Source organism: Stenotrophomonas sp. Ste86, assembly GCF_024519465.1.
GTDB lineage: Bacteria > Pseudomonadota > Gammaproteobacteria > Xanthomonadales > Xanthomonadaceae > Stenotrophomonas.
Genome location: NZ_JALJRW010000008.1, coordinates 57,672 through 105,564 on the forward strand (window position 1 = coordinate 57,672; position 47,893 = coordinate 105,564).

A 47,893-nucleotide genomic window follows, 5' to 3' on the forward strand; every position below is an offset into this window, starting at 1 on the left:
ATCCCGAGGCCAAACCGCAGCCCGGCCAGGAGTTGCTGCTCGGCTACCGCCTGTACTGGGGCGCCGAACCGCCCGCGCGCCCGCCGCTGGCCCACTGCGTTGCCAGCCGCACCGGCCTGGGCGGGGTGATCGGCAAGAAGCGCGCGTACTTCTCGTGGCGCTTCGCGGTCGATTTCGAAGGTGGCGAACTGGCCGCGCTGATCGACAAGGGCGAGGTCGAAGCGATGGTCCAGGCCAGCCGTGGCCGCGTGGAGATCGTCTCGGCGCGTCCGCTGCGCGAGATCAAGGGCTACCGCGCCATGTTCGACCTGGTCCCGCCGGACGATTCCACCGACCAGATCGACATCCGCCTGTACCTGCGCAGCGGCGGCAAGACCCTGACCGAAACCTGGCTGTACCAGTACAGCCCGCCGCCGAAGGGCGCGCCGGAACGCACGTTGTATTGATCGGCCCCCGGCACCGCACGCCGCTCCATGGGAGGGAGGGTAGAGCCGAGCCATGCTCGGCTGCTCTCGGCGCAGCAATCACCGCCACGCGCTGCGTGGCACGCCGAGCATGGCGCGGCGCTACCGCCGGGTGACGATCCGCCACGCGCTGCGTGGCACGCCGAGCATGGCTCGGCGCTACCGGCCGGGTGACGATCAGATCGGCAGCTTGGCCTGCGCCGGGTCGATTTTTCCTTCACCGCGGGTGATCTTCTTGAACTCGGCCCGGCTGACCGACACATAGCGCTCATTGCCGCCGATCTCCACCTGCGGGCCGTCCTGCACGGCGTGGCCGTGCTCGTCCACCCGCACGGTCATGGTGGCCTTCTTGCCGCTGTGGCAGATGGTCTTGATCTCCTGCATCTCGTCGGCCCAGGCCAGCAGGTACTGGCTGCCTTCGAACAGCTCGCCGCGGAAGTCGGTGCGCAGCCCGTAGCACAGCACCGGAATGCGCAGCTGGTCGACCACCTCACTGAGTTGCCAGACCTGGCTGCGGGTCAGGAACTGGGCTTCATCCACCAGCACGCAGCCGAGCTTGCCGTGGGCCTCCAGGTCCTGGGCGATGAGCCTCTGCAGGTCGGTGTCGCGGTCGAAGGCCACGCCATCGGCCTTCAGCCCGATCCGCGAGGCCACCACGCCACGGCCGGCACGGTCGTCCAGGCGGGGGGTCAGGATGGCCACGCGCATGCCCCGCTCGTGGTAGTTGTGCGCCGACTGCAGCAGGGTCGTGGTCTTGCCGGCGTTCATCGCCGAATAATAGAAATAGAGCTTGGCCATGCCGGGATTTTATCCGCTCCGTGGCCTGGACAGGCTGCCGGCCGATCAGTCGGCCGGGCCGGGCACGGTCTTGGGCGCACCGACATCGACCGTGCCGTTGCGACGCCCGGCCTGGGCCAGTTCCTCCGCCTTCCATTGCCAGTACCGCGTCGGTTGCCAGTACGCGTCCTGGTAGAACGTGTCCGGGTCCACCACGCGCGCGCCACGCTTGTCGCGGACGAACATGTCCATCTTGGCCGTCACGGCGCCGGTGCGGCTGCCGGTCACCGTGCGCAGCCCGCTGCGCAGCTCGCGCTCCAGGCGCGGCTGGGCGGCGGGGTCGCCGAACTCGGCATACAGCGTCCGCCCCTCACTGACCGCACGCTGGCGTTCGGCCGGATCCAGCGCAGCCCAGTAGCGCTCGCGCTGGGCCAGCAGGAACGGCGTGCCGCGTTCGGCGGCCAGATCCATCCACGCATACCCAATGCCCCGGTCGAGCGCGCCGCCCTGGCCGGTCCACCACATTTCGGCCAAGGCCGCCTGCGAGAGTTTGTCGGCGTATCGCGCAGCGGCCTGGAAGTGGCTGCGCGCCTCGCTCATGCGCCCCTCCACCTGTGCCTGGTGACCCAGTTGGCGGTAGCGCATGTCCGGGTGGTTGGCCAGGAAGGCCGGACTGCCCAGTACTTCCCGCGCGCGCAGGTCGGCCACCTGGGGCTGTGCCAGCACCGGCGAGACGGCCATGGCCGCGACCACCGCCACCCACAATCGTCGATCCGTAAGACGCCCGATCACGTGCCACCTCCCTGCGCTCGACACACGTCCTCAATACCCGCTGCCCGGGTCGGCGTCAACCGGATCGGCTACCCGGGCGGCCCGGTACAATGCCCCTCCCACGGAGATGGCATGCACGGTCTCAACCCCCCCCAACGCGCGGCAGTGCTGCACTGCGAAGGTCCCCTGCTGGTGCTCGCGGGCGCCGGCAGCGGCAAGACGCGCGTGATCGTGGAGAAAATCGCCCAGTTGATCGCCACCAAGCGCTACCCGGCGCGGCGGATCGCGGCGATCACCTTCACCAACAAGTCCGCCAAGGAAATGCGCGAGCGCGTAGCCAAGCGGCTGCACGGCGGGGATGCCGAGGACGTCACCATCTGCACCTTCCATGCCCTCGGGCTGAAGTTCCTGCAGATCGAACACGCGGCGGTGGGGCTCAAGCGCGGCTTCTCGATTTTCGATGCGGACGATGCCACCTCGCAGGTCAAGGACCTGATGTACGGCGCCAAGCCGGACGACATCGAGGACGTGAAAAACCTGATCTCGCGGGCCAAGAATGCCGGCCTCTCGCCAGAGCAGGCGATGGCCGCGGCGCGCAGCAACCGTGAGAAGGAAGCGGCCAGCGTCTACGAGCGCTACCAGCTGCGCCTGACCGCCTTCAACGCGGTCGACTTCGACGACCTGATCCGCCTGCCCGTGCAGGTGCTGGAAGAAAACCCGGAGATCGCGGTCGCCTGGCGCGAGCGCATCGGCTACCTGTTGGTCGACGAATGCCAGGACACCAACGATGCGCAGTACCGGCTGCTCAAGCAGCTGGCCGGCAGCAAGGGCAACTTCACCTGCGTGGGCGACGACGATCAGTCGATCTACGCCTGGCGTGGCGCCAACCCGGAAAACCTGCAGCAGATGGCGCGCGATTACCCGGCGCTTGAAATCATCAAGCTGGAGCAGAACTACCGCTGCTCCAACCGTGTGCTGCGCGCGGCCAATGCGCTGATCGCCAACAACCCGCACGAACACCTGAAGAAGCTGTGGAGCGACCAGGCCGACGGCGAGCGCATCCGCGTGTGGGAATGCCGAAACAGCGAACACGAGGCAGAAAAGGTGGCGGCGGAGATCTCGTTCCTGGCCACCTCCAAGAAGATCCCGTGGAGCGATTTCTGCATCCTGTTCCGCGGCAATTTCCAGTCGCGGCCGCTGGAAAAGGCCCTGCAGCTGGTGCGCGCGCCGTACCACATCACCGGCGGCACCGCGTTCCTGGAACGCCAGGAAGTCAAGGACACGCTGTCCTGGCTGCGCCTGCTGGTGAATCCCGACGACGATACGGCGTTCATGCGTGCGGTCCAGTCGCCCAAGCGCGAAGTCGGCGCCGGCACGCTGGCCAAGCTGGCCGAGCTGGCGTCTGAAAAAGAGCTGCCGATGGCGCATGCCGCCGAAGCGATCGGTGCGTTGTCGCAGCTGCCGCCACGTGCGGCCAATGGACTGAGCCGCTTCACCGACATCCTGCGCGACCTGCGCGCGGAGATGCCCAAGCTCAGTTCCGGCGACCTGGTGCGCAAGCTGGTGAAGGAATCGGGGCTGGTCTCCGAGCTGCGCAGCGCATGCAAGGAAGAGTCGGTCTACCAGCGTCGCCTGGGCAACCTGGAAGAACTGGCGCAGTGGTTTGAAGGCGGCCCACGCGGCGCCACCACCGCCGACCTGGCCGCGCAGCTGGCGTTGCTGTCGCGCAACGACAAGGACGATGGCGGCAACCAGGTGCGGATGATGACCATGCACGCCTCCAAGGGCCTGGAATTCCCCTACGTGTTCATCATCGGCTGTGAGGACGGCGTGCTGCCGCACCAGGTCAGCCTGGATGAAGGCAACCTGCAGGAAGAACGCCGCCTGCTGTACGTGGGCATCACCCGCGCCAAGGTGCAGCTGTGGATGAGTTACAGCAAGCTCACCCGCAAGTTCGGCGAGCACGTGCGGCTCAAGCCCAGTCGTTTCTTCGACGAGATCCCGGCCGAGGAAATGCAGCGCGACGGCGCCGATCCCGTCGCCGACGCGGCGCGCAAGAAAGAGCGCGCGAGTGCGGGGTTGGCCGCGATCCAGGCATTGTTCGACTGACCCACCACACGGTAGAGCCGACCGTTGGTCGGCTGCCGTTCCCGAGGCGCGTCGACTGCACTATGTCCGGTCGAAGAGCAGCCGACCAACGGTCGGCTCTACCGTGTTCGCGGCGCGCACTGCACAATCGGGGCATCGTCCTCTGCAGTGATCCGCATGTCCGCCCTGATCCAGACCGACCGCCTGCACCTGCGCCTGATCGATCCCGACCACGATGCGGCCGACATGCTGGCCCTGCTCAACGCGCCGGGCTTCATCCGCAACATCGCCGACCGTGGTGTGCGCACCCTGGCCCAGGCGCGCGACTACACCGCCGAGCGTGTGCTCGGCAGCTACACGCTCAATGGGTTTGGCATGTACGCGATTATCCGTCGCAGCGACGGGGCCTGGCTGGGCAATGCCGGGTTGGTGCGCCGCGATGGACTGCCGGCGCCGGACATCGGCTACGCGTTGCTGTCCGAGTACGAAGGCAACGGCTACGCGTTCGAAGCCGCGCGCGGGGTGATGCACTACGCACGCGATGTGCTGGGTCATGCCGACCTGTACGGCATCGTCTCGCCGGACAACCTGCGCTCGGCCGCGTTGCTGCGCAAGCTGGGCATGGAAGACCGCGGTGACCTGCTGTTGCCGCCGCCGCACGGCGGGGACGTCGTGCTGCTGTTCGCCACGCCGGGTGCGCCTGCCCCTTGATACCGCGCAGCCGAGCATGGCTCGGCTCTACCATCGGCAGGGTCGCGGTGCCTGTTACCGCGCAGCCGAGCATGGCTCGGCTCTACCATTGGCAGGGCTGCGGTGCCTGTTGCCGCGTAGCCGAGCATGGCTCGGCTCTACCATCGGCAGGGTCGCGGTGCCTGTTACCGCGCAGCCGAGCATGGCTCGGCTCTACCATCGGCAGGGTCGCGGTACCTGTTATCGCGCAGCCGAGCATGGCTCGGCTCTACCATCGGCAGGGTCGCGGTGCCTGTTACCGCGCAGCCGAGCATGGCTCGGCGCTACCATCGGTCGGCCATGGGTAGAGCCGAGCCATGCTCGGCTGCCTTTTACCCCCCCAACTGCGCGCGCAGGTCGGCCAGCTGTTCCTGCAGTTCGGCCACGGTGGCTTCCAGCTGTTGCACGCGCGCTTCCAGCGCCGGGTTGCCCGCGACGGCACTGCCGCCGCTGGACGCTGCCGACTTGTACTGCTCGGCCAGCGCCTGCCCATCCACCGGTCCACCGAGAAGGTGCATGTAGCGGTCTTCGCGTTGGCCGCTGGCGCGCGGCAACAGCACGGCCAGGCCGCGCTGGATCATGCGTTCGATGTGGTGGCGCAGTTCCTCGGCATCCTGGAACGCGAACAGGCGCTCGCTGCGGGTCAGCAGCTCGTTCACCGTCTGCGGGCCGCGCAGCAGCAACAGGCCCACGATCGCCAACTGCTGGCGGGTCAGGTCCAGCGCGGCACCGGCGCGATGCTCGTATCGCTCGGCGCGCGAGGAGAACTGCTGGCGCGCCAGGCCGAGCGTTTCCAGCTGGCGCAGCGCGTGGTGCACATCGCCGGCCGACAAGGCCATCACCGGCTCGCGTGCGGTCTTCTGGTTGGCGGCCACCTGGGCGGCGTTGACCGTCAGCGGGTAGGCGTCCGGCGTGGTCGCCTCCTTCTCGATCAGGCAGCCCAGGGCGCGGGCCTGGGCCGCGCTCAGCACGGGCAGGGCGGAGGTCTGGGGGTCATCGGTCATGGGGCGCTCGGCGGTGTTTCAGGGGCGTGCAGCATAGCCGAGGCCCGCACCGCACATGATTGCCGCCGGACAAGCCGGTAAACTGGCGCGACTTTGTTGCTGGTGACCCCGATGCGTCGTACTGCTGCTGTTTCCCTGTCCGTGCTTGCCTGCGCCGTGATGGCGCTCAGTGCCTGCAAGCGCACCGAAGCCCCGGCCGAAGCTGCCCCGCCGGCCGCCAGCGCGAGCGCGCCCGCCAGCGCCCCGGCCGCCGCCGGCGATGCCGCCGTCGCCGCCAACGACAACCTCAACGCCGTGCTGTGGATGCAGCGCGCGCAGGAATACCGGGCGATCACCGAGCAGACCTACCGTGCCGCCGCCGACCACCTGGACAAGGCGCTGAAGGAAGCCAACTGGGATGCGCTGGTACCGGAGGAACGCGGCAACGCCGCCAAGGGCCTCAAGCCGGCCGTGGTGCTGGACGTGGACGAGACCGTGCTGGACAACTCGCCCTACCAGGCGCGCCTGGTGCGCGATGGCAAGGAATACGACGAACTCAGCTGGGACCAGTGGGTGGCCGAGAAGAAGGCCAAGGCGATTCCCGGCGTGGTCGATTTCGCCAAGGCCGCCAATGCCAAGGGCGTGACCCTGCTGTACATCTCCAACCGCGCCGTGCACCTCAAGGAGGCCACCCTGGCCAACCTGCGTGCCGAAGGCCTGCCGGTCGCCGATGACAGCGTGTTCCTCGGCCTGGGCACGGTGGTGAAGGACTGCGAGCAGGCCGGCAGCGAGAAGAACTGCCGCCGCCGCCTGGCCGGCCAGCAATACCGCGTGCTGATGCAGTTCGGCGACCAACTGGGCGACTTCGTCGAAGTTACCGCCAACACCAATGAAGGGCGCGATGTGCTGCTGCAGCAGTACCACGACTGGTTTGGCGAGCGCTGGTGGATGCTGCCCAACCCGACCTACGGCGGCTTCGAGCCGGCGCAGTTCAACAACGATTACTCGCAGTCGCGCCAGGCCCGCCACGACGCCAAGCGCGCCGCGCTGGATTACGCGCCGTGAGCCGCGCCCCGCTGCCGCTGCGTGACGAGGAGCGCCTGATCTTCGCGCTCGACGTGCCGGGCCGCGACGAGGCGCTGGCATGGGTGGACCGGCTGGGGGATGCGGTCGGGTTCTACAAGATCGGCATGGAGCTGCTCGCCTCGGGCGAGTACTTCGACGTGCTGGAAACCCTGGCCGCGCGCAACAAGCGGGTGTTCGTCGACCTGAAGTTCTTCGACATCCCGGCCACCGCCGCGGCGGTGATCAAGCGCCTGTCGCAGTGGCCGGTCAGCTACGCCACCATCCACGGCTGGCATCCGGCCATGATGGAGGCGTGCGCCGCCGCCAACGGCAGCGAGATGCGCCTGCTGGCGGTGACCGTGCTGACCTCGATGGGCCGTAGCGACCTGGCCCAGATGGGCATCGACCGTGAACCGGTCGAGGTCGTGGTCGAGCGCGCGCTGGCCGCACAGGCTGCCGGCATCGACGGGGTGATCGCCTCCGGCCAGGAAGCGGGGCCGATCCGCGCCGCCACCGGCGCCGGTTTCTCGATCGTGTGCCCGGGCATCCGCCCCGATGGCCCGGGCGGCGATGACCAGAAGCGCACCGTGGGCGTGGCCCAGGCCTTCGCCGACGGCGCCGATGCGATCGTGGTCGGGCGGCCGATACGCCTGGCAAACGATCCGCGCGCCGCCGCCGAGGCGATCCAGCAGGAAATCGCCACCGCCTGGCGCGCGCGCCAAGCCTGAAGCACCCTCCGCCGCACGCCGGATCGGCGTGCGGCGTGACCGGCAGCCCATTACCAATCGAGCGAAGAACGTAGGGGTGGATAGGGTCACGCCCCAGTCGACGGCCGACAGTGGCCCAGCGCTCGACGTCGGCATGACCTGAAAACGTGAGCGGCGCCCGTCGCAATCGCCGCGCTTCTGCCTCGGGAAACCCCGCGTCGCCCGCCAACAGCGCCGCGCGCCGCAGTTCGCCCCGCCCCTTCTGCGATGGAATCCATCCTGCCGGCACGACGTTGACCGGCGCGATCCCATCCTTGCAATGGAGGTGCTGCATGCATGTGTTTACCCGACTGGCCCTGGCGGCCGGTGTCCTCGGACTCTCCCTGGCCGCGCAGGCGGCTCCCGCGCCGCCCAACGGCGAGCTCTTGCGGCCAGTGATCATCGGCGGGGAGGATGCGTCCCCTGGCCAGTATCCCTTCATGGTCAGCCTGCAACGGCTGGACTTCGGCGATTCGGACCATAGCCGCCACTGGTGCGGCGCTACGCTGATCTCGCCTTCCTGGGTGCTCACCGCCGCCCATTGCGTGCAGGGCGCCAAGCCAGCCGGCTATGCCGCGCTCGCCGGGGCCACCGTGCTGGACACCACCGTGCGCAAACGCACGTCCAACATCCGTGCGATCCACGTGCACCCGGCCTTCAACGCCACCACCCTGGTCAATGACGTGGCGCTCATCCAGTTGCGCAAGCCGATAGACGGGGCGGTGCCAGCCACGCTGCTGGAGGGCAGCGACGCCGGCTACCTCAAAACCGGTCGCGACTTCAGCGTGATCGGGTGGGGCGACACCGGGCTGGAGGGCCCGGAGGGCGCGCCCACCGTGCTGCAGACGGTGCAGACCCCGTTCGTGCCCTTCAAGACCTGCCAACAGGCCTACCGCAGCCTGGAGCCCGGCGCGGTGATCTGCGCTGGCAAGGAGGGTATCGACAGCTGCCAGGGCGACTCCGGTGGTCCATTGCTGGTGCAGCGGCGCAAGCAATGGACGGTGCTGGGGGTGGTCAGCTGGGGCCAGGGGTGTGCCCAGGCCGGCTACCCCGGGGTGTATGCGCGGCTGTCGGCAGGCTATATCCGCGATTTCATCACCGCCACCTGGACACGTGACTGAAGACAATAAAAACAGCCACTTACGTCGATTATGATGAAGTGTTGCCTTAACTCGGATGGCGGCGTAGGATCGCCGCCATCCGGCTTGCCGGAAATGTGCCACACCATTGTCCTCCGGTTTGCGCCGGTTTGAAGAGGTCCCTGCCGATACCGGCGTGGCCTCTTTTTTTTGTTCTTTTCCCATCTGAGCCGAGCGAATTGCTGCAAGCGCCGTCGCAGAGTGAGCACGACGCTACGCGCATGGACGGACAGTGCCCCGGCGACGTCGGATCGGTTGGTGTCTTCGTTCTGGGCTACCGCGAGCGGGAGGGCCCGTAGCGGCCGGTAGGTCCCTGGCGCAAATGTCCCCCAGCCGCGTGGCGGCCTCCTCCTTGATTTTGCCCAGGAACCTACCGGCCGCTACGGGGCTCGGCTTGCGGTGCGGAGGTGGAAGCCAGGCTTTTCCGTCGCTGGTCGGTGGGTCGGGCGCTGGGCGCCCATGCCCTTGGAGGCGAAATAAAGGGGGAGGGGGCGGCCGCAGGCCGACGCCGGAGGACATTCGCCGGAAAGGGCATGGGCGCCCAGCGCCCGACCCATCGACCGCCGCTCCTGGAAGCGGTCAAAGCACGCTTCTGCTTGCCCCGCCCAGGGGCGAAGATCCTTTCTTGCACCAGACGAACCACCCGTATTGAAATAATCATCTGCTTCAATAGGTTGCGTCTGCCTGATTGCATCCGGGCAGGGCGTGGCTTGCCGCTGCGGGCGCGCAGGCCGCAAGATGCGGACCGGCCCGGGGAGTCCGAATTCATGTCCATGTCGTCCAAGTCGTGGCAGTACCGGGGGCATGCGCTGGCGCTGGCCCTGTGTGGATTGGTGCTGCTCAGTGCCTGCAAGGGCGATCGGATCGATCCGGACGCACCGGCGGCAGAGCCGGTGGCCGCGCTGCAGCAGTTGGCCCGGCAGGTCGCCGACAACGACCTGATCGGCTATGCGCGCGCGTCGGTACCGCCGGCCCAGTACGAGCGCCTGCAGTCGGCCTGGGCGCAGGGCCACAGCCGCTGGCCACTGACCGAGCTGCCGCTGGAGGGTCAACTGTTGCCGATGCTCGCCGCGCTGTCCGAGCCGGACGCCCCGCAGCGGTTGCAGCGTTCGTTCGACACCCAGATTGCCGGCCAGGCCACCGGCGTGCGCCAGGCCGCGCACTCGATGGGGCTGTTCGGCGTGCAGTACCTGCGCAACCAGACCGATTACACCGATGCCCAGCGCGCCCATTACAGCCAGGTGGTCGACGTGCTCAGCCGTTGGGCGGCGGCGGCACCGCTGACCGACAAGCAGCGTGCCCGCACCACCATCACCCTGCTTACCGCCACCGCGCGCACTACCGGGTTGTCCACCGACGCGCAGCTGCAGACGGCCGGCATGGAGGAATCGCTGCGACGGCTGGGCCCGTTCTTCAAGGCCTTCAAGACCGCGCTGGCCAGCTATGGACTCTCGCTGGACGGTGCGCTCACGGGGCTGCGCGGGGAGGTGGTGTCCGCGCTGGGCAACGATGCTGTGGTGCGGGTGCAGTACCCGTTGGCCGGCGAACAGATCGAGGCCCAGGTGCGCATGACCCGTCGCGATGGACACTGGTACGTGTCCCGCACGCTGGAAGAGGCCGATGCGCTGCTGCAGGCCGCACAGGCCGCACAAGCTGAACATGACGCCCGCCAGGCCGCCGAAACAGAGGCGGCCGCGACGGTCAAGGACGGTGCTTCCGCATCGGCTAAGCCATAATGAAGCCGATGCCGAACCAGAATCCCCTGCCTTTCCCCGGCGAAGAGCCGCCCAAGACGCCGGACGCTTCGTCCCCGTCGTCCGTTCCCGTGGCCGCCACCGGCGCCCCGGCCGATGCCGGCCAGGTACCGCCTGAGGCGCCTGTCGGCGCTGAGCCGGTCGACGTTGCGCCGTCGGCCATCGTCCCCGGCAGCCGCGCCCCGGTGGGCCGCCGCCCGTGGTGGGCGCGCCTGCTCGGCCGCCTGGTCGAGCCGTGGCTGGCGTTGAAGATCGAACCCGAGCACCCCGGCCAGTACAACGACGGTCGCCCGGTGGTGTACGTGCTGGAGGACTACGGTCTGTCCAACGCGCTGATCCTGGACAAGGCCTGCCGCGAGGCCGGCCTGCCTTCGCCACTGGTGCCCATCGCCGGCGATCCGACCGGGCGCAAGCGCGCCTATGTGGCGCTGTCGCGCCGGAGCAGCAGCAACTCGCTGATTCCCGAGCAGCGGGGCGCCAAGACCCATTCCGATTCGCTGGCCAAGGTGCTCCAGGCCCACCGCGCGCGCGATGAGCTGGACGTCCACCTGGTGCCGGTGTCGATCTTCGTCGGCCGTGCCCCGGACAAGCAGAGCGGCTGGTTCGCGGTGCTGTTCTCGGAAAACTGGGCGTTGGTGGGCCGTTTCCGTCGCCTGCTGGCCGTCCTGCTCAATGGCCGCAGCACCATCGTGCGGTTTGCCCCGCCGATCTCGCTGCGCAGCACGATCAACGAGGGGCTGGACCCCGAACGTACCGTGCGCAAGCTGCAGCGCGTGCTGCGTACCCACTTCCGCCGCATCCGCGAGTCGGTGATCGGCCCGGACCTGTCCACCCGCCGCCTGCTGGTGGACAAGGTGCTGGACGCGGACACCGTGCGCGAGGCGATCGCTTCGCAGGCCAAGCGCGACAACTCCAAGCCGGCCGATGCCTGGAAGAAGGCGCACGCCTACGCCTGGGAAATCGCCGCGGACTATTCCAGCCCCGCCGTGCGCTCGGCCAGCTTCATGCTCAGCCATGTCTGGAACCGCATCTACGCCGGCGTGCTGGTGCATCACCTGGACAAGTTCAAGGCCGCCGCGCCCGGGCACGAAGTGGTCTACGTGCCCAGCCACCGCAGCCACATGGACTACCTGCTGCTGTCCTACCTGCTGTACGACCGGGGCATCGTGCCGCCGCACATCGTGGCCGGCATCAACCTCAACCTGCCGGTGGTCGGTACGCTGCTGCGCAAGGGCGGTGCGTTCTTCATCCGTCGCTCCATCCGCGGCAACGCGCTGTATTCGGCGGTGCTCAGCGAGTACGTGGCGCAGCTGGTCGCCGGTGGCTATTCGATCGAATACTTCGTCGAAGGCGGTCGCTCGCGTACCGGTCGCCTGCTGCAGCCCAAGGGCGGCATGATCTCGATGACGCTGCGCGCGTTCCTGCGCCAGCCGCGCAAGCCGGTGCTGTTCCAGCCGGTCTACATCGGCTATGAAAAGCTGATGGAAGGCGGCAGCTACCTCGACGAACTGTCCGGGCGGCCCAAGGAAAAGGAATCGATCTGGTCGCTGTTGTGGTCCATCCCCAAGGTGCTCAAGCAGAACTACGGGCAGGTGGTGGTGAACTTCGGCGAGCCGATCGCGCTCAACGACGTGCTGGCCCAGCAGGCGCCGGCGTGGAACGGGCAGCCGGTGGGCGAGGACGAGAAGCCGTCCTGGCTGTCGGGCACGGTCGACCATCTGGCCGAGCGCATCCAGGTGCACATCAACGGCGCTGCCGACGTCAATCCGATCAACCTGCTGGCGCTGGCGCTGCTGTCCACGCCCAAGCACGCGATGGGCGAGGCCGACCTGATCGCGCAGATTGAACTGTGCAAGACGCTGCTGGTGGAGATGCCGTATTCGGACCGGGTGACGGTGACGCCGCACTCGCCGGAGCGGATCATCGCCCACGCCGAAGAGATCAACGTCCTCACCCGCATCAAGCACCCGCTGGGCGATGTGCTCAGTGTCAGCGGCGACACCGCGGTGCTGCTCAGCTACTTCCGCAACAACGTCATCCACCTGTTCACCGCCTCCTCGTGGGTGGCCTGCTGCTTCCAGAACAATCGCCGCATGAGCCGCACCGGCCTGGTCCAACTGGGCCGCACGGTGTATCCGTTCCTGCAGGCCGAGCTGTTCCTGCCGTGGACCGAGGACGAGTTCGCCCAGCGCATCGAACAGACCATCAACGTGTTCGTGCGCGAGGGCCTGCTGCAGAACATCAACGACGATGACGGCGGCATCCTGGCGCGCAACACCGGGCAGACCGACGAGGTGTTCCGCCTGCGTGCGATCGGCCACTCGTTGCAGCAGGCGTTCGAGCGCTATTACATCGCCATCTCGGTGCTGGTGAAGAACGGCCCGGGCACGCTGGGTGCGGCCGAACTGGAAAGCCTGTGCCAGCAGGCTGCGCAGCGCCTGAGCCTGCTGTATGCACCGGCGGCGCCGGAGTTCTTCGACCGCACCCTGTTCCGCGGCTTCATCCAGAAACTGCGCGAACTGCGTCTGGTGTGGCCGGACGAAAACAGCAAGCTGCTGTTCGACGCGCGCCTGGATGCATGGGCCAAGGATGCCAAGTTCATCCTCGGCCGCGAACTGCGCCACACCATCGAACGGGTGAGTCCGGAAGCGGCCAAGCCGGAAGAGCCGGTCGCCACGGATTGACGGACGCGGATGCGCCGAGGCGCATCCACACGTATCCCGACGTATCCGGATCTTATTGCGTTCGCCAGCAATTCGTAGGTACCGACCGTTGGTCGGTACCCGCGCGCAAGCGCGGCACAAGCGTCCGGAGACGAAGCAATACGGCGTGCACCGGCTGACCGACGCTGACCACCGTCCGAAGCCGCATGCCAAGGTTCATGCCGCCGGGACGGACGGCAGCCGACCAACGGTCGGCTCTACCCTCCGGAACATCGGCGGGGAGCGGGTAGAACGGCAGCCGACCAACGGTCGGCTCTACGCCGGTTCGTCGGGGATCAGCATGTCTTCCAGCTTGGCGATGCAGTCCTTCAACTGCAGCTTGCGTCGTTTCAGACGCTTGAATTCCAGCTCGTCCTCGCCGTTGGCGGCCATGCGCTGGATCTGGTCATCGAGCGCGCGGTGCTCCTGCCGGAGGTGGGCAAGGCGGGCGCTGATGTCGGCGAGTGTCATGGTATCCACAGTCTCGAGCATACACATCCACGGTGAGCCGTGGGGGTGAACGCAGTCACTTCCCGGTGGCCGTGACGGTCGGCGCGAGCCGGTAGAATGACCCCCCATGAGCGCCGTCTTCGCCCTGCCCGATCCCGTCCCGCGCGCCCGCGATCCGCGCGCGCCCGACGCCGTGCAGGACAAGCTGGCGCGGCGCCTGCGCCGCCAGGTCGGCCAGGCCATCGCCGATTTCGGCATGATCGCCGACGGCGACAAGGTGATGGTGTGCCTGTCCGGCGGCAAGGACAGCTACACCCTGCTGGACGTGCTGCTGCAGCTGCAGAAAAAGGCGCCGGTGCGCTTCGAGCTGGTCGCGGTCAACCTGGACCAGAAGCAGCCGGACTTCCCCGCGCACGTACTGCCGGCGTACCTCGAATCGATCGGGGTGGCCTACCAGGTCATCGAGCAGGACACCTATTCGGTGGTGAGCCGGGTGATTCCCGAAGGCCGCACGATGTGTTCGCTATGCTCGCGCCTGCGCCGCGGCGCGCTGTACCGCCATGCGGCGGAGAATGGCTTCAGCAAGATCGCGTTGGGCCACCACCGCGATGACAGCGTGGCCACGTTCTTCCTCAACCTGTTCCACCATGCCAAGCTGTCGGCGATGCCGCCCAAGCTGCGCAGCGATGACGGCCAGCACGTGGTGATCCGTCCGCTAGCCTACGTGGCCGAAGACGATATCCGCGCCTATGCGCAGGCACGCGCGTTTCCGATCATCCCGTGCAACCTGTGCGGCAGCCAGGACAACCTGCAACGCCGTCAGGTCGGGCAGATGCTGCAGCAGTGGGAACAGCAGCACCCCGGCCGCATCGATCAGATCGCGCGCGCGCTGGGCAACATCCAGCCTTCGCAGCTGGCCGATCCGAGCCTGTTCGATTTCATGGCGCTGGGACGCGACGGCATTGCCGCCGCGCCGCCCACGCCGTCGGCCTGGACCGACGCCACCCCCGACGCCGGCGGCGCATCCGGGCTGTCCTGAGCCGAGCCTCGCCCCGCCTTCCTTTCACGACCTATCCGGACTTCCATGTTCTTTCGCAACCTGACGCTGTTCCGCTTCCCGACCGCCACCGATTTCTCCGAGGTAGATACGCTGCTGCCGCAGGTGCTGCTCAAGCCGGTCGGCCCGCTCGAAATGAATTCCCGTGGCTTCATCTCGCCGTTCGGCCGCGAGGAAAAGACCGTGTTCTCGCACCGCATCGGCGATGCGCTGTGGCTGACCGTTGGCGGTGAGGACAAGATCCTGCCGGGCGCGGTGGTCAACGATCTGCTGGCGCGCAAGCTGGAGGAAATCGAAGAGAAGGAAGGACGCAAGCCCGGCGGCCGCGAGCGCAAGCGGCTCAAGGACGACCTGCTGCACGAACTGATGCCGCGCGCGTTCGTGAAGAGCTCGCGTACCGATGCGTTGATCGACCTCACCCACGGCTACGTGGCGGTGGACAGTTCCAGCCGCAAGACCGGCGAGAACGTCATGTCCGACATCCGCGGCCTGCTCGGCAGCTTCCCGGCGATGCCGCTCAACGCCGAAGTGGCGCCGCGCTCGATCCTCACCGGCTGGATCGCCGGTGAGGAACTCCCGACCGGGCTGAGCCTAGGCGAAGAGTGCGAGATGAAGGACCCGGCCGAGGGCGGGGCGGTGGTCAAGTGCCAGCACCAGGAACTGCGCTGCGACGAGATCGACAAACACCTGGACGCCGGCAAGCAGGTGACCAAGCTGGCACTGGTGTTCGAGGACAACCTGTCCTTCGTGCTCGGTGATGACCTGATCGTGCGCAAGCTGAAGTTCCTGGATGGCGCGCTCGACCAGCTCGAACACGCCGACGATGACGGCCGCCGCGCCGAACTGGACGCCCGCTTCGCCCTGCAGAGCGGTGAAGTGCGCCGACTGTTCCTGCTGCTGGAAGCGGCCTTCAAGCTCAGCAAGGCCGACTGACGCCCCTACCGTTCCGGGCGGCGCGCGGGAGCGCGCACCGCCCGGGATCGGCTGAACAGCGCGCAGTCATGCGCCGGTCACCGCCGGCGCTATGCTGTACCCATGTCTGGATTCCTCCGCCGCCTCATTTCGCCGGCTGCCCCCACCGTGCAGCGCGATACGGTACGACTGCGCCTGGAGGATGCCGAGATCGATGTGCTGCGCGTGCGTGATCCGCGGGCGCGCCGGATCAAGCTCAGCGTCGACGAGCGCGGCGTCCGCCTGACCCTGCCGCCGCGCGCCAGCCTGGTGATGGGCGAGCGTTTCCTGGAACAGCACCGCGATTGGCTGTCGACCCAGCTGCGCAGTTACCAGGCGCAGAACCTGCCGCCGCCGCTGGTGATCGGCGAACCGGGGTTGCTGCCGCTGCGCGGTGAACTGTTGCCGTTGCGCTGGGAGAGGGGTCGCTACGCGCACATGGCGCTGGACGATGCCGGCGCGTGCCTGCACTGGCCCGCGCGCGGCACCGATGCCACCTTGCGCCGCGCGCTGCGCGAATTCTACGAAGCCCAGACCCGCGCCGATGTCGGCCAGTGGCTGCCGCGCTACCTGCCCGGCCTGCCGCGCGCACCGGCCCGGCTGCGGCTGAAGGTGATGTCATCGCAGTGGGGCTCGCTGGCCCCGGACGGCAGCATGGCGCTGGACCTGGCGCTGGTGCTGGGGCGGCCGTCGGCGTTCGAGTACGTGCTGGTGCACGAGCTCTGCCATCTGATCCAGGCCAATCACTCACCGGCGTTCTGGGCCGAAGTCGAGCAGCGGTTTCCGAACTGGCATGCCGAGCGGGATTACTTCCAGCTCGAAGGCCGGCGCCTGAAAGCGATGCTGCGGCAGATGCTCACCCCGGCGGGGTAGCGCCACGCCATGCGTGGCTGCCTGTCATCCGGGCGTCCTGGACGCCTGATGCAGCGCGTCGGTCAGGGTCAACGTCGGTCGATAGGCCAACGGGTCGACGATCCGGTTGCGGCGGCATGTGCCGCGCTGGCGCGCGGTATCCACGCATGGCGTGGCGCTACGGGTCTTGCCCGGTGCTTCGGTGATGTTTCCGCTGGGGAGGGCCACGGCATGCGTGGCGACCGTCCGCGTTGGACCCGTCAGCGATCCATCCGCGCGGTGGCGGCCTGCGCCCAGCGCTCGGCCACGCGCGGGGCGGTGATGCACACGGCCTGGTCGGTGACGGTGGTGACCGCCCGTTCGAGCAGCTGGATGTCCGCTTCATGCTGGCGTGCCACGTGCGGGTCCTCGAAGAAGATCGCGCGCTGGCAGTGGCCTTCCAGCACGCGGTCGGCGATCTGCGCATCGCCGCCCATCGGGCCGCTCTGGTAGCGCGCCACCCACGCCTGGTCCTGCGGCCAGCCGCGGCTCCAGGCCAGTTCGTTGAGGCGCTGGCCGGTGGTGCCCGTGCCGACCCGGTGGTGGAACCGGGACAACAGATCGAAATGCGCATCGGCGAAGGCCAGCATCGCCGGCTTCATCGCATCGTGGGCGATCAGCGCCAGGGTCTGGCGCTCGAACGCGTGCAGGTCGTCCGCGCCCGGATCGGCGACCAGCCCGGCGTGCACACGTTCCACTTCCACCCAGTCGCGCGCGGTGGCCACGGTGGAGATGAACGGCTTGCCGTGGATCACGCACTGGCGCTTGAGCGCGGTGGCCTCGGGGAACACCGAGGACGGGTCGACCGGGTCCATCAGGTAGATCGCCCCGTCCAGGGTGCGTTCCGGCGCGCCCATCCCGACCACTTCGGCGACCAGTTTCATCAGCCCGCCCTCGCGCCCGTTCGGGTAGCGCTGCAGCGGCGCGAAGTCGGGCAGGAAGCCCAGCCGCTGGATCGCATCGAAGGTGCGCCCGACCGCGTGCAGTTCCACCCCGAGCTCGCGCAGCCCGCCGTCGCAGGCGCGCAGCCAGCGGAACAGCGCGGCGTGCTTGTCATGGTGGTGCAGGCGGTTGGCGGCCAGGCCGATGCGCATGGGAAGTGTCCGGGACGGGAAGACCGCATTCTATGTCGCTTCCTGCCGTGTGAAAGCGCGACCACCGTCACCGGCCTTCACACGTTTTCGTATTAGTTGCATGGTTCGGGGGTGGGCCATAACCGACAGTGGGTACTGTCAGTCAATCAGGACGTCCTGCCATGACCCCCTCCAATTTCGCTCACTCCCTGTCAGCCCTGTCCTCGGCAGATGACCGCAGCGCCCGCATCCGCGCGCTCGGCCGTTTGTTGCGGCATGCCGCCGCCGGCGATGCGGACGTGCTGCTGGCCGGCCTGGCGCGCATGCTGGACGCGCATATCGGCAAGGAACATGCCGATGGTGCCAGCAACGAGCGCATCCGCGACCAGCTCGATGAAATCCAGCTGCTGCTGGCATTGGAAATCGAGCGCGCCGGGGTACGCGCGGCCGCGCCGCTGTCGAACGCGGCCTGAAAAGCAGCCGGGCATGGCCCGGCAACCACGACCAACCCCAAGGAAGCCGGTAGTGCCGGGCCATGCCCGGCAACGCGATCAACCCCAACGAAGCGGGTAGTGCCGGGCCATGCCCGGCAACGCGATCAACCACAACGAAGCGGGTAGTGCCGGGCCATGCCCGGCAACCACGACCAACCACAACGAAGCCGCTACTGCCAGCCCACGCCCGGCAACCGCGCACAGCGCGGCCCCGGCACGCCCGCCGCGTTACACCGACAACAACTGCACGATGCTGCCGGCCGCATCGCGGCCTTCGGCCACCGCCGTCACCACCAGGTCGGCACCGCGCACGGCATCGCCACCGGCGAACAGGCGCGGATGCGCGGTCTGGAACGGCAGCCGGTCCTTGCCACCGGCGATGATGCGGCCGTTGTGTCCGCCTTCCACGCCCTGCGCGGTCAGCCAGGCGGGGGTACTGGGCGAGAAGCCGAACGCGATGATCACCACGTCCGCTTCCAGCAGCGATTCGCTGCCTTCGATCGGCACCGCGTTGCGACGCCCCTGCGCGTCGGGCGCGCCGAGCTGGGTTTCCACCACCATCACCCCGATCACTTCGTCATCGGCGCCGGCTTCGATCGACAGCGGCTGGCGATTGAACAGGAAGCGCACGCCTTCTTCGCGGGCATTGGCTACCTCGCGCGCCGAGCCGGGCATGTTGGCCTCGTCGCGGCGATAGGCGCAGGTCACCTTGGCTGCGCCCAGCCGCACGGCGCTGCGTACGCAGTCCATGCCGGTGTCGCCACCGCCGAGCACCACCACGCGCTTGCCGTCCAGGTCGGGCAGGGCGATCTGGTCTTCCCAGCCGGCGATAGGGCGACCATGCGCGTCGCTGCCGCTGACGATGCGACTGTTCTGCACCAGGAACGGCAGCGCCGGTAGCACGCCCTTGAGATCCTGGCCGAGCAGACCGCCGTCGGTATAGCGGTAGGCACCGGTGCCCACGAACACCGCGTCGTACTCGGCCAGCAGTTCGTCCACGCTGACATCGCGGCCGATCTCCACGCCGAGACGGAACTGCACGCCCATGCCCTCGAGCACGTTGCGGCGGCGGCTGATCACCGATTTGTCCAGCTTGAAGCTGGGGATGCCGAACTGCAGCAGCCCGCCGATCTGTTCGTAGCGGTCATACACCACCGCCTGGATCCCGGCATGCGCCAGGCGGTCGGCACAGGCCAGCCCGGCCGGGCCGGCGCCGATCACCGCCACGCGCTTGCCGGTGGGCTCCACGGCGGTCATGTCCGGGCGCCAGCCGGTGGCCAGCGCGGTGTCCACGATGTACTTCTCGACCGCACCGATGGTGACCGCGCCGAATTCTTCCAGCGTGCAGCTGCCTTCGCACAGGCGGTCCTGCGGGCATACCCGGCCGCAGACTTCGGGCAGGGGGTTGGTCGAGTGGCACAGCGTGGCCGCCTCGTGGATGCGGTTTTCCTGCACCAGCTGCAGCCACTGCGGGATGGCGTTGTGCACCGGGCACTTCCAGCTGCAGTAGGGGTTGCCGCAGTCCAGGCAGCGCCCGGCCTGGTACTGCGCGTCTTCCTTGCCGAACTTGCCGTACAGCTCGCCCCAGTCGCCGGAGGTGCGCAGTTCGACCGGGATGCGCTGCGGCATGGTCCGGGGCAGGTCGAGGAACTGGAAGGCTTGCTTGCGGCTCATGGGTGGGCCCTGCGTTGTTCGGTCGCCGGGCAGAGCCCGGCGCTACGATTTTTGGCTTGCCGGCCAGCGGCCGGCACTACGTGGACGGTCAGGCAGCGCGGCGCAGTGAGTCGGTCAACGATTCGATGCTGGCCGCCTTGGGTTTGACCAGCCAGAACTTGCCGACGTAGTCGCGGAATTCGTCGAGGATCTGCTGCGCCCAGATGCTGCCGGTCAGTTCGCGGTGGCGGCTGATCAGCGTGTGCAGGTGCTGGCGATGGTTCTCGAAGCCTTCGGCCGAGATGCGATGGATGTCGATCAGCTCGTGGTTGTAGCGGTCCACGAAGTCGCGGTCGATATCCAGCACGTAGGCCAGCCCGCCGGTGAAGCCGGCGCCGAAGTTCACCCCGACCTTGCCCAGCACCAGCACGATGCCATCGGTCATGTACTCGCAGCAGTGGTCGCCGGCGCCTTCGATCACCGCCAGCGCGCCGGAGTTGCGCACGCCGAAGCGCTCGCCGGCCCGGCCCGCGGCGAACAGCTCGCCACCGGTGGCGCCGTACAGGCAGGTGTTGCCGATGATCGCGGTGTTGCGTGCCTCGAAGCGCGCGCCGCGCGGCGGGCGTACCACCAGGCGGCCGCCGGCCATGCCCTTGCCGACGTAATCGTTGGCCTCGCCTTCAACCTCCAGCTGCAGGCCGCCGACGTTGAACGCGCCGAAGCTCTGCCCGGCGGTGCCGCGGAAGCGCAGGGTCAGCGGCGCATCGCTCATGCCCTGGTTGCCGTGCGTGCGTGCGATTTCGCCGGAGAGGCGGGTGCCGATCGAGCGGTCGGTGTTGTGGATCAGGAAGCGGTGCTCGCCGCCGAGCTTGCCGGCGATGGCCGGGGCCAGCAGGCCGTCCATCTGCGTGGCCAGGCTGTCCGGCGATTCATACAGGCGCTGCGCGGCGCAGTGGCTGCCCGCGTAGTCGGCCGGGTGCAGCAGGCGCGACAGATCCACCTTGACCCCCGGGCGCGGCGACACGTCCAGCTGCTGCAGCAGGTCGGTGCGGCCGATGATCTCGTCCAGCGAGCGCACGCCCAGGTAGGACAACCAGCCGCGCACTTCCTCGGCCAGCAGGCGGAAGAAGTTCTCCACGCGCTCGGGCAGGCCGGTGAAGTACTGCGCGCGCAGGCGCTCGTCCTGGGTGGCCACGCCGGTGGCGCAATTGTTGAGGTGGCAGATGCGCAGGTACTTGCAGCCCAGCACGATCATCGGCGCGGTGCCGAAGCCGAAGCTGTCCGCGCCGAGCAGCGCGGCCTTGATCACATCCAGCCCGGTCTTCAGGCCGCCGTCGGTCTGCAGCAGCGTGCGCCCGCGCAGATCGTTGGCCACCAGCGCCTGGTGCGACTCGGCCACGCCCAGTTCCCACGGTACGCCGGCATAGCGGATCGAGCTGACCGGGCTGGCCCCGGTGCCGCCGTCATGGCCGGACACGGTGATCAGATCGGCACCGGCCTTGACCACGCCCGCGGCGATGGTGCCCACACCGGCATGGCTGACCAGCTTCACCGACACCAGCGCGGTCGGATTGACCTGCTTGAGGTCGTAGATCAGCTGGGCCAGGTCTTCGATGGAGTAGATGTCGTGGTGCGGCGGCGGTGAGATCAGGCCAATGCCCGGCTTGGCGTAACGCAGCCGCGCGATCAGTTCGTTGACCTTGTGGCCGGGCAGCTGGCCGCCTTCGCCGGGCTTGGCGCCCTGGGCGACCTTGATCTGCAGCACTTCGGCGTTGACCAGGTACTCGGCGGTGACGCCGAAACGACCGGACGCCACCTGCTTGATCTTGCTGCGCTTCTCGGTGCCGTAGCGCACCGGGTCTTCGCCGCCTTCGCCGGAGTTGCTGCGCCCGCCAAGGCGGTTCATCGCGATCGCCAGCGCTTCGTGCGCCTCGGGCGACAACGCACCCAGGCTGATGGCGGCGGTGTCGAAGCGGCGGAACAGGTCTTCGGCCGGGGCCACTTCTTCCAGCGGGGTCGGGATGGGCGCGGCCTGGAGCTGCAGCAGGTCGCGCAGTGCCGACACCGGGCGGCCGTGCACGGCCTCGCAGTACCGCTGCCAGTCCGCTGCGTCGCCACTGCGCGCGGCGCGCTGCAGGGTCATGACCACGTCCGGGTTGTACATGTGGTACTCGCCGCCGTGCACGTACTTGAGCACGCCGCCCACGTCCGGGCGCAGCAGGTCGTTCCAGGCACGCACGGTGAGTTCGCGGGCTTCGTCGTCCAGGCGCGCAAAGCCGACGCCGGCCACGCGCGAGGCGGTGTCCGGGAAGCACAGGTCGACCACCTCGTCATCGAGGCCGACGATCTCGAACAGCTGCGCGCCGCGGTAACTGGCCACGGTGCAGATGCCCATCTTGGAGATGATCTTGGACAGGCCCTTGTAGATGCCCTTGCGGTAGCGGCGGCCGATCTGCGACTGCTCGCCGCCCTTGCTCAGCTGCAGGATGCCGCGCCGGCCCAGGTCGAACAAGGTCTGGTAGGCCAGGTACGGGTACACCGCGGTGGCACCGAAGCCGAGCAGGCAGGCCATGTGGTGCGCGTCGCGCGCGGTGCCGGTTTCCAGGATCAGGTTGATGTCGCAGCGCAGCCCGGCGTTGGACAGATGGTGGTGCACCGCGCTGGTGGCCAGCAGTGCATGCACCATCGGCCGATCGGCGACCGGATAACGGTCGCTCAGCAGCAGCATCACGATGCCCTCGCGCGCGGCGGCCTCGGCCTCGGCGCAGATGCGCTCGATGCCGGCCTTCAGGCCTTCGTCCAGGCTGTAGGAGAGGTCGATGAGGCGATTCTTCTCGACGTACTGCTCCATCTTGATCAGCTGGCGCAGCTTGCGCTGGCTGAGCACCGGCGAATTGAGGATGACGTGGTTCACCGTCTCCGCACCGGCGTGGAAGATGTTGGTCTCCTTGCCGAGCTGGGTGGACAGCGACATGACGCAGTCTTCGCGCAGCGGATCGATCGGCGGGTTGGTGACCTGCGCGAATGCCTGGCGGAAGTAGTCGTAGAGCGGGCGGCTGTGCTGGCTCAGCACCGCCATCGGCGTGTCATCGCCCATCGAGCCGGTGGCCTCCTGCTCGGTCTCGGCCAGCGGGCGCAGGATCTGTTCCACTTCCTCGCTGCTGAGCTGGAACAGCTTGTGGTAGCTGCGCAGGGTGCGCTCGTCAAAGGGTTCTTCGACCAGCGACGGATCGATCAGCTCGGTCTGCAGGTAGGTCACGCCCTGCTGCAGCCATTGCTTGTACGGGGCGCGGCCACGGTTGATGCGGTCGATGGCGTCCGAGTCGAGCAGGTCGCCACGCTTGAGGTCGATGGCCATCATCTCGCCCGGGCCGAGCTTGCCCTTGCGTACCACGCGCTCGGCCGGGACTTCCCACACGCCGGCTTCGGAGGCAACCAGGAAGTGGCGGTCGGAGGTGAGCATCCAACGCGCCGGGCGCAGGCCGTTGCGGTCCAGCGTGCAGGCGGCATAGCGCCCGTCGCAGGCGACGATGCCGGCCGGGCCGTCCCACGGCTCGCTGTTGAGGCCGTAGAACTCGTAGAACGCGGCCAGGTCGGGGTCCTTGAACTCCAGCGACTGCGTGGCCGGTGGCACCAGGATGCGCAGCGCCTGGATCAGCTCCATGCCGGCGCTGACCATCAGCTCAAGCATGTTGTCCAGGCTCTGCGAGTCCGAGCCGTGCATGGAGATGACCGGGTTGAACTCGCCGATGTCGAAGCGCGGGGTCTTCCACACCTTGCTGCGCGCCTGCGCCCAGCGGCGGTTGCCCTCGATGGTGTTGATCTCGCCGTTGTGGGCGAGCATCCGGAACGGGTGCGCCAGCGGCCAGCGCGGCAGGGTGTTGGTGGAGAAGCGCTGGTGGAACACGATGGCGCTGGAGGCCAGGTCGTTGCGCTGCAGGTCCACGTAGAAGCGGCTCAGCTTGTCCGGCAGCACCATGCCCTTGTAGCTGATCGCATTCGGGCTGAGCGTGGTGACGTAGTAATCGGCATGGTCGCGCAGTTGCTGTTCGCTGCGACGCCGGGCCAGGAACAGCGCCAGGGTGAACGCGGCCTCGTCCTGCTCGGCACCGGCATCGACGAACACCTGCTCGATGCGCGGCAGGGTGTCGCGCGCCAGCTGGCCACACACGCTCGGGTCGGTCGGCACGGGGCGCCAACCGACCGGGCGACAGCCGGCATCGCGCAGCTGCTGTTCCAGGATGTCGCGGCAGGCCTGCGCGGCGGCTTCGTCATGCGGCAGGAACACCACGCCGGCGGCGAAGCGTGCGCCGAGGGTGAGGCCGGCTTCGGCAGCCAGGGCCTTGAGGAAGACGTCGGGGCGGCGCAGCAACAGGCCGCAGCCGTCACCGGTGACGCCGTCGGCGGCGACGCCACCGCGGTGGGTCATGCGCGACAGCGCGGCAATGGCGGTATCCACCAGCAGTCGGGACGGCTGGTCATCGAGCTGGGCGACCATGCCGAAACCACAGGCGTCGCGCTCATCTTGCGGGTCGTAAAGCCCTTGGCGGTTGCGGGGGGCCATCTCTGCCTCAAAGTCGGGTGAGCGGCGACACTCGTCCCCGCTCAATCCGTTGAGCGCATCTGGAGGCACCGGATGACTCGACTAGATCACAGTTGTTGCAACGCCGCAATACACGGTTGCAGGCGCAACCAAACCCCTGCAAAAGCCGCCTGGAAGTGGCTTCCAGGCGCTCCCTGTTCAGCCGCAGCGCAGCCCGCTGATCACACCCTTCTCGTCCACTTCGATGTTCAGGCGTTCGCCGACGAACTCCATCGTGGTGACGTCGTTGGGCTTGAGTACGCGCAGCTGCTTGGCGCTGGCATCCTGCTGGGCCTGGCTGCCGACATCGTCGGAATAGGCCTGGCCGACCAGGCTCTGCACCTGGGTGGCATCGCAATTGCCGACCGGCGGCGCTTCCAGCGCCTTGCCCGCTTCATCGGTCGGGGCAGCGGCGGCTTCGGCCGCTTTCTGCGCATGGGTGGCCACCGCTTCCTGCTCGTCCATGGGCGGTGCCTGGCAGGCGGCCAGTGCCAGCAGGGTGGGGACTACGGCCAGAAGGCCAAGGGAACGCCGCAGGCGGCGGAACGACAAGGACGGCATCGAGACTCCGGACATGGAACCAGGGAAACCCCGAGGATATCGCCAAGCGCGGCGTGAGGTGTTCGTGTTGCGTTATTGACGCGACCTCACACCGCCACCGGGTAACACTGCAGACCCTTTCTGTCGCGCACGCCGATGAGCCCCAGCCGCAGTGTCACCCCCGAAGCCGCCGCCGCCCGCGAGGCCGGCCTGCGCTATGTCAGCGACGAAATGCCCGGCCTGCAGCGGCGTCGCGCGGGCAAGGGCTTCAGCTACCGCGATGCCGATGGCGCGGCGGTGCGCGATGCGGCCACGCTGGCGCGGATCCGCGCGCTGGCGATCCCGCCGGCCTACACCGATGTATGGATCTGCGCGCTGCCCAACGGCCACCTGCAGGCCACCGGCCGCGACGCACGCGGGCGCAAGCAATACCGCTACCACGCGGACTGGGCGCGGGTACGCGGCGATGGCAAGTTCGACCGCATCATCGCCTTCGGCACGGCACTGCCCGGGCTGCGCCGCCGCTTGCGGCGCGACCTCAAGCTGACCGGCTTCCCGCGCGACAAGGTGCTGGCCATCGTGATTGCGCTGCTGGCGCAGACGCTGGTGCGCGTGGGCAATGAGGTATATGCCCGCGACAACCGGTCCTACGGATTGACCACGCTGCGCAATCGACACCTGGCACTGGTCAAGGGCGGGCGTGCGCAGATGCGCTTCCGCGGCAAGTCCGGACAGGCGCATGAGGTGGACGTGGATGATCGCCGCCTGGTGACGCTGATCCGCGGTTGCCAGCAGCTGCCCGGGCAGGCGCTGTTCCAGTACCGCGATGATGAGGGTGCGGTGCAGCCGGTGGATTCGAGCATGGTCAACGACTACCTGCACGACGCGATGGGCGAGGATTTCAGTGCCAAGGACTTCCGCACCTGGGGCGGCACGCTGGAAGCCATCCGCCAGTTGGCCGTCACCGAGCTGCCCGAACCCTCCAGCGAACGTGCGCTGGCGGCGTTGCAGAAGCAGGTGGTGTGCGAGGTGGCGAGCCTGCTGGGCAACACGCCGTCGGTGTGCAGAAAGTCCTACATCGATCCGTGCGTGTTCGATGGCTGGCGCGCCGGATCGCTGAAGGCGCTGGCAGGGCTGCGCGGCGAGCGGCAATGGGAGCAGGCCACGTTGAAGGTGCTCAAGGCCGCACGACGCACGGTCAAGCGCGCGCGGGCGGCCTGAGCGGGTCGATCAGCCGCAGTAGAGCGCGGTGATGTTGTTGGTGCCACCGGTTTCGATGGTCAGGCGTTCACCGCCGCTTTCGGCACCCGGCGTGGCGTTGGCCGCGCCGCTGGCGGTCGGCCCGCTCTCGGCGCGCTGGCCGCGTACCACGTTGACCTGCAGGCTGTCGCTGTCCACGCGGGCGCGCTCGACGGTGGCGGCCGAGGCGGCCAGCCCGACCGCGCCGCGCACCTTGTCTACATGGCACTGGCCGGAGATCACCCCGTCAATGGGCTGGATCTGCGCCACCGGGGTGCTGCTGCAGGCAGAGAGGGTGGCGAGGGCGGCGGCGGCGACAAGGGTGCGGTACATGGGGTGACTCCGGCAGGTTTTCCGGACTGCAGCGTGCCGCTGCGCGCGTATGCAGCGGATGAAGCCTGCACGGCACGCCTACATCGCGCTCACTTTGCGTGGTCGCGTGGGTGTCCACACTGCCTGTGCACTTGAACGCTTTCGCAAAGGAGCCTCGCATGGCCACCCGCAAGACCCGCACCCGCACCTCTCCCGTCGCCGCCGAGAAGGCCACCAAGCCGTCGGCCGATCGCACGCCGGTGGTGAAGACGGCTACCCGCAAGGCCGCCGCCAAGGATCCGCGCGCCGCCCGCGTGGCCGCGCGCCAGCGTCGCCTGCAGGACCAAGAGAAGGCCAAGGACATGCGCGTGGCCAAGCAGGCCGCGAAGAAGGTAGCGGCGAAAAAGGCCACGAAGAAGGCCACCCAGGCCGGTCCCCGCAAACAACCGGAAACGATGCCGGCGCAGCAGGTGTCCAAGCCCGGCAACGAGCACGAACTGCAGCTGGCGCCGCGCTTCCTGGCCCCCGACTACCGGGGCAGCGGCAAGCTGAAGGGCAAGCGCGCGATCATCACCGGCGCCGACTCGGGCATCGGCCGCGCCGTAGCGGTGCTGTTCGCCCGCGAAGGCGCCGACGTGGCCGTGCTGCACCTGGACGAAGCGGCCGATGCCAAGGTCACCCGCCAGCACGTGGAAGCCGAGGGCGCGCGCTGCGTGGTGATCGCTGGCGACGTGCGCGATCCGAAATTCTGCAACAAGGCGGTCAAGCAGGTCGCCAAGGCATTCGGCGGGATCGACATCCTGGTCAACAACGCGGCATTCCAGCTGCACTGCGAACGCCTGGAAGACCTGGAAGATGCACACCTGCAGGAGACCCTGCAGACCAACATCGGCGGTTACATCCAGATGGCGCGTGCGGTGCTGCCGCACCTGCAGGAAGGCGACTGCATCATCAATACCGGTTCGGAAACCGGGCTGTTCGGCAGCAAGGCGCTGATCGACTATTCGGCCACCAAGGGCGCCATCCATGCCTTCACCAAGGCGCTGGCCAGCCAGCTGCTGCCGCGTGGCATCCGGGTCAACGCGGTGGCGCCGGGACCGGTGTGGACGCCGCTCAACCCGGCCGACAAGAAGCCTGCCGACGTCGCCGAGTTCGGCAAGGACAGCGACATGGGCCGCCCGGCACAGCCGGAGGAGTTGTCCCCGGCGTACGTATTCCTGGCCTCGCCGATCACCGCCAGCTACATCAGCGGGGTGATCCTGCCGGTGATGGGCGGTCCGCGCGGTTGAGCATGGCCGGGTCGGTGTAGAAGGCGGCGATCGGGGCGATGAAGTCCTGCGGGTTGGCCCCGACCAGGTTGGTCAGCACGATCACCGCCAGCCGGCGTTCGGGATACACGATGAAGGCCGCGCGTGCGCCGCCCATGCCGCCGACCTGCAGATCCGGTGCCGTGCCCATGACCGGCCAGCCAGCCGACCAGGCGCCGGGGGTCCCGTTGCTCAGGACCTCCGGCGCCCACATGCGGCGCACGCCGTCCTTATCGAGCAGCTGGCCCTTGGACAGCGCGATCATCCAACGACCCACTTCGTCGGCGGTGGTGAGCATGCCGGCGCCGGCCCACAGGCCGGGCGACAGGTCGTAGAACCAGTGCGACAGCCGCGCCGGCGCATCCGGTGCGTCGGTCCTGCGCGGGAACCAACTGTAGATGGTGGCGGCAGTGGCGACCAGATCGTAGCTGTCGCCGAAGGTGGTGCGCGGCATGCCCACCACGTTGAACTGGTGTTTTGCCATGTACTGCTCGTACGGCATGCCGGACTGTTTGGCGATGATCCGCGCCAGCAGCACGTAGTTGGTCTGGTTGTACCGGTGGCGCTCGCCGGGCGCGGCCTCCACCGGCAGGGCGGTGACCTGCTTCCAGGCCTCCTGTTCGGTACCGCCGCCGAGCAGTCCCTGCGCATCGAGAATGTCCGGCAGGCCGGAGGTATGGGCGAGCAGCTGGCGTACCCGCACCTTGCCCCACGCCGGCGGCAGATCATCGAGGTAGCGCGACACGGGGGCTTGCAGGTCCACGCGACCGGCTTGGGCGAGCTGGGCCATCGCCACCCCGGTGAAGGACTTGGTGGCCGAGTTCAGCGGGAAGCGCGTATCGCGCGTGGTGGCGACGGCATTCTCGACGTTGGCCATGCCGTAGGCCTCCGACAGCACCAGGTGGTTGTCCTTGACGACGGCGATCTGCAGCCCGGGAATGCGCTTGGCCTGCATTGTTTCCTGCACGAACTGGCGGGTCTGCGCGTTGGCCTGGTCCCAGGCGGTGGACGGAGCGGCGAAGCACGCCAGGGGCATGACGAGTGCGGCCAGGACGGTGGCGCGGAGGGTGCGGGAACGCATGCAGCTTTCCTTGGGCGGGTGCACCGAACGCCGGGCGCCGGTGGAGCAGGGACGGTCCGGGCTCGCAGGCTTGGATGCGGCGGCGGGCCAAAAGGTTTAATGGACGCGTCGGCTGCCGTTCGTCGGCGCACGCCCTCCGGCACTTGACGACAGTTGTAGTCACTGGCACGGTAGCGACACGTGTAGTCATCGGAGAGCGCCATGCGCGGCAAGACCATCGGGGACCAGGAGCTGGCCCTGTTGCAGTACGTAGCAGAACAGGGCGGCGCCACCGTGGGTGAGGTGGCGGCCGGGTTTGGCGAAGCGCGTGGCCTGGCCCGTTCGACCGTGCTGACCATGATGGAGCGCCTGCGCGGCAAGGCCTACCTGCAGCGCAAGCAGGTGCAGGGCGTGTACCGCTACGCCGCCACCAGTGGCCAGGACCGCGTGGTGCAGGGCGCGGTGGCCAGCTTCGTGGAGAAGACCCTGCAGGGATCGGTGTCGCCGTTCGTGGCCTTCATGTCGCACAAGGCCGACGTCAGCGACCAGGAGCTGGCCGAGCTGGAAGCCTTGGTGGCGCAGTTGCAATCACGCAAGCGGGAGGGCTGAGCCATGGACATCATGATGATGGAATTGCTGGCACGGCTGGGCTGGACCAGCGTGCAGAGCGCGGCGCTGGTGGGGCTGGTGTGGGGCGTGTGCCGGCTGCTGCCCGGCCTGCCGGCCGCAACACGCGTGCGCCTGTGGTGGCTGGTGGCCGCGCAGGCGGTGCTGGGCCTGGTCTGGAGCAGTCCGCTGGAACTGGCGGTGTTGCCGGCGCCGGCAACGCAGACCACGCACATGGTGGCGCTGCCGGCCATGGACGCCGCGCTCGGCGCGGCGCCTGCCGCACTGGAGACGGTTGCGATGGCCGCACCGGCTTCAGCGCTGTGGTCGTGGCCGGCGCTGCTGCTGGCGGTGTGGGCGGCCGGTGTGCTGGTGCTGCTGCTGCACAGCCTGCGCGGGTACCGCCACAGCCGCGTGCTGGTGCGCGACGCCGCCGAATGCACCGATGCCACCTTGCAGCAAGCGCTGCACCTGGCGGCCGAAGCGCATGGCCTGCGCCGCGCGCCGACGCTGAAGATTTCCGCGCAGATCCGGTCGCCGCAACTGATCGGGCCGTGGCGCCCGGTGCTGCTGCTGCCCGCCCGCGAACTGCCGACGATGGGTGCCGATGACCTGGACATGGCGCTGACCCACGAGCTGATCCACCTGCAGCGTCGCGACCTGTGGTGGGGCCTGCTGCCGGCGCTGGCGCAGCACGTGTTCTTCTTCCATCCGCTGGTGCACCTGGCCGCCCGCGAATACGCGTTGGCCCGCGAGGAAGCCTGCGATGGTGCGGTGGTGGCCGGGCACGGACACTGCCGCCACGACTACGGCCGGCTGCTGGTGCAGTTGGGGGTGGCGCCGCGTCCGGCGGTGGGCGTGGCCAGTGCCTCGCCGAACTTCCGCAGCCTCAAGCGGCGCCTGCTCAGCCTGCAGCAGACCCGCCGTTTTCCGCGCGTGGCTGCACTGGCGATCACGGCGGTGTTCGTGCTGGTCGGCGTGGCACCGCTGCGCCTGGTCGCGGCGGTAGCCCCGCCGCCACCGCCCGCTCCCGTTGTGCCTAACCTGCCGACGCCAGCGGAGCCGTTGCCCGCGCCGGAGCCGATGGAGGCGCCGACCCCTGCGTCGGCCCCCAGGCCGATGCCCGCGCCGCAGGCCCCGGCAGCGCCGACCGCGCCTGCGCCACCGCGCGCACCGCAGCCGCCGCAGGCGGTGAGCACGGACACCTCGTTCGTCACCCACGGCCAGCTCAACCTCTCCCAGCAACCGGGGCAGGCCTTCGTGCTGATGAGCAACGGCGACAACCTGGTCAACGCCTCGCTCGCCGACCTCAAGCAGGCGCGGCACGATGCGGGTAACGGCGAACCCGCCCTGTGGGTGCGTCGTGGCCAGGCGCGCTACCTGATCCGCGATCCGGCCGTGCTCAAGCAGCTGATCCGTACCCAGGCCGAGGTGGCCGCGCTCGGCAATGCGCAGGCCGCATTGGGCGATCGCCAGGCAGACATCGGCGAACACATGGCAACGGTGTCGTTGCAGGTCGCCGCCGATGCGACGGCCTCGGTGGATGTGGCTGAAGTGGCCAACCAGGCGGCACGCGAGGCCAACGTCGAGGCGGCCTCCGCCGCCAGCCGTGCCGCACGTCAGGCACGCATCGACGCGCGCCGTGCGGTGGATGCCAGTCAGATGGCAAGCGCTGCGCGGCAGCAGGCCGAATTGGGCAGGCAACAGGCGACGTTGGCCCAGCAGCAGGCGGTGGCGTCGGCACGTGCGGTGCGCGAAGTGCGCATCGTCATCGACCAGGCGCTGTCGAGCGGCAAGGCGCAACGTCTGGGCAATTGAGGCAAGCGCCCCGCGCGGGCGCCGTTGTCGCCGGCCACTCAAGTTCGCCCGCCCCCTGCCGATACGCCTACGCAGGCGGCGGGCGCGCGGTACGCGTCGCTCCCGGGCATCTGCACTCTTTCCCGGTTCGACAAGGATGTTCATGAAGTTTCCGATCGCGCTACTGCCGGTGGCGCTGTGCGCCATGCTGGTCTCCCCGTCCGCAGGCGCCGTGCAGGTCGACACCGTCGAAGGCGTAAAAGCCGCCGGTATCGTGTTCCAGCCCTTGAAGGGCGCCGGCACCGTGGCGGTCAGGACCAAGGGCCAGCGCATGGCCGCCTTCGGCCTGGGCATGGTGGTGGGCAACGCGATGGGAAGCCCGGTCGGCAACCTGCAGGACGCGATGCAGGTCGCGCAGATTTCCAGCGACCTGACCCAACGCGGCATCAATGAATTCGGCCACCAGCGGGTGGCACAGCAGGGGCCGGCGGTGCTGGTGCAGGCGGCGTTGCAGGCGTGGGCAGGATCGGCCGGCGTTCCGGTGGCGCAGGACACCAAAGCCGGTTACGAGATCGCGCTGCGCCAGGATCAATGGTCGCTGGATTACGAAGGCATGTTCAAGGACGACTACATCCTGTCCTACACCGTCACGGCCACCTTGAAGGCGCCTGGCGCGCGACGTGCCAGCGCACGTGGCAGCTGCCAGGGCCAGTTCGAGCAGAAGCGGCCGCTGTCGGAGTGGCAGGCCAATGACCATGCCGCGGTAGCGGAAGCCTCGCGGCAGATCGGCCCGGAATGTGCGGTGTTGATCGCCCACATGCTCGGGCTGGCGGATCGCGAGACCATCACCGCGCTGATCGGTGAATCCACCGTGCAGGTCGCGGCTGTCGATGCGCCCGCGATGGCAGCGGTCGCGATGGAGGTCGAGCCGGGGCAAGCGGCTGGGCTGAGTGACGCCGATGCGCTCGACGCACCGGGCGACGCCGCGGCACCTGCCGCTGGCGCGGCGACCCATGCCGAAGAGCACGTCGATCCAGCGCAAGTGCAGGGATAGGCGCACCTGGCCTCGGTGCCAGCGAGGCCATCGGGCAGCGTGCGCTTACCCGCAGTTGGCGCGCACGATCTTGTTCTGTTCGTCCACTTCGATGCTGAGGCGGTCTTCGCGGAAGTCCATGGTCATCGCCATGCCCGGCTTGAGCACGCGTGCATGGCGGGCGCCGCTGTCCTTCACCGCCTTGCTGATCACCGCCTCGCTGGCGGTCTGCCCGACCAGGCCGGTCAGCTTTTCGGCATCACAACGGCTGGCGCTGTCGGCGCCGGCGGCCATCGGCTCGGAGGTCGGCGCGCTGCTCTTCGGGGGTTGGCTGCAGGCGGCCAGGGGCAGGGCACAGCCGAGGGCAAGCAGGAGTGTCATACGCATGCGGCGTTCCTCACGGGCGGTAAGTAGCGGGCAGTGTGGTGGGTCTGTGCTTCACGCGGTGTCAAAAGCACCGTCCATGACCCGGTGCCGGCTCAGCCACCCTGCAACGCCAACGTCTCCCGCTCGCGCTGTTCTTCGGCGACCAGCCGCAGCATCAGCAGCGACAGGGTGACCACGTCCTGGTGGTTGTGGTCGGCCACGCGCCGCAGGTTCACCGCGCTGCCGCCACGCAGGTAGTTCAACCACGCCGCAGGCGCTTCGGCGCCCGGCAGGTCGTCTTCGCGGACGATCTGCAGCAACTGGCGTTCGATGGTGGCCAGGCGGCAGTTCTCCCAGGTGCCGCGATAGCGGCGGCGGGTGGGGAACAACAGGTCCACGTGGTCCAGCGGGGTGATCGGGCAGCGTTGCCGGGCCAGGCGGTAGCGGGTCTTCAGCAACGGGGCGTCGTAGCAGCGGCCGTTGTAGCTGGAGAACACGGTACTGGGCTGCAACCAGCCGGCAAACTCGCGCAGCATCGCGGTTTCGGCGGCCATGGTGGTCATCAGTAGTTGGCGGATGCGCAGGCCGTCGCCTTGTTCGGGATGGGCGTGCCAGTCGGCGGCGCCGATCATGAAGGCGCGGGTGCCGGTGCCGCCGGCCAGGCCGGTGGTCTCGGTGTCGAAGAACATCAGGTCCTGCGGCTGCACCTGTTCGCCCTCACGCCGGGCGAAGGCCAGCGACAGCGCCTGGGTGGGCATGGGCTGGGGCAGGAACGATTGGATCAGGAACAGGCCCGGCGCGATTTCCTCGCCGGGGATGTGGCGGTCCTGCGCGGTGGCGCGCGTTTGGGCGGCGGTGGCGGTGGCGCCGCGCCCGCGCAGGCCGAGCAGGCGATGCAGGCCGCCGACGTCGGGTTTGCGCAGGGTCGGTGCAGGCGCCTTCGCTACCGGGACCGGAGCAGACTCTCCCGTGGGTTTGTGGCGGATTTCCTGCTCGACCCAGGCGAAGACCGAGGCCGGCGCGGGTTTGCGCGCGTGGGCGTCGTTGGCGGCACCAGGAAGGGGACCGGCCGATGGGCCGATGGGGGGCGACGCACGGTCGGCAGCGACCAACGCATTGCCTGCTGGCGCAAGCGTTTCACCGCTGGCCGCAACGCACTCCCGGGCAGGCGCCGGCGTGGCATCGCCGGCCTGCCGGCGCAGCAGGCGCAGCTTGTCCAGGCTCAGGCTCACTGCGGCACCACCTCGGCGGTGACGCGCTCGCGCTCGGCGGCGCTGGGCAACGCGTGGTCGTCGAACAGGTCCAGCACCTTCAGCGCCAGCGCCCGGGGCGTGGTGGCATCGTCTTCCTGGCCGGCCAGCACCGGGCCGACACAGGCCGGGCAGCCGGCCTTGCAGTCGCAGCGCTGCACCAGTTCGCGCGCGCGCTGCAGCAGTTCGGCCTGGCGCAGCCACAGCGGTTCGCTCAGGCCGACGCCGCCGGGGAAGTTGTCGTACAGGTACACGGTGGGCACGAACTGCTGCTGCAGTTCGATCGCGCTGGCGTCGAACTCGGCGCCGCGCAGCTGGCCGCGTCCACTCTGGTCGGCCACCGCGAACCACGCGCCGTCGCCGTTGCCCACGGCCTTCTGCAGGTCGCGCGCGTCGGCCATCACCGCCACGGTGGCCACGATGTGCAGCGCGTAGGCCGCGCCGAGGAAGCCATCCAGCGCTTCCTGCTTGCTGTCGAACGCGGTCAGCAGCAGCGCCTGCGGCAACTGCCACCACACCGCCGTGGTGTGCAGTTCCTGGTCGGGCAGGTTGACCGGGCCGTAGCCGATGTTCTCGTGGGTGTAGTAACGGATCTTCTTGTAGCCGGCCACGCGCCGCACCACATGCACTTCGCCGTGGTGGGAATCGCCGCGGCCGGCGATGCAGCCGTCGAAGCGATCGAGCACCTTGAGCTTGGTGAAGTCGATGCTGTCGGTGTAGTAGTCCACGTGGGTGCGGGTGACATAGGCCTTGCGGCCTTCCCAGTCCAGCCGCTCCACCTGGTAGGGGGTGGACTGCACCATGTGGATGGCGCCTTCGTACAGGGTCAGCGCGGCGGCGGAATAGTCCACCTCGGCGATGATCTGCTGTTTGCCATCGCTGCGGTCGACCACCACGAAGTTGCCGTCGGCCACCGAGCGCAGGCTGACCGCGTTGGCCGGATAGCTGTCGGCGATCCACTCCCAGCGGTCGCCTTCGCGGTGGATCACCTCGGTTTCGGCCAGCGCTTCCAGGAAGACCAGCGGATCGATCGGGCCGAACGGGTCGCCGGCCAGGAACGGAAGCTCGAAGGCGGCGCAGCGGATGTGATCGAACAGGATCAGCGGCTGGTCCGGCGCGATGCGCGCGTGCTCGGGCGAGGCGTCGGCGAAGAAGTCCGGATGGCGGACCACGTACTGGTCCAGCGGCTGCGAACTGGCCACCATTACCCCCAGCGCCGGTTGCTGCCGACGCCCGGCGCGGCCGAAGCGCTGCCAGGTGGCCGCCACGCTGCCCGGATAGCCGTTCAACACGACGACGTCCAGGCTGCCGATGTCCACGCCCAGTTCGAGCGCCGAGGTGCTCACGATGCCGTCGATCAGCCCGGCGCGCATGGCGCGCTCGGTCTCGCGGCGTTCGGTGGGCAGGTAGCCGCCGCGGTAGGCGCGGATCCGCGCGGGCTTGCGCGGGTCATGGTCGAAGATGTCCTTGAGGTACTTGGTCAGCACTTCGACCATCAGCCGGCTCTGCGCGAAGATCAGCGTCTTCAACCCGGACTTGATTGCGATGCGGGCAATCCGGTTGCTCTGCGAGCGGGCCGAGGCGCGCAGGCCGAGGTCGGCGTTGACCACCGGCGGATTCCACAGCAATACATGTTTCGGACCGCTGGGCGCGCCCGACTCGGTGATGGCGGTGACCGGCGCTTCGATCAGCGCCTGCGCATGCGCCTGCGGGTTGCCGATGGTGGCCGAGCACAGGATGAACTGCGGCTCCACCCCGTAGAACGCGCAGATCCGCTTGAGCCGGCGCAGCACGTTGGTGACGTGGCTGCCGAACACGCCGCGGTAGGTGTGCACCTCATCGATCACCACATAGCGCAGGTTCTCGAAGAACTGCGCCCACTTGGTGTGATGCGGCAGGATCGCCTGGTGCAGCATGTCCGGGTTGGAGACCACGATGTCGCCGTGCAGGCGGATGGCCTGGCGCGCATCGCCCGGGGTATCGCCGTCGAAGGTGAAGGCCTTCACCCCCAGGTCGCCGGCGCGGTTGAGTTCGAGCAGCTCGGCCACCTGGTCCTGGGCCAGCGCCTTGGTCGGGAACAGGTACAGCGCCTTGGCCTTGCCCTGCATTGCCGCGCTCACCACCGGAAGGGTGTAGCACAGCGACTTGCCGCTGGCGGTGGGGGTGACGATGGCCACGTGCTCACCGCGCTGGGAGGCCTCCCAGGCCTCGGCCTGGTGGCTGTACAACTGCTCGATGCCGCGCGCCTTCAGCGCGGCGGCCAACGCGGCCGGTACATCGGCAGGCAGCGGTGCATAGCGGCCTTCGCGGGCGGGAATCGTGAAGCTGCCGGTGATGCGGTCGGCATAGCGCTGCTGCAGGCGTGCGGTAAGCAGCGCGCCGTTGCGCGAGGGCAGCCCGTCGGTGGTGGACAGGCGGCGCTCGGCGTCTTCGGTGCGCTTGGCGAGTTCGTAGGCCATGGGGGGCAACGGTCTGCAAAGGACGCTATGGAATCACAGACCGGTCTCAATGTTTGAGACACCGCAGCGGCGGCGGGTGAATGATTCAGCGCCGCCGCCGGCGGATCAGTAGCGCTTGGCGCCCTTCACCGCCGCGTCGATGGATTCCTGGATGCGCTTGATGTCGTTCTGCCCGGCGTCGACGTATTTCTCCACGCAGCGGAAGTGTTCCTTGACCTCGCGCTGGTAGCGGCCCTGGTCCGACGGCGTATTGCCCGAAGGTTTGCGCGGCGGCTCGCAGCGCGGCGCCGGGTAACGGCTGCTGCTGAGATTGCTGGGGCCGGACACCGCCCACGCGGCACGGCTGTGCAACACCGACGCGCTGGACACCAGCGCCATGGCGACCATCACTACGACACGCGACATGGGCGATCCTCCTGGAAAGTCGCAGTATAGGCACCGGCGGCACGCGCTCGAACGGCATCGCGCTGCCTGCCCACTCTTCCATCGGAGCCTGCTCGCGCATGACGCGTCTGCTTTTTCTCATCGCTTTGTCCTCCCTGCCCGGCACCGCGCTGGCGCTCGACACCGCTGCGGACGGCACCTGCCGCAACGGCGCCTTTCCCGCCGAACAAAGCGACTTCGCCCTGGCCACGGTGAGCGGCGACACGCGGTTGTACCTGCTCGGCGACCTCGACGGTTGCCCGGCCAAGGGCGAGCCCGCCTGCCGCCAGCGCAGCTACGTGGTCGGCGGCGATACGCTGATCACCGGGCGCACGCTGGGCGGTTATCGCTGCGGCTTCTTCCCCAACCATGTTGGCGGCAGCGCCGGCTGGGTCGATGTGCGGCGCCTCGACTCGCTGCCTGCGCGTGCGACGCCGACGCTGCGTGACTGGGCCGGGCATTGGCACGACGGCGACAACACGCTGGATCTGGTGGTGCAGGGCGGCCAGCTGGTGCTCACCGGTGAAGCGTTCTGGCCGTCAGCCAAGCCGACTGCGCAGCGCCCCTACGGGCCCAACCTGGGCCAGATCGACGCCGTGGCACGCCCGGTCGGCACCGTGCTGGAGGCCGTCGACAAGGACGACGCATCGTGCACCCTGCAGGCGCGCTGGCTGGGCGACTACCTGATCGTGACCGACAACAGCGCGTGCGGCGGCATGAACGTGCGCTTCAACGGGGTCTACCGCCGCGACAAGGGCCGCCGTTGAGCGCAGCTGAACCGCAGCCCCAGCGCCTCTACGAAATCTGACGCCTGCCTCCGTATGCTTGGCCGCAGCACGCAACGGGCAGGGACATGGCGGTGGCACTGAGTGGATATCAAGCAGTAGTACTGGCCGGCCTGCTGGTCGCGGGCGGGGTGCACGCACAGCAGGTGGAATCGCCGCCGGAGCCGACCATGCCGCCGCCGACGGAGGCGCCGGCGCAGGTCACCACGCTGGGCGAAGTGCGCGCGCTCAAGCCCGAGGATGATCAGCCGCTGGACCTGTACCGCTACAAGAGCCCGGTGAAGCTGGAATCCAACCGTTTCAGCCGCTCCTGGAGCGAACCGCCCTCCCCCGAGCAGGTCAGCATGAGCGGCGGCTATTTGATGATGGGCATCAACTACGGGTTGGGAAAGGCCGCGCAGGGGCTGCACAAACTCACCGGCGGCCCGGACCAGATCCAGTCCGCCGTGGCCCGCCCGCCACCGGAGTTGAGTGCCGAGCAGCAGCGCCGCGCGCAGGAATTCTGTGCGCAGCAGGACGACTGCGTGGTGCCTGCGGGGCGATAGTCGCTTCGCGGGCCAGGCAAATCAGTGGGCAGGCGAGACCGTACGCGGTCGCCAGCGCTCCAGCCACCACAGCAGCCCGGCCACCAGCACGAACGCCAACAGCCAGGGCCAGCGCGGGCCGGGGGCGTTCACGGTGCCCGATACCGCACTGCCCGCCGCATCGCGCACCAGCAGCGCATTCGCATCGCGTTGCTGCTGGCGGTACAGCGCCGGCGCGCTGGCGGGATCGAACACGTAGAACGCCTGCGCGAGGTCGCCCTGTTGCAGCTGGTGCCAGCCGGCCTGCTGCGGCCAGTAGCCGGCGCAGTGCCCGGCGCCGGTGGCCGGATCGACACGCAGCGGCACCGCGATGCCGGCCGGACTGCGCACCTGCGTTTCGGCGGCCACATTGCACAGCACCACACGTTCGCCCGCCCACGGCGTGGGCGCATCGATACGCACCTGGACCGCATTCGGCAGCGGTCGCGCCACGCTGGCCAGTACGCCGCTCCACAGTTCGGCATGGCGATCATCGCGGCCAGCCAGTACCAGCCGGTAGCTGTCGCTGACCGGCAGCAGCGCCAGGCGGCCCTTGCCCACGCTGCGCCAGCCGCCGACCGGTTGGCCCTTGTCGTCGCGCAGCAGGGCGGTGGCGTCGGTGGCGCGCAGTGGGAACTGCTCCAGCACCGGCACCGCGGCACTGTGCGAGGCCGCATCGGCCTCATCGATGTAGGTCGTTGCCTGCGTCGCCGGACGTTGCGGGCCGCGACGCGCCTGCAGCAGCGCGGCATCCGGATCGCGCGTCAGGTGCAGCGGCGTGCTTTGGCTGTTGCCGATGACGGCCAGCCCCCAGCCGCGCAGCGCCTGGCGTGCACCGTCGCCGAGCGGCCCGCCGGTACGCACCAGCACGCCCAGGCCGTCGCGCAGCGCCTGCTGCACCGCGCTGCGCTGGGCGGTACCGAGGGCTGGCAGGCTGCGTTCGTCGAGGATCAGCACGTCGGTGGCCGCCAACCGCGCGGCGGTGAGTGCCACAGGCGTATCGCCGAGCAAGACGCCGCCGCCGGCGCTGGCCTGGGCCTGCACGTCCAGCCCGGTATCGGCCGCCCAGCGGCGCAGGTATTTCAGTTCCGGGCCGGGTGCGCCGGCGAGGATCAGCACGCGCGGCGCGGGTTGGTCGAGCGTCTGCAGGGGCACCGGCACGTTGTCCACTACGTGGCCGCTGGCATCGAGCAGGCGCAGGCTGAAGGTGCTGCGGCCGCTGGCCCGTGCCACACCCTCCAGGGCGATGCTGCCGTCGCTGCCGAGCGTGCCGCGATCGACCACGACCCCGGCCGGATCGAGCAGCTCGGCGCTGGCACCGGCAACGCCCTGCGCGCGTGCATGCAGGTGGAACACGCTGCCCGGCGCGGTGATGGCCGGCGCCTGCAAGGCACGCCAGCCGCGCGGTGGCGCCGGCTGCAGCAGGTGCACCTGCCCGGGCAGGGTGATGTCGCGGTCGCGCGCCGGTAGGCCATCGCCGATCACGCGCAGCGACTGCGTGCCTGGATGCAGGCGCAGCGCGGTGCCGAGGTCGGGGACGGCGGTCGCGGTGGACGGCGCGGCCTCCGGCAGGGCGACGATGGTGTCGCCGCTGGCAGCGGACCACTGCACCTTCTCCGCACCGGGGGTCAACACGGTCAGCCGGTCGGCGCGTGCCTGCGTAAGCGGCGGTACCAGGGTGAAGTACAGCAACCCACCGGCGGCGATCTGCAGTGCCAGCAGCGCGGCCAGGTGCGGGGCGCTGCGACGCGGTCCGCGCCGCTGCTGCCAGAGCAGGCGCGCGCTGCCGATCAGCGCGATGGCCAGCAGCGCCAATGCGATCCAGCGTGACTCGATCATCGCGTGCCCTCCAGGGCATCCAGGTACGACTGCCCCATCCGATCGGGTGCGGCGCGCCGCGGCACCTGCGGTGATGGACGCAGCAATGCGCGCCACAGCTGCGCACGCAGGGTCTGCCGACACGCGCTGCAGTCCGGGGCGATGCGCAGTTCTTCGATCGCCGCCGCCAGGCTGAGCGGGTCGGTCAGGCGCGTTTCATTGCGGCGCAGCCATTGGGTCAGTGCATCCAGATCGGGCACGGTCTCGGTCGCGCCCAGTTGCTGCCATACCGCCACGATGGCGGTATCCGGTGCGTCCAGTGCACGGATCGGCAGCGTGCGGCTGGCGAGGTCCGCGCGGTTGCCGCTCATGCGTCGGCCTTCGTCGATCGGTGGCAGTTCCGGGCCGACCCGCGCCAGGTAGATGCGCTCGGCCTGCTGGACCTGCTTGATGAAGGCCAGCGCTTTGTTGGCATAGGGCAGCGCGGCCTCCGGACGGCCCTGGCGCAGCTCGCCCTCGGAGGACCACATCTGGTCCAGCGCGGCCTTCAGCGTGGCGCGGGTCTGTGGGTCGAGCAGGGTGGCGGCTTCGGCGTGATCATGGGTGTGGCCGTACTCGGACAGCACGTCGGTGGCGCTGCCGAATACCGGTGGGCTGCCGGTCTGCGCGCTGCCGTGGTCATGCGCGTCGCCACCGGCCTTGTCGTCGTCGTGATCGTGATCGGGCGGTGTGTCGCTGGTCGGCAGCGCATCGCTGGTGGGCGGTGGCTTCGCGCCGCCCTCGCTCTCCTCGCCCAGGAACTGGCCATAGCGCAGGCGCAGGATGCGCTGGTCCACGCCGATCGCATCGGCGCGCCGGGTGAATTCTTCCGGCGGCAACTGCCGGCGCCGTTTGATCAGCGCTTCGGCGTCGATGATGATCTGGCGCTGGCTGCGGAAGTACGCCGGCAGGGTCTTCTTGACCATGCCCTCCAGTTCGGCGCCCTGCACCTGCTCGGCACTGGGCAGGCGCAGGATCAGGCTGGTGCTCTGCGCAGCCTGCGGCGTGGGGGCGTGGTTGTCGCGCACCTGCAACTGCGCGATCACATCATTGCCCGGCGCCGCGCCGAGCGCGGCCAGGTCCAGCGTGCGTGCGAAGCGGCGCAGTGCCGGTGCACCGCTGCCGGACAACGTCAGCGTCTGCTCGCGGAAGGTGATGTTCTCGCCGCTGCCCTGGGCCAGGGTGATCTTCAGCTGGGCATCGGCGGCGACACCGTAGTCATCGCTGGCCTCGAACTGCAGGGCCCACTGGCGCTGTCCCGGCGTGCCCAGCACCAGCGTGCGGTCCGGGACGATCACGCGCACGTTCGGTGGCCGATCGGGCAGCACATCCAGACGGTAAAGGCGTTGTTCGCGCAGCGCCGGTTCGGTGACCACGCGGTACAGCGCGGCGCGGTCCGCGTTCCAGGTGCCGGTCCATTCCTCGCCGGTGCGCACCAGCGCCATGCGTCGGCCATCGTGGAACTGCAGGGCGACCTGCGTGGGCCGCGCGGAAAAGCGCAGCGACCACTGCAGCCCACTGCCCTGCGCGACCTTCGCGTCCAGCGTGGTCTGCACGCGGGCCGGCTGGCCGGTGTAGGACGGGGCCGTGATCGCCAGGCGCGTGGATTGCAGGCGCGGCGGCAGTGCAGCGGTAGCGGCGGGCGGCGATGACAGGGACGGCATCACGTTGCCGCCGCCACTGCGCGGCCAGCCCAGCACCAGTGCGATCACCACCAGTCCCAGCAACCACGACACCGCCATCCAGCGCCGTGGCCAGCGCGGCCGCAGCTCGGGCATGGATGCCTGCAGCGCGGCCGTTACCCGCGCCTGCTGGCGCTGCTGCAACGGGTTGAGCGTGGCCGCATCGGCAAACAGCAGGTCCGCGCTGTCCTGGACGATGCGATGGGTGTCGAGCTGGCGCACCAGCCAGTGCCGGTCCAGCTGGCGACTGCGCCAGGTGGACAACGCCACGCTGGCCAGCAGGCTGATCAGCAGCACTACCGTGGCGCTATCGAAGCCGCCCACGCGCAAGGTAAGCGCGGTGGCGGCAAGCGCCAGCGGCAGCGCGAGCAGCAGCGTGGCCCACCACTGGCGCCGCCGCGCGCGCTGCCAGCTGCGCTGCAGCAGGGGGCTCATGCCGGCACCCCGCGACGTGGCGACGTCGCCAGCCAGCGTTCCAGCGCGAACAGCAGCACGATCAGCCCGAGCAGCCACGGCGCGAGGTCCAGCGGCCGCGGCGCGGGTGCGTGGGCTCCGGTCAACGGTGCATGCGCGGCGGCGGCCACCCACTGCGGCGCGGCGGGTGGTCGCGCAAGGGTCAGCAGCTGTTGCGGAAAAGCCGGATCTTCGAGGATCGGCAGTGTCGAAGGAGTCATCGCAGCATGGAAGCGCAGGAGGCGACCGTTGCCGACGCGGCGCTCGCTGATGGCCGCCTGCCCCTCCGCGTCGCGCAGCACCACCGTTTCGGCAGCCGCGCGCGTTACGGGCTGCGTGACCAGCAGCGTGCGGCCACCGTCCAGCCACGCCTGCCACGCAGGCGGCAGCGGCGCGGCGGACAACCACACGCCGATCTCACCCTGCACCGGCGCTGCGTCCGTGGCGGCAGCCAAGGGTTGGCCGGACCACGCCCGCTGGACCGCATTGAGGACGCGCTGGGCCGGTGCATCGGCCTCTCCGCCGAGGCGCAGTCGCGGCGCACTGCTGGTTGCGTCTGGCGCGGCCGGCACCGTGCGTGCGATGGGGCGCCACTGCACCGGGCGCGACAGGCGCGGGCGCTGCGCATCCGCGCCGGGCATCGGGTCGGGGACGTAGACCGTCAGCGGTGCACCGGCCGGCAGCTGCTGGTCCAGTTCGCGAAGCAGGCTGGACAGTGGCTGCTTGGCGCGTGGTGCCTGGGTACCCGTCGATGCAAAGCCGGGAGCCAGCCAGCGCCAGTCCGCATCCGGCTGCTGCGCGCGCAGCGCGGCGGCATCCAGGCCGGGTGCCACGGCGATCACCGCGTGGGTATCGGGCGCGCTGCCCTGCAGGACCGGTCGCGCCAGCAGCAGGGCCAGCGCGGCCAGCAACAGCAGGCGCACCAGCAGCAGCGGCCATTCGTCGAAACGGATGCGCTGGCGCGGCCGTACCTTGGCGCGCAGCCAGCGCAGCGCGGCGAAATCCAACGGCGCGTAGTGATGACGGCGGGCCAGATGCACCAGTAGCGGCACCAGCCACGCGGCCAATGCCAGCAGACCCAGCGGGAACAGCAGCGCCAGGTTCATGCGCCGCTGCCCGGACCGAACAGCAGCCGCAGCGGTGCATCCAGCGGCTGGTCCATGTAGCCCACGGCATGCGCGATGCCACTGGCGTGCAGCCGCGCCTGTAGTGCGTGCTGTGCCTGGCCGAAGCGCGCCAGGTAGTCGGCGCGGATCACCCGTCCATCGCCGAGCAGCTCCTCACCGGTCTCCGGATCGCGGAAGCGGTGGCCGTCGGTGAACGGAAAATCGCGTTCGTCGGCGCTGAGCAGCTGAATCTGCAGTACCTCGCGGCGGGCGGCCGCCAGGCGTTCCAGCAGCACGATGCCGGCCTCGTCGAAGCCATCGCCGAGTGCCACCAGCAGGTCACCGGCCTGCACGCGCTCCCAGACCGGGCGTAGGGTGTCGACCGCCGGCCAGCCGCCCTGCGCCTGCAGCTGGCGCAGCAGCAGGTGCACGCGGTCGCGCTGGCGCGCGCCGCTGCCGGCCGGCACCAGCTGCACGCCGAGCCCGTTGACCGCGATCACCCCGAAACGATCGCCCTGCTGCAGCGCCAGTTCGACCAGGCAGGCGGCGGTGGCGCAGGCCTGGTCCAGGCGCGACCACGGCGGCCGCGCGCGATCACGCTGCGCGGCAGACGCAGTGGCATCGATCAGCACCCAGCTGGTGATCGGGCTTTCGCGCTCGGACTCGCGCACGAAGAAGCGGTCCGAACGTGCATACAGTTTCCAGTCGATTTGGCGCAGTTCGTCGCCCGGCTCGTAGGCGCGGTACTGCGCGAACTCCAGGCCGGCGCCACGGCTGCGGCTGGCGTGCTGGCCGATGCCATGCGCACCGCGTGCACGCCGCGGCAGCAGGCGCAGCGCCTTCAGGCGGCTGCGCACATCGGCGGGGAGGGCGATCGGGGCGTGCGGGGTCATGCTCAGGCCGGGAACGGCACGGCCTGCAGCAATGCGGCGATCACATCGTCGGCGCCCTTCTGCTCGGCTTCGGCGGCGAAGGACAGCAGCAGGCGATGGCGCATCACTGGCGCCACCAGCGCCTGCACGTCCTCGCGGGTCGCGGCGAAGCGGCCCTGCAGCAGCGCGCGGGCCTTGGCCGCCAGCACCAGCGATTGCCCGGCGCGGGGACCGGCGCCCCATTTGATCCACTGGTTGACCGCCTCCGGTGCGACCGGGCCCGGTCGGCTGGCGCGCACCAGCCGGGTAATCCAGGTGAGCACGTCATCGCTCACATGCACCTGGCGTACCGCCGCCTGCAGGGCCAGCACGTCCTCGGCATCCATCACCTTGGGCACCGTGCCGCTGGCGCTGCCGGTGGTCTGCAGCAGGATGTCGCGCTCTTCCTGCTCGGTCGGGTAATCCACCCGTACGTGCAGCAGGAACCGATCCAGCTGCGCTTCGGGCAGCGGGTAGGTGCCGGCCTGTTCGATCGGGTTCTGCGTGGCCAGCACGAAGAACGGCGCCGGCAGGGTGTAGGTGGTGCCCGCATAACTGACCGTGCGCTCCTGCATCGCCTCGAGCAGTGCGGCCTGGGTCTTGGGCGGGGTGCGGTTGAGTTCGTCGGCCAGCAGCAGGTGGGTAAAGATCGGGCCCTGCTGGAAGCGGAAATGGCGATGTCCGGTGCCATGGTCTTCTTCCAGCAGCTCGGTGCCGAGGATGTCGCTGGGCATCAGGTCCGGGGTGAACTGCACACGCCGGAACTGCAGCTCCAGCGCCTGGCCCAGCGAGCGCACCAGCAGCGTCTTGCCCAGCCCCGGCGCGCCTTCGAGCAGGCAGTGGCCACCGGCCAGCAGCCCGATCAGCAGTTGTTCCACCACCGCGTGCTGGCCGACCACGGCCTGGCCCAACGCGGCGCGCAGCTGCTGCAGTTTGGGAAGAAGGGCATCAAGGCTGTCGGTCGTCATAAGGCACTCGCAGGAAATCGTCATAAGGCCACGCCATGTGTGGCTGAAAATGCAGGAAGAAACCTAACTGTTCAACGCATACATCACGATGTTGACCGCAAAGCGGGTGTTGTCTTCGGCCAGGAAGCGCTTGTTGCGCCAGTCGTAGTCCCACTCACAGCCGTAATCCTTGTTGCTGTAAAGCACGCCCAGGCGACCATCGACCTCGATGCCCTTGAGGTAGTCATGGACCAGGTCGTCGCCCCAGCCATTGAGTTCGAAACCGGTGGCCGGCGGGCCCTCGGGGAAGCGGAAGAAACTGCGGTACAGCGCATGGCTGTTGGGCAGCTTCTTCAACGCGACCGGGCCGAACAGCTTGGCCATCTGCGCTTCAAAGGACGTGGCGAACAGCCCGTCGATGTCATGGTTGCAGTCATCGACCAGCACGAAGCCGCCGTTGCGCACGTAGCGCACGAAGTTCTGCCGCTCGGCGGCGTTGAACTCCACCAGCTTGTGCCCGGCCAGGTAGCAGAACGGCGCCTCCAGCATGCGCGGGTCGGACAGGGCGATGACGTGCTCGGTCGGGTCCACGCGCAGGGAGGTGTAATCGATCAGCGAGGTGATCACGTTGGACGGCATGCGCGCATCCACGTCCCAGTCGCCGGAGTCGTACTTGAGGCGGGTGAACCAGAAGTCGTAGCGACCGGCCTGGGCGCGCGCCAGTGAGGGCAACGCCGCGAGTGCGGCGCTGCCCAGCATCAGGCGCAGGAACTGCGCGCGATTCATCCGTGCATCAGACCGCGTCGGAGAGCGAGGTGAAGGTGAAATCGCGCAGCTTCATCGGCGGAATCATCATCACAAAGTTCGACTCGTCACCGGCCACGCGCACCGGCTTGCCCAGTTCTTCGATGTTGTTGAGCATGATCACCGGCGACTCGTTGAAGCGGAAGTTCTTCACCGGGTACTTGATCTGGCCGTTCTCGATGTAGAAGGTGCCGTCGCGGGTGAGGCCGGTGAGCAGCACGGTCTGCGGATCGACCATGCGGATGTACCAGGTGCGGGTGACCAGGATGCCCTTCTGGGTGCCACGGACCAGCTCGGCGGTGCTCTTGTCGCCGCCGCTCATCAGCAGGTTGCCCGGACTGGCATTGGCGGTCTTGCCCTGCTTCTGCGCCCAGAAGCGCGAGTACTCCAGGTTGGCGATCTTGCCGTTCTCGATGATCGGCAGCTTGGTACGCGGCATCCCTTCGTTGTCCCACGGCAGGACCGCGGCTTCAGGGTGCCAGGGGTCGGCATGCATGTTCACGCGCGGGTCGTAGACCTGCTCGCCGAGCTTGTTGCCACCGCCCTTCTTGGACAGGAAGCTGCGGCCTTCGTCGGCCGAGCGGGCGCTGAAGAAGTTCATCATGAAACTGATCAGGCCGGCGGCCGCGGCCGGTTCCAGGATCACCGTGTACTTGCCCGGTTCCAGCGCCTTGGCTTCCTGCGATTCGGTGGCCTTGCGCATCGCGATCTGGATGTCCTGCTCGGCCTTGAAGTCGGCGGCATCCTGGAGGTTGCGGCCCACCCAGCCCGAGCCACGACCGTCTTCGGTACGCACGGTGCAGGTGTAGTCGAAGTTGGTGGTGCGCTGGTAACCAAAGTTGCCGTTGCTGTTGGCCGTGGCCTGGAAGCCCTGGCCGTCTTCCAGGAAACCGGCGGCGATCAGGCCGTGGCCCCGGCACGGGGCGATCGAGTCGGCGGCGACCTTGGCCCGGAAGGCCGGATCGATGGCCGCGGTGGACGCGCTGAAGGTCGGGCTGGGCGTATAGGTCTGCTTGCCGATGGCCGGCATGAACTCCGGGTTTTCCGGGGCCAGGCGGGCCAGGTCTTCGGCACGGCGCACCACGCGTTCCAGCGCGGCGTCGTCGAACTCGTTGATCGAGGCGGTGCCCACGCGCTTGCCGAAGGCGACGGTGACGGCCAGTTCGGTGTTGTCCACGATGCCGCTGGTGGAGACGTTGTTGAGCGCGAAACGGATGTTGCCGTCGATCGCGCCGGCCAGCACGGCGGTGCACTCATCGGCCTTGGACAGCGCGATGACCTTGTCGAGGATGGCCTTGGCCTGGGCTTCGGTGAAGATACTCATGGATTGGGGCTCCTGACCGCTCAGCCGAGGCTGCGCGCGGTGTTGATGACGTTGATGCCGTTGAAGCGCGCGGTGGACGAACCATGCGAGACCGCCGAGACCTGGCCCGGCTGGCCCTTGCCGTCGAAGAACGAGCCGCCCAGGCGGTAGTCGCGTTCATCGGCCACGGCACTGCAGGCGTTCCAGAACTCGGGCGTGCGGATCTGGTACGCCACGTCTTCGAGCATGCGGGTGATCTTGCCGTTCTTGATCTCGTAGAACAGCTGGCCACCGAACTGCGCGTTGTAGCGCTGCTGGTCGATCGAGAAGGAGCCGTCGCCGATGATGTAGATGCCGTTTTCGACATCCTTGACCATGTCAGCCACGCTCAGCGGGGTCTTGCCCGGCGCCATGGAGACATTGGCCATGCGCTGGAACTGCACGCTGGACCAGGAGTCGGCATAGCAGCAGCCATCGGAGGCGGTCTTGCCGAGGATATGGGCCTGGTCGCGGATGGTCTGGTAGTCCACCAGCTTGCCTTCGCTGATCAGGTCCCAGCGCTTGGTCTTGACGCCTTCATCGTCGTAGGCCACCGCGCCGAGGCTGCCCGGCTGGGTCTTGTCGGCGAAGATGTTGACCTTGTCGCTGCCGTACTGGAAGTGCTGTTCGCGCTTGTCCAGGGTGGCGAAGCTGGTGCCGGCGTAGTTGGCTTCGTAGCCGA

Annotated in this window: 41 protein-coding genes (1 of these 41 running past the window's edge); 19 read left to right on the top strand and 22 right to left on the bottom strand. The window is 68.8% G+C overall.

Annotated features, from left to right (window positions below; genetic code table 11):
- Positions 1-446, top strand: the 3' portion of a protein-coding gene (locus tag NR101_RS09595) for a glucan biosynthesis protein D (protein ID WP_256776642.1). It extends 1,156 nt beyond the left edge of the window; the window shows 446 of its 1,602 coding nt (coding positions 1,157-1,602); its start codon lies beyond the left edge, outside the window; its stop codon occupies positions 444-446.
- A gap of 195 nt (positions 447-641) precedes the next feature.
- Here NR101_RS09595 and NR101_RS09600 read toward each other — a convergent pair whose 3' ends face one another.
- Positions 642-1,262 (bottom strand): thymidine kinase, encoded by a 621-nt coding sequence (locus NR101_RS09600; protein ID WP_256776643.1) that lies wholly within the window; start codon positions 1,260-1,262, stop codon positions 642-644.
- A 45-nt stretch (positions 1,263-1,307) separates the two neighbouring features.
- Positions 1,308-2,033 carry a hypothetical protein gene (locus NR101_RS09605; RefSeq protein ID WP_256776644.1) on the bottom strand — a complete coding sequence of 242 codons (726 nt, stop codon included), beginning with the start codon at positions 2,031-2,033 and terminating at the stop codon, positions 1,308-1,310.
- Positions 2,034-2,144: 111 nt separating this feature from the next.
- On the opposite strand from NR101_RS09605, the gene NR101_RS09610 reads away from it, so the two are divergent.
- Together NR101_RS09610 and NR101_RS09615 are read left to right on the top strand one after the other, a co-directional pair.
- Positions 2,145-4,121 carry a UvrD-helicase domain-containing protein gene (locus NR101_RS09610; protein WP_256776645.1) on the top strand — a complete coding sequence of 659 codons (1,977 nt, stop codon included), beginning with the start codon at positions 2,145-2,147 and terminating at the stop codon, positions 4,119-4,121.
- Between the two features lie 156 nt (positions 4,122-4,277).
- Positions 4,278-4,811 (top strand): GNAT family N-acetyltransferase, encoded by a 534-nt coding sequence (locus tag NR101_RS09615; RefSeq protein WP_256776646.1) that lies wholly within the window; start codon positions 4,278-4,280, stop codon positions 4,809-4,811.
- A gap of 350 nt (positions 4,812-5,161) precedes the next feature.
- Here NR101_RS09615 and NR101_RS09620 read toward each other — a convergent pair whose 3' ends face one another.
- Positions 5,162-5,833 carry a DUF480 domain-containing protein gene (locus NR101_RS09620; protein WP_256776647.1) on the bottom strand — a complete coding sequence of 224 codons (672 nt, stop codon included), beginning with the start codon at positions 5,831-5,833 and terminating at the stop codon, positions 5,162-5,164.
- A 111-nt stretch (positions 5,834-5,944) separates the two neighbouring features.
- Between NR101_RS09620 and NR101_RS09625 the strand changes: the two genes are divergently transcribed.
- The 5 genes from NR101_RS09625 to plsB all read left to right on the top strand — a co-directional run bounded on the left by NR101_RS09625 (position 5,945) and on the right by plsB (position 13,200).
- Positions 5,945-6,877 (top strand): 5'-nucleotidase, lipoprotein e(P4) family, encoded by a 933-nt coding sequence (locus NR101_RS09625; protein WP_256776648.1) that lies wholly within the window; start codon positions 5,945-5,947, stop codon positions 6,875-6,877.
- A complete protein-coding gene (pyrF, locus tag NR101_RS09630) occupies positions 6,874-7,605 on the top strand; it encodes an orotidine-5'-phosphate decarboxylase (protein ID WP_256776649.1) in 732 nt (243 codons plus the stop codon). The genes NR101_RS09625 and pyrF overlap by 4 nt, the downstream gene beginning before the upstream one ends.
- A 311-nt stretch (positions 7,606-7,916) precedes the next feature.
- A complete protein-coding gene (locus NR101_RS09635) occupies positions 7,917-8,744 on the top strand; it encodes a serine protease (protein ID WP_256776650.1) in 828 nt (275 codons plus the stop codon).
- A 785-nt stretch (positions 8,745-9,529) separates the two neighbouring features.
- Positions 9,530-10,498: a hypothetical protein gene (locus NR101_RS09640; protein WP_256777733.1), complete on the top strand. Its 969-nt coding sequence runs from the start codon at positions 9,530-9,532 to the stop codon at positions 10,496-10,498.
- Positions 10,498-13,200, top strand: a complete 2,703-nt coding sequence (gene plsB / locus NR101_RS09645; protein WP_256777286.1) for a glycerol-3-phosphate 1-O-acyltransferase PlsB — start codon at positions 10,498-10,500, stop codon at positions 13,198-13,200. The genes NR101_RS09640 and plsB overlap by 1 nt, the downstream gene beginning before the upstream one ends.
- Positions 13,201-13,494: 294 nt before the next feature.
- Here the strand turns inward: plsB and NR101_RS09650 are convergent, their stop codons facing one another.
- Positions 13,495-13,698, bottom strand: coding sequence for a YdcH family protein (locus tag NR101_RS09650; protein ID WP_256777315.1), 204 nt, complete (start codon positions 13,696-13,698; stop codon positions 13,495-13,497).
- Between the two features lie 97 nt (positions 13,699-13,795).
- Here NR101_RS09650 and ttcA point away from each other — a divergent pair, with 97 nt between their 5' ends.
- The 3 genes from ttcA to NR101_RS09665 all read left to right on the top strand — a co-directional run bounded on the left by ttcA (position 13,796) and on the right by NR101_RS09665 (position 16,549).
- The gene (ttcA, locus tag NR101_RS09655; protein WP_256777287.1) at positions 13,796-14,707 is read left to right on the top strand and encodes a tRNA 2-thiocytidine(32) synthetase TtcA; all 912 of its coding nucleotides are present in this window, start codon (positions 13,796-13,798) and stop codon (positions 14,705-14,707) included.
- 45 nt (positions 14,708-14,752) lie between these two features.
- Positions 14,753-15,658, top strand: a complete 906-nt coding sequence (locus tag NR101_RS09660; RefSeq protein WP_256777288.1) for a recombination-associated protein RdgC — start codon at positions 14,753-14,755, stop codon at positions 15,656-15,658.
- A 102-nt stretch (positions 15,659-15,760) separates the two neighbouring features.
- The gene (locus NR101_RS09665) at positions 15,761-16,549 is read left to right on the top strand and encodes a SprT family zinc-dependent metalloprotease (protein WP_256777289.1); all 789 of its coding nucleotides are present in this window, start codon (positions 15,761-15,763) and stop codon (positions 16,547-16,549) included.
- Between the two features lie 239 nt (positions 16,550-16,788).
- On the opposite strand, the gene NR101_RS09670 is transcribed toward NR101_RS09665, so the two are convergent.
- Positions 16,789-17,661 carry a methylglyoxal synthase gene (locus NR101_RS09670; RefSeq protein WP_256777291.1) on the bottom strand — a complete coding sequence of 291 codons (873 nt, stop codon included), beginning with the start codon at positions 17,659-17,661 and terminating at the stop codon, positions 16,789-16,791.
- Positions 17,662-17,822: 161 nt separating this feature from the next.
- Between NR101_RS09670 and NR101_RS09675 the strand changes: the two genes are divergently transcribed.
- The gene (locus NR101_RS09675; protein ID WP_256777292.1) at positions 17,823-18,113 is read left to right on the top strand and encodes a hypothetical protein; all 291 of its coding nucleotides are present in this window, start codon (positions 17,823-17,825) and stop codon (positions 18,111-18,113) included.
- Between the two features lie 249 nt (positions 18,114-18,362).
- On the opposite strand, the gene NR101_RS09680 is transcribed toward NR101_RS09675, so the two are convergent.
- The 3 genes from NR101_RS09680 to NR101_RS09690 form a co-directional block, all read right to left on the bottom strand.
- Positions 18,363-19,808, bottom strand: a complete 1,446-nt coding sequence (locus tag NR101_RS09680) for an FAD-dependent oxidoreductase (protein ID WP_256777293.1) — start codon at positions 19,806-19,808, stop codon at positions 18,363-18,365.
- 88 nt (positions 19,809-19,896) lie between these two features.
- Positions 19,897-24,351, bottom strand: coding sequence for a glutamate synthase large subunit (gene gltB / locus NR101_RS09685; protein ID WP_256777294.1), 4,455 nt, complete (start codon positions 24,349-24,351; stop codon positions 19,897-19,899).
- A 177-nt stretch (positions 24,352-24,528) separates the two neighbouring features.
- Positions 24,529-24,930 carry an I78 family peptidase inhibitor gene (locus NR101_RS09690; RefSeq protein WP_256777295.1) on the bottom strand — a complete coding sequence of 134 codons (402 nt, stop codon included), beginning with the start codon at positions 24,928-24,930 and terminating at the stop codon, positions 24,529-24,531.
- A 135-nt stretch (positions 24,931-25,065) separates the two neighbouring features.
- On the opposite strand from NR101_RS09690, the gene NR101_RS09695 reads away from it, so the two are divergent.
- A complete protein-coding gene (locus tag NR101_RS09695; RefSeq protein WP_256777296.1) occupies positions 25,066-26,130 on the top strand; it encodes a DNA topoisomerase IB in 1,065 nt (354 codons plus the stop codon).
- Positions 26,131-26,139: 9 nt separating this feature from the next.
- On the opposite strand, the gene NR101_RS09700 is transcribed toward NR101_RS09695, so the two are convergent.
- Complete coding sequence (locus NR101_RS09700) at positions 26,140-26,481, bottom strand: hypothetical protein (RefSeq protein WP_256777297.1); 342 nt, start codon at positions 26,479-26,481, stop codon at positions 26,140-26,142.
- 158 nt (positions 26,482-26,639) lie between these two features.
- On the opposite strand from NR101_RS09700, the gene NR101_RS09705 reads away from it, so the two are divergent.
- Entirely contained in the window at positions 26,640-27,749 is a 1,110-nt protein-coding gene (locus NR101_RS09705; protein WP_256777298.1) for an SDR family oxidoreductase, read from the top strand.
- Here NR101_RS09705 and NR101_RS09710 read toward each other — a convergent pair.
- Positions 27,706-28,848, bottom strand: a complete 1,143-nt coding sequence (locus tag NR101_RS09710; protein WP_256777299.1) for a serine hydrolase domain-containing protein — start codon at positions 28,846-28,848, stop codon at positions 27,706-27,708. The two genes, NR101_RS09705 and NR101_RS09710, sit on opposite strands and share 44 nt — an antisense overlap.
- A gap of 201 nt (positions 28,849-29,049) precedes the next feature.
- Here NR101_RS09710 and NR101_RS09715 point away from each other — a divergent pair, with 201 nt between their 5' ends.
- From NR101_RS09715 to NR101_RS09725, 3 genes are all read left to right on the top strand, one after another.
- Positions 29,050-29,436, top strand: a complete 387-nt coding sequence (locus tag NR101_RS09715; RefSeq protein WP_256777300.1) for a BlaI/MecI/CopY family transcriptional regulator — start codon at positions 29,050-29,052, stop codon at positions 29,434-29,436.
- 3 nt (positions 29,437-29,439) lie between these two features.
- Positions 29,440-31,251, top strand: coding sequence for a M56 family metallopeptidase (locus tag NR101_RS09720; RefSeq protein WP_256777301.1), 1,812 nt, complete (start codon positions 29,440-29,442; stop codon positions 31,249-31,251).
- 142 nt (positions 31,252-31,393) lie between these two features.
- The gene (locus NR101_RS09725; protein WP_256777302.1) at positions 31,394-32,284 is read left to right on the top strand and encodes a hypothetical protein; all 891 of its coding nucleotides are present in this window, start codon (positions 31,394-31,396) and stop codon (positions 32,282-32,284) included.
- Between the two features lie 45 nt (positions 32,285-32,329).
- Here the strand turns inward: NR101_RS09725 and NR101_RS09730 are convergent, their stop codons facing one another.
- From NR101_RS09730 to NR101_RS09745, 4 genes are all read right to left on the bottom strand, one after another.
- On the bottom strand, positions 32,330-32,650 hold the full coding sequence (locus NR101_RS09730) for an I78 family peptidase inhibitor (RefSeq protein ID WP_256777303.1): 321 nt from the start codon (positions 32,648-32,650) through the stop codon (positions 32,330-32,332).
- A gap of 92 nt (positions 32,651-32,742) precedes the next feature.
- A complete protein-coding gene (locus NR101_RS09735; RefSeq protein ID WP_256777304.1) occupies positions 32,743-33,861 on the bottom strand; it encodes a ribonuclease H-like domain-containing protein in 1,119 nt (372 codons plus the stop codon).
- Complete coding sequence (locus NR101_RS09740) at positions 33,858-36,347, bottom strand: DEAD/DEAH box helicase (RefSeq protein WP_306175478.1); 2,490 nt, start codon at positions 36,345-36,347, stop codon at positions 33,858-33,860. Before NR101_RS09740 ends, NR101_RS09735 begins: the two co-directional genes overlap by 4 nt.
- Positions 36,348-36,443: 96 nt before the next feature.
- Positions 36,444-36,743, bottom strand: coding sequence for a hypothetical protein (locus NR101_RS09745; RefSeq protein ID WP_256777305.1), 300 nt, complete (start codon positions 36,741-36,743; stop codon positions 36,444-36,446).
- Between the two features lie 98 nt (positions 36,744-36,841).
- Between NR101_RS09745 and NR101_RS09750 the strand changes: the two genes are divergently transcribed.
- Both NR101_RS09750 and NR101_RS09755 read left to right on the top strand, forming a co-directional pair.
- Positions 36,842-37,528 carry a hypothetical protein gene (locus NR101_RS09750; protein ID WP_256777306.1) on the top strand — a complete coding sequence of 229 codons (687 nt, stop codon included), beginning with the start codon at positions 36,842-36,844 and terminating at the stop codon, positions 37,526-37,528.
- Positions 37,529-37,614: 86 nt separating this feature from the next.
- Entirely contained in the window at positions 37,615-38,091 is a 477-nt protein-coding gene (locus NR101_RS09755; RefSeq protein ID WP_256777307.1) for a hypothetical protein, read from the top strand.
- A gap of 21 nt (positions 38,092-38,112) precedes the next feature.
- Here the strand turns inward: NR101_RS09755 and NR101_RS09760 are convergent, their stop codons facing one another.
- The 8 genes from NR101_RS09760 to NR101_RS09795 form a co-directional block, all read right to left on the bottom strand.
- On the bottom strand, positions 38,113-39,948 hold the full coding sequence (locus tag NR101_RS09760; RefSeq protein WP_256777308.1) for a hypothetical protein: 1,836 nt from the start codon (positions 39,946-39,948) through the stop codon (positions 38,113-38,115).
- On the bottom strand, positions 39,945-42,083 hold the full coding sequence (locus tag NR101_RS09765) for a DUF4175 domain-containing protein (RefSeq protein ID WP_256777309.1): 2,139 nt from the start codon (positions 42,081-42,083) through the stop codon (positions 39,945-39,947). Before NR101_RS09765 ends, NR101_RS09760 begins: the two co-directional genes overlap by 4 nt.
- Positions 42,080-43,201, bottom strand: a complete 1,122-nt coding sequence (locus NR101_RS09770; protein WP_256777316.1) for a BatA domain-containing protein — start codon at positions 43,199-43,201, stop codon at positions 42,080-42,082. The genes NR101_RS09765 and NR101_RS09770 overlap by 4 nt, the downstream gene beginning before the upstream one ends.
- Positions 43,202-43,203: 2 nt before the next feature.
- Positions 43,204-44,100: a DUF58 domain-containing protein gene (locus NR101_RS09775; RefSeq protein ID WP_256777310.1), complete on the bottom strand. Its 897-nt coding sequence runs from the start codon at positions 44,098-44,100 to the stop codon at positions 43,204-43,206.
- A 2-nt stretch (positions 44,101-44,102) separates the two neighbouring features.
- The gene (locus tag NR101_RS09780) at positions 44,103-45,086 is read right to left on the bottom strand and encodes a MoxR family ATPase (protein WP_256777311.1); all 984 of its coding nucleotides are present in this window, start codon (positions 45,084-45,086) and stop codon (positions 44,103-44,105) included.
- Positions 45,087-45,149: 63 nt separating this feature from the next.
- Positions 45,150-45,851, bottom strand: coding sequence for a DUF4159 domain-containing protein (locus tag NR101_RS09785; protein WP_256777312.1), 702 nt, complete (start codon positions 45,849-45,851; stop codon positions 45,150-45,152).
- A 7-nt stretch (positions 45,852-45,858) separates the two neighbouring features.
- Positions 45,859-47,193, bottom strand: a complete 1,335-nt coding sequence (locus tag NR101_RS09790) for a TldD/PmbA family protein (protein WP_256777313.1) — start codon at positions 47,191-47,193, stop codon at positions 45,859-45,861.
- Between the two features lie 20 nt (positions 47,194-47,213).
- On the bottom strand, positions 47,214-47,893 hold a 680-nt coding region (locus tag NR101_RS09795), incomplete at its 5' end, for a TldD/PmbA family protein (protein ID WP_256777314.1).

Bases quoted from the DNA above. Each gene is read 5' to 3' on its own strand.
- NR101_RS09600 (WP_256776643.1), bottom strand. From the start codon at position 1,262: ATGGCCAAGCTCTATTTCTATTATTCGGCGATGAACGCCGGCAAGACC.
- NR101_RS09610 (WP_256776645.1), top strand. From the start codon at position 2,145: ATGCACGGTCTCAACCCCCCCCAACGCGCGGCAGTGCTGCACTGCGAA.
- NR101_RS09615 (WP_256776646.1), top strand. From the start codon at position 4,278: ATGTCCGCCCTGATCCAGACCGACCGCCTGCACCTGCGCCTGATCGAT.
- NR101_RS09620 (WP_256776647.1), bottom strand. From the start codon at position 5,833: ATGACCGATGACCCCCAGACCTCCGCCCTGCCCGTGCTGAGCGCGGCC.
- NR101_RS09625 (WP_256776648.1), top strand. From the start codon at position 5,945: ATGCGTCGTACTGCTGCTGTTTCCCTGTCCGTGCTTGCCTGCGCCGTG.
- NR101_RS09635 (WP_256776650.1), top strand. From the start codon at position 7,917: ATGCATGTGTTTACCCGACTGGCCCTGGCGGCCGGTGTCCTCGGACTC.
- NR101_RS09640 (WP_256777733.1), top strand. From the start codon at position 9,530: ATGTCCATGTCGTCCAAGTCGTGGCAGTACCGGGGGCATGCGCTGGCG.
- plsB (WP_256777286.1), top strand. From the start codon at position 10,498: ATGAAGCCGATGCCGAACCAGAATCCCCTGCCTTTCCCCGGCGAAGAG.
- ttcA (WP_256777287.1), top strand. From the start codon at position 13,796: ATGAGCGCCGTCTTCGCCCTGCCCGATCCCGTCCCGCGCGCCCGCGAT.
- NR101_RS09660 (WP_256777288.1), top strand. From the start codon at position 14,753: ATGTTCTTTCGCAACCTGACGCTGTTCCGCTTCCCGACCGCCACCGAT.
- NR101_RS09665 (WP_256777289.1), top strand. From the start codon at position 15,761: ATGTCTGGATTCCTCCGCCGCCTCATTTCGCCGGCTGCCCCCACCGTG.
- NR101_RS09670 (WP_256777291.1), bottom strand. From the start codon at position 17,661: ATGCGCATCGGCCTGGCCGCCAACCGCCTGCACCACCATGACAAGCAC.
- NR101_RS09675 (WP_256777292.1), top strand. From the start codon at position 17,823: ATGACCCCCTCCAATTTCGCTCACTCCCTGTCAGCCCTGTCCTCGGCA.
- NR101_RS09680 (WP_256777293.1), bottom strand. From the start codon at position 19,808: ATGAGCCGCAAGCAAGCCTTCCAGTTCCTCGACCTGCCCCGGACCATG.
- gltB (WP_256777294.1), bottom strand. From the start codon at position 24,351: ATGGCCCCCCGCAACCGCCAAGGGCTTTACGACCCGCAAGATGAGCGC.
- NR101_RS09690 (WP_256777295.1), bottom strand. From the start codon at position 24,930: ATGCCGTCCTTGTCGTTCCGCCGCCTGCGGCGTTCCCTTGGCCTTCTG.
- NR101_RS09695 (WP_256777296.1), top strand. From the start codon at position 25,066: ATGAGCCCCAGCCGCAGTGTCACCCCCGAAGCCGCCGCCGCCCGCGAG.
- NR101_RS09700 (WP_256777297.1), bottom strand. From the start codon at position 26,481: ATGTACCGCACCCTTGTCGCCGCCGCCGCCCTCGCCACCCTCTCTGCC.
- NR101_RS09705 (WP_256777298.1), top strand. From the start codon at position 26,640: ATGGCCACCCGCAAGACCCGCACCCGCACCTCTCCCGTCGCCGCCGAG.
- NR101_RS09710 (WP_256777299.1), bottom strand. From the start codon at position 28,848: ATGCGTTCCCGCACCCTCCGCGCCACCGTCCTGGCCGCACTCGTCATG.
- NR101_RS09715 (WP_256777300.1), top strand. From the start codon at position 29,050: ATGCGCGGCAAGACCATCGGGGACCAGGAGCTGGCCCTGTTGCAGTAC.
- NR101_RS09720 (WP_256777301.1), top strand. From the start codon at position 29,440: ATGGACATCATGATGATGGAATTGCTGGCACGGCTGGGCTGGACCAGC.
- NR101_RS09725 (WP_256777302.1), top strand. From the start codon at position 31,394: ATGAAGTTTCCGATCGCGCTACTGCCGGTGGCGCTGTGCGCCATGCTG.
- NR101_RS09730 (WP_256777303.1), bottom strand. From the start codon at position 32,650: ATGCGTATGACACTCCTGCTTGCCCTCGGCTGTGCCCTGCCCCTGGCC.
- NR101_RS09745 (WP_256777305.1), bottom strand. From the start codon at position 36,743: ATGTCGCGTGTCGTAGTGATGGTCGCCATGGCGCTGGTGTCCAGCGCG.
- NR101_RS09750 (WP_256777306.1), top strand. From the start codon at position 36,842: ATGACGCGTCTGCTTTTTCTCATCGCTTTGTCCTCCCTGCCCGGCACC.
- NR101_RS09755 (WP_256777307.1), top strand. From the start codon at position 37,615: ATGGCGGTGGCACTGAGTGGATATCAAGCAGTAGTACTGGCCGGCCTG.
- NR101_RS09760 (WP_256777308.1), bottom strand. From the start codon at position 39,948: ATGATCGAGTCACGCTGGATCGCATTGGCGCTGCTGGCCATCGCGCTG.
- NR101_RS09765 (WP_256777309.1), bottom strand. From the start codon at position 42,083: ATGAGCCCCCTGCTGCAGCGCAGCTGGCAGCGCGCGCGGCGGCGCCAG.
- NR101_RS09775 (WP_256777310.1), bottom strand. From the start codon at position 44,100: ATGACCCCGCACGCCCCGATCGCCCTCCCCGCCGATGTGCGCAGCCGC.
- NR101_RS09780 (WP_256777311.1), bottom strand. From the start codon at position 45,086: ATGACGACCGACAGCCTTGATGCCCTTCTTCCCAAACTGCAGCAGCTG.
- NR101_RS09785 (WP_256777312.1), bottom strand. From the start codon at position 45,851: ATGAATCGCGCGCAGTTCCTGCGCCTGATGCTGGGCAGCGCCGCACTC.
- NR101_RS09790 (WP_256777313.1), bottom strand. From the start codon at position 47,193: ATGAGTATCTTCACCGAAGCCCAGGCCAAGGCCATCCTCGACAAGGTC.